59 protein-coding genes and 1 pseudogene (2 of these 60 cut by a window edge) are annotated in these 57,056 nt (G+C 44.0%); 34 read left to right on the forward strand and 26 right to left on the reverse strand.

Annotation, left to right across the window (positions count from 1 at the left end):
- A protein-coding gene (locus ACLI09_RS05940) for a DUF1905 domain-containing protein (protein ID WP_411418682.1) crosses the window boundary here: on the reverse strand, positions 1-296 show its 5' portion. Its footprint begins 178 nt before the window's first position; 296 of the gene's 474 nt are visible here — the first part of the coding sequence; it begins with the start codon at positions 294-296; its stop codon lies beyond the left edge, outside the window.
- A gap of 27 nt (positions 297-323) precedes the next feature.
- Complete coding sequence (locus tag ACLI09_RS05945; RefSeq protein WP_411418683.1) at positions 324-1,316, reverse strand: restriction endonuclease; 993 nt, start codon at positions 1,314-1,316, stop codon at positions 324-326.
- 89 nt (positions 1,317-1,405) lie between these two features.
- Here ACLI09_RS05945 and uvrA point away from each other — a divergent pair, with 89 nt between their 5' ends.
- The 8 genes and pseudogenes from uvrA (at position 1,406) to ACLI09_RS05985 (ending at position 11,530) form a co-directional block, all read left to right on the forward strand.
- Positions 1,406-4,195, forward strand: a complete 2,790-nt coding sequence (gene uvrA / locus ACLI09_RS05950) for an excinuclease ABC subunit UvrA (protein ID WP_411418684.1) — start codon at positions 1,406-1,408, stop codon at positions 4,193-4,195.
- A gap of 203 nt (positions 4,196-4,398) precedes the next feature.
- Positions 4,399-4,545: pseudogene (locus ACLI09_RS05955) on the forward strand (HNH endonuclease); the annotation flags it as partial.
- A gap of 111 nt (positions 4,546-4,656) precedes the next feature.
- Positions 4,657-5,190, forward strand: coding sequence for a hypothetical protein (locus ACLI09_RS05960; protein ID WP_411418833.1), 534 nt, complete (start codon positions 4,657-4,659; stop codon positions 5,188-5,190).
- 154 nt (positions 5,191-5,344) lie between these two features.
- Positions 5,345-6,019 carry a J domain-containing protein gene (locus tag ACLI09_RS05965; RefSeq protein WP_411418685.1) on the forward strand — a complete coding sequence of 225 codons (675 nt, stop codon included), beginning with the start codon at positions 5,345-5,347 and terminating at the stop codon, positions 6,017-6,019.
- Between the two features lie 56 nt (positions 6,020-6,075).
- Positions 6,076-7,098 carry a patatin-like phospholipase family protein gene (locus ACLI09_RS05970; protein ID WP_411418686.1) on the forward strand — a complete coding sequence of 341 codons (1,023 nt, stop codon included), beginning with the start codon at positions 6,076-6,078 and terminating at the stop codon, positions 7,096-7,098.
- Positions 7,099-7,154: 56 nt separating this feature from the next.
- Positions 7,155-7,568 (forward strand): hypothetical protein, encoded by a 414-nt coding sequence (locus ACLI09_RS05975; protein WP_411418687.1) that lies wholly within the window; start codon positions 7,155-7,157, stop codon positions 7,566-7,568.
- Between the two features lie 509 nt (positions 7,569-8,077).
- Entirely contained in the window at positions 8,078-8,773 is a 696-nt protein-coding gene (locus tag ACLI09_RS05980; RefSeq protein ID WP_411418688.1) for a hypothetical protein, read from the forward strand.
- A gap of 498 nt (positions 8,774-9,271) precedes the next feature.
- Positions 9,272-11,530, forward strand: a complete 2,259-nt coding sequence (locus ACLI09_RS05985; protein ID WP_411418689.1) for a DUF349 domain-containing protein — start codon at positions 9,272-9,274, stop codon at positions 11,528-11,530.
- Positions 11,531-11,752: 222 nt separating this feature from the next.
- On the opposite strand, the gene ACLI09_RS05990 is transcribed toward ACLI09_RS05985, so the two are convergent.
- Genes ACLI09_RS05990 through ACLI09_RS06010 form a run of 5 tightly spaced genes read right to left on the reverse strand, consistent with a single transcriptional unit; the run spans position 11,753 to position 14,276 of the window.
- A complete protein-coding gene (locus tag ACLI09_RS05990) occupies positions 11,753-12,304 on the reverse strand; it encodes a DUF4252 domain-containing protein (protein WP_411418690.1) in 552 nt (183 codons plus the stop codon).
- Positions 12,305-12,309: 5 nt separating this feature from the next.
- Positions 12,310-12,831, reverse strand: a complete 522-nt coding sequence (locus tag ACLI09_RS05995) for a DUF4252 domain-containing protein (RefSeq protein ID WP_411418691.1) — start codon at positions 12,829-12,831, stop codon at positions 12,310-12,312.
- A 44-nt stretch (positions 12,832-12,875) separates the two neighbouring features.
- On the reverse strand, positions 12,876-13,337 hold the full coding sequence (locus ACLI09_RS06000; protein ID WP_411418692.1) for a DUF4252 domain-containing protein: 462 nt from the start codon (positions 13,335-13,337) through the stop codon (positions 12,876-12,878).
- Positions 13,338-13,342: 5 nt separating this feature from the next.
- The gene (locus tag ACLI09_RS06005) at positions 13,343-13,780 is read right to left on the reverse strand and encodes a hypothetical protein (protein WP_411418693.1); all 438 of its coding nucleotides are present in this window, start codon (positions 13,778-13,780) and stop codon (positions 13,343-13,345) included.
- Positions 13,761-14,276: an RNA polymerase sigma factor gene (locus tag ACLI09_RS06010; RefSeq protein WP_411418694.1), complete on the reverse strand. Its 516-nt coding sequence runs from the start codon at positions 14,274-14,276 to the stop codon at positions 13,761-13,763. Before ACLI09_RS06010 ends, ACLI09_RS06005 begins: the two co-directional genes overlap by 20 nt.
- Before the next feature lie 109 nt (positions 14,277-14,385).
- Here ACLI09_RS06010 and ACLI09_RS06015 point away from each other — a divergent pair, with 109 nt between their 5' ends.
- Positions 14,386-15,843, forward strand: a complete 1,458-nt coding sequence (locus ACLI09_RS06015; RefSeq protein WP_411418695.1) for a S41 family peptidase — start codon at positions 14,386-14,388, stop codon at positions 15,841-15,843.
- Positions 15,844-15,962: 119 nt separating this feature from the next.
- Positions 15,963-16,853 (forward strand): hypothetical protein, encoded by an 891-nt coding sequence (locus ACLI09_RS06020; protein ID WP_411418696.1) that lies wholly within the window; start codon positions 15,963-15,965, stop codon positions 16,851-16,853.
- A gap of 51 nt (positions 16,854-16,904) precedes the next feature.
- On the opposite strand, the gene ACLI09_RS06025 is transcribed toward ACLI09_RS06020, so the two are convergent.
- Together ACLI09_RS06025 and ACLI09_RS06030 are read right to left on the reverse strand one after the other, a co-directional pair.
- On the reverse strand, positions 16,905-17,129 hold the full coding sequence (locus ACLI09_RS06025; RefSeq protein WP_411418697.1) for a hypothetical protein: 225 nt from the start codon (positions 17,127-17,129) through the stop codon (positions 16,905-16,907).
- Positions 17,130-17,323: 194 nt separating this feature from the next.
- Positions 17,324-17,518: a hypothetical protein gene (locus ACLI09_RS06030; RefSeq protein WP_411418698.1), complete on the reverse strand. Its 195-nt coding sequence runs from the start codon at positions 17,516-17,518 to the stop codon at positions 17,324-17,326.
- A gap of 194 nt (positions 17,519-17,712) precedes the next feature.
- On the opposite strand from ACLI09_RS06030, the gene ACLI09_RS06035 reads away from it, so the two are divergent.
- Positions 17,713-18,000, forward strand: coding sequence for a hypothetical protein (locus ACLI09_RS06035; RefSeq protein WP_411418699.1), 288 nt, complete (start codon positions 17,713-17,715; stop codon positions 17,998-18,000).
- Positions 17,982-18,221 (forward strand): PCC domain-containing protein, encoded by a 240-nt coding sequence (locus tag ACLI09_RS06040; RefSeq protein ID WP_411418700.1) that lies wholly within the window; start codon positions 17,982-17,984, stop codon positions 18,219-18,221. Before ACLI09_RS06035 ends, ACLI09_RS06040 begins: the two co-directional genes overlap by 19 nt.
- Here ACLI09_RS06040 and ACLI09_RS06045 read toward each other — a convergent pair.
- Entirely contained in the window at positions 18,218-19,126 is a 909-nt protein-coding gene (locus ACLI09_RS06045) for a ribonuclease Z (RefSeq protein ID WP_411418701.1), read from the reverse strand. The genes ACLI09_RS06040 and ACLI09_RS06045 overlap by 4 nt on opposite strands.
- A 136-nt stretch (positions 19,127-19,262) precedes the next feature.
- Complete coding sequence (locus ACLI09_RS06050; protein WP_411418702.1) at positions 19,263-20,018, reverse strand: helix-turn-helix transcriptional regulator; 756 nt, start codon at positions 20,016-20,018, stop codon at positions 19,263-19,265.
- A gap of 209 nt (positions 20,019-20,227) precedes the next feature.
- On the opposite strand from ACLI09_RS06050, the gene ACLI09_RS06055 reads away from it, so the two are divergent.
- The 5 genes from ACLI09_RS06055 to ACLI09_RS06075 all read left to right on the forward strand — a co-directional run bounded on the left by ACLI09_RS06055 (position 20,228) and on the right by ACLI09_RS06075 (position 29,247).
- On the forward strand, positions 20,228-20,623 hold the full coding sequence (locus tag ACLI09_RS06055; protein WP_411418703.1) for a molecular chaperone Tir: 396 nt from the start codon (positions 20,228-20,230) through the stop codon (positions 20,621-20,623).
- A gap of 4 nt (positions 20,624-20,627) precedes the next feature.
- Entirely contained in the window at positions 20,628-21,344 is a 717-nt protein-coding gene (locus tag ACLI09_RS06060; protein WP_411418704.1) for a PspA/IM30 family protein, read from the forward strand.
- Positions 21,345-21,353: 9 nt separating this feature from the next.
- Entirely contained in the window at positions 21,354-22,004 is a 651-nt protein-coding gene (locus ACLI09_RS06065) for a hypothetical protein (protein ID WP_411418705.1), read from the forward strand.
- Between the two features lie 219 nt (positions 22,005-22,223).
- Positions 22,224-24,284, forward strand: coding sequence for a flotillin family protein (locus ACLI09_RS06070; RefSeq protein WP_411418706.1), 2,061 nt, complete (start codon positions 22,224-22,226; stop codon positions 24,282-24,284).
- Positions 24,285-24,393: 109 nt separating this feature from the next.
- Positions 24,394-29,247 (forward strand): DNA repair ATPase, encoded by a 4,854-nt coding sequence (locus ACLI09_RS06075; protein ID WP_411418707.1) that lies wholly within the window; start codon positions 24,394-24,396, stop codon positions 29,245-29,247.
- 40 nt (positions 29,248-29,287) lie between these two features.
- On the opposite strand, the gene ACLI09_RS06080 is transcribed toward ACLI09_RS06075, so the two are convergent.
- The 3 genes from ACLI09_RS06080 to rlmD are packed head-to-tail and all read right to left on the reverse strand — an operon-like array spanning position 29,288 to position 31,970.
- Positions 29,288-30,058, reverse strand: coding sequence for a DUF6048 family protein (locus ACLI09_RS06080; protein ID WP_411418708.1), 771 nt, complete (start codon positions 30,056-30,058; stop codon positions 29,288-29,290).
- Positions 30,039-30,554, reverse strand: coding sequence for a DUF6452 family protein (locus ACLI09_RS06085; protein ID WP_411418709.1), 516 nt, complete (start codon positions 30,552-30,554; stop codon positions 30,039-30,041). The genes ACLI09_RS06080 and ACLI09_RS06085 overlap by 20 nt, the downstream gene beginning before the upstream one ends.
- Positions 30,555-31,970, reverse strand: coding sequence for a 23S rRNA (uracil(1939)-C(5))-methyltransferase RlmD (rlmD, locus tag ACLI09_RS06090; protein WP_411418710.1), 1,416 nt, complete (start codon positions 31,968-31,970; stop codon positions 30,555-30,557).
- 68 nt (positions 31,971-32,038) lie between these two features.
- On the opposite strand from rlmD, the gene ACLI09_RS06095 reads away from it, so the two are divergent.
- The 6 genes from ACLI09_RS06095 (at position 32,039) to ACLI09_RS06120 (ending at position 36,224) form a co-directional block, all read left to right on the forward strand.
- Complete coding sequence (locus tag ACLI09_RS06095; RefSeq protein ID WP_411418711.1) at positions 32,039-32,596, forward strand: DUF1697 domain-containing protein; 558 nt, start codon at positions 32,039-32,041, stop codon at positions 32,594-32,596.
- A 5-nt stretch (positions 32,597-32,601) separates the two neighbouring features.
- Entirely contained in the window at positions 32,602-33,567 is a 966-nt protein-coding gene (locus ACLI09_RS06100; RefSeq protein ID WP_411418712.1) for a helix-turn-helix transcriptional regulator, read from the forward strand.
- A gap of 112 nt (positions 33,568-33,679) precedes the next feature.
- Positions 33,680-34,924 (forward strand): ornithine--oxo-acid transaminase, encoded by a 1,245-nt coding sequence (gene rocD / locus ACLI09_RS06105; RefSeq protein WP_411418713.1) that lies wholly within the window; start codon positions 33,680-33,682, stop codon positions 34,922-34,924.
- A 21-nt stretch (positions 34,925-34,945) separates the two neighbouring features.
- Complete coding sequence (locus tag ACLI09_RS06110) at positions 34,946-35,413, forward strand: hypothetical protein (protein ID WP_411418714.1); 468 nt, start codon at positions 34,946-34,948, stop codon at positions 35,411-35,413.
- A gap of 78 nt (positions 35,414-35,491) precedes the next feature.
- Positions 35,492-35,677 (forward strand): hypothetical protein, encoded by a 186-nt coding sequence (locus tag ACLI09_RS06115; RefSeq protein ID WP_411418715.1) that lies wholly within the window; start codon positions 35,492-35,494, stop codon positions 35,675-35,677.
- On the forward strand, positions 35,667-36,224 hold the full coding sequence (locus tag ACLI09_RS06120; protein ID WP_411418716.1) for a Smr/MutS family protein: 558 nt from the start codon (positions 35,667-35,669) through the stop codon (positions 36,222-36,224). Before ACLI09_RS06115 ends, ACLI09_RS06120 begins: the two co-directional genes overlap by 11 nt.
- Here ACLI09_RS06120 and ACLI09_RS06125 read toward each other — a convergent pair.
- From ACLI09_RS06125 to ACLI09_RS06150, 6 genes are read right to left on the reverse strand one after another with little or no spacing between them, the layout of a single operon-like run.
- A complete protein-coding gene (locus ACLI09_RS06125) occupies positions 36,221-37,489 on the reverse strand; it encodes a hypothetical protein (protein ID WP_411418717.1) in 1,269 nt (422 codons plus the stop codon). The two genes, ACLI09_RS06120 and ACLI09_RS06125, sit on opposite strands and share 4 nt — an antisense overlap.
- Positions 37,490-37,492: 3 nt before the next feature.
- Positions 37,493-38,137 carry an alpha/beta hydrolase gene (locus ACLI09_RS06130; protein ID WP_411418718.1) on the reverse strand — a complete coding sequence of 215 codons (645 nt, stop codon included), beginning with the start codon at positions 38,135-38,137 and terminating at the stop codon, positions 37,493-37,495.
- A gap of 3 nt (positions 38,138-38,140) precedes the next feature.
- Positions 38,141-38,467: a hypothetical protein gene (locus tag ACLI09_RS06135; protein ID WP_411418719.1), complete on the reverse strand. Its 327-nt coding sequence runs from the start codon at positions 38,465-38,467 to the stop codon at positions 38,141-38,143.
- Positions 38,468-38,917, reverse strand: coding sequence for a hypothetical protein (locus ACLI09_RS06140; protein WP_411418720.1), 450 nt, complete (start codon positions 38,915-38,917; stop codon positions 38,468-38,470).
- Between the two features lie 4 nt (positions 38,918-38,921).
- The gene (locus ACLI09_RS06145) at positions 38,922-40,175 is read right to left on the reverse strand and encodes a dihydroorotase (RefSeq protein WP_411418721.1); all 1,254 of its coding nucleotides are present in this window, start codon (positions 40,173-40,175) and stop codon (positions 38,922-38,924) included.
- Between the two features lies 1 nt (position 40,176).
- Entirely contained in the window at positions 40,177-42,102 is a 1,926-nt protein-coding gene (locus ACLI09_RS06150; RefSeq protein ID WP_411418722.1) for a BatA domain-containing protein, read from the reverse strand.
- A 118-nt stretch (positions 42,103-42,220) separates the two neighbouring features.
- On the opposite strand from ACLI09_RS06150, the gene ACLI09_RS06155 reads away from it, so the two are divergent.
- The gene (locus tag ACLI09_RS06155) at positions 42,221-43,324 is read left to right on the forward strand and encodes a lactonase family protein (RefSeq protein ID WP_411418723.1); all 1,104 of its coding nucleotides are present in this window, start codon (positions 42,221-42,223) and stop codon (positions 43,322-43,324) included.
- Between the two features lie 14 nt (positions 43,325-43,338).
- Here ACLI09_RS06155 and ACLI09_RS06160 read toward each other — a convergent pair whose 3' ends face one another.
- Positions 43,339-43,596 (reverse strand): hypothetical protein, encoded by a 258-nt coding sequence (locus tag ACLI09_RS06160; protein WP_411418724.1) that lies wholly within the window; start codon positions 43,594-43,596, stop codon positions 43,339-43,341.
- A 147-nt stretch (positions 43,597-43,743) separates the two neighbouring features.
- On the opposite strand from ACLI09_RS06160, the gene ACLI09_RS06165 reads away from it, so the two are divergent.
- Positions 43,744-43,941 (forward strand): hypothetical protein, encoded by a 198-nt coding sequence (locus ACLI09_RS06165; RefSeq protein WP_411418725.1) that lies wholly within the window; start codon positions 43,744-43,746, stop codon positions 43,939-43,941.
- A 102-nt stretch (positions 43,942-44,043) separates the two neighbouring features.
- Here ACLI09_RS06165 and ACLI09_RS06170 read toward each other — a convergent pair whose 3' ends face one another.
- A complete protein-coding gene (locus tag ACLI09_RS06170) occupies positions 44,044-44,472 on the reverse strand; it encodes an Hsp20/alpha crystallin family protein (RefSeq protein ID WP_411418726.1) in 429 nt (142 codons plus the stop codon).
- Between the two features lie 230 nt (positions 44,473-44,702).
- Between ACLI09_RS06170 and ACLI09_RS06175 the strand changes: the two genes are divergently transcribed.
- A complete protein-coding gene (locus ACLI09_RS06175) occupies positions 44,703-45,887 on the forward strand; it encodes a DUF1624 domain-containing protein (RefSeq protein ID WP_411418727.1) in 1,185 nt (394 codons plus the stop codon).
- Between the two features lie 471 nt (positions 45,888-46,358).
- Here the strand turns inward: ACLI09_RS06175 and ACLI09_RS06180 are convergent, their stop codons facing one another.
- Positions 46,359-47,456, reverse strand: coding sequence for an AI-2E family transporter (locus tag ACLI09_RS06180; protein WP_411418728.1), 1,098 nt, complete (start codon positions 47,454-47,456; stop codon positions 46,359-46,361).
- A gap of 199 nt (positions 47,457-47,655) precedes the next feature.
- Here ACLI09_RS06180 and ACLI09_RS06185 point away from each other — a divergent pair, with 199 nt between their 5' ends.
- Positions 47,656-48,363: a hypothetical protein gene (locus ACLI09_RS06185; protein WP_411418729.1), complete on the forward strand. Its 708-nt coding sequence runs from the start codon at positions 47,656-47,658 to the stop codon at positions 48,361-48,363.
- 24 nt (positions 48,364-48,387) lie between these two features.
- Here the strand turns inward: ACLI09_RS06185 and ACLI09_RS06190 are convergent, their stop codons facing one another.
- A complete protein-coding gene (locus ACLI09_RS06190) occupies positions 48,388-48,684 on the reverse strand; it encodes a hypothetical protein (protein ID WP_411418730.1) in 297 nt (98 codons plus the stop codon).
- Between the two features lie 144 nt (positions 48,685-48,828).
- Here ACLI09_RS06190 and ACLI09_RS06195 point away from each other — a divergent pair, with 144 nt between their 5' ends.
- Positions 48,829-50,691, forward strand: a complete 1,863-nt coding sequence (locus ACLI09_RS06195; protein WP_411418731.1) for an ABC-F family ATP-binding cassette domain-containing protein — start codon at positions 48,829-48,831, stop codon at positions 50,689-50,691.
- Between the two features lie 52 nt (positions 50,692-50,743).
- A complete protein-coding gene (locus ACLI09_RS06200; protein ID WP_411418732.1) occupies positions 50,744-51,418 on the forward strand; it encodes a hypothetical protein in 675 nt (224 codons plus the stop codon).
- A gap of 6 nt (positions 51,419-51,424) precedes the next feature.
- On the opposite strand, the gene ACLI09_RS06205 is transcribed toward ACLI09_RS06200, so the two are convergent.
- Entirely contained in the window at positions 51,425-51,679 is a 255-nt protein-coding gene (locus ACLI09_RS06205) for a Rho termination factor (protein ID WP_411418733.1), read from the reverse strand.
- Between the two features lie 152 nt (positions 51,680-51,831).
- Positions 51,832-52,524, reverse strand: a complete 693-nt coding sequence (locus ACLI09_RS06210) for a hypothetical protein (RefSeq protein ID WP_411418734.1) — start codon at positions 52,522-52,524, stop codon at positions 51,832-51,834.
- Positions 52,525-52,867: 343 nt separating this feature from the next.
- Between ACLI09_RS06210 and ACLI09_RS06215 the strand changes: the two genes are divergently transcribed.
- From ACLI09_RS06215 to secA, 5 genes are all read left to right on the forward strand, one after another.
- The gene (locus tag ACLI09_RS06215) at positions 52,868-53,890 is read left to right on the forward strand and encodes a DUF4476 domain-containing protein (protein WP_411418735.1); all 1,023 of its coding nucleotides are present in this window, start codon (positions 52,868-52,870) and stop codon (positions 53,888-53,890) included.
- Between the two features lie 292 nt (positions 53,891-54,182).
- Positions 54,183-54,884 carry an ABC transporter ATP-binding protein gene (locus ACLI09_RS06220; protein ID WP_411418736.1) on the forward strand — a complete coding sequence of 234 codons (702 nt, stop codon included), beginning with the start codon at positions 54,183-54,185 and terminating at the stop codon, positions 54,882-54,884.
- A gap of 76 nt (positions 54,885-54,960) precedes the next feature.
- On the forward strand, positions 54,961-55,533 hold the full coding sequence (locus ACLI09_RS06225; protein WP_411418737.1) for a cob(I)yrinic acid a,c-diamide adenosyltransferase: 573 nt from the start codon (positions 54,961-54,963) through the stop codon (positions 55,531-55,533).
- 197 nt (positions 55,534-55,730) lie between these two features.
- A complete protein-coding gene (locus tag ACLI09_RS06230) occupies positions 55,731-55,952 on the forward strand; it encodes a DUF2795 domain-containing protein (protein WP_002986941.1) in 222 nt (73 codons plus the stop codon).
- A 103-nt stretch (positions 55,953-56,055) separates the two neighbouring features.
- Positions 56,056-57,056, forward strand: partial view of a preprotein translocase subunit SecA gene (secA, locus tag ACLI09_RS06235; protein ID WP_411418738.1) — the 5' portion only. The gene runs 2,383 nt beyond the window's last position; the window shows 1,001 of its 3,384 coding nt (coding positions 1-1,001); its start codon is at positions 56,056-56,058; its stop codon lies beyond the right edge, outside the window.

Here is a 57,056-nt window from a genome sequence, read left to right on the forward strand (position 1 = left end):
GGAATTTTATAGGGTTCGTCGTCTTTATACAATATAATATGCACGTAGTCGCCCTCCTCCTTTTTAATGGCCTTGCGAATCTCCGCCCGCACCGGCAGGAACAGCCCGCCATCGCCCATGGGCATAATACTACAGGTTTCTATTTCAAATCCATCAATACTTCCCTTAACCTTAACCATGCCAAAGGGAACGCCTTTATCCCGCGGTATATCATCTATTCGAGCATACGTCCACCCACCCTTACCGGGGATGCGCTCGAGGATGTATTGTTTGTTTGTTAGGGGTTCGTTGTTCATAAATAAATGGAACGCGAGTGACACGATTTATTCGTTACTACCTAGAAAATAAATGGAATGTAAAGGCAACCTGTTTTTATCTTCATCGGTCATCTTAATATAGAACTCTTGCCAAAGTTCAATAAATTCGTCAATATCTAAAAGTCTTATGTGCCGATGGCTTTCTCTGGCCGTTCTGATAGATTCAGATGTAAATTGGCCAGACGTAATAAACAAACCAACATCTCCATCTTTATTTAATAAACCTGTAAGGCTTCTTATATCATCAACAGGAACAGAAGAATCAGGCCTGTGTTTAACCTGAACTTTTAATCTAGGAGTTGTAGCACCTAAAGGATCATTGTAAGCTATTATATCTAATCCACCATCCTTACCTTTTGGAGAGACAAATGGAGTATGATAATCCATGGCTCGCAATAATGCTGCAACCATGTCCTGAAATTCATATGGATTTTTATTTCTTATAAAGTCTTTAATTCCCGCAGTAGCCTGATCCTCCAGTAAATCTAAATTTGCCTTTTGAGTTTGAGTTTTATTTTCTTCAAGCTCAATAACTACTTCAGAATCATTGGCCTGTTTACCTTTATTATTTGCGGCCCAATGCTTATATAATTGAGATGCCGTTTCCAAAAGTTTTACAGGGCCTAAAGATATTGCCTTTTCACCTTCTTCTGTTAAATACCAAATCCCCTTATTTTTGCGCAGAAAACCAGCTTTAATACAATCAATAGTATAGAAATGAAGTATGGATTCCCAACGAACGTAACCTGTTTTCTCATAAATCTGTTTTTCCCATTCTGTAAGGTCTTCAATATCTCTAATCTTCTCAATAACTTGTTTACCTGGGAGTTCACCACCAGCATCTTTAAGTATTTGAAAGCTTGCGTAAATATTTTTTGCTGCACTTCTTTTCGAAGGTGCTAATTTCTCTAATTCTTTATTCATTGTATTCAGGTTGATTGCATCAAATATAATCATTCCTTTCAAAAATCCGTGTCCATCTGCTAAAATCCGTGTCATCCGCGTTCCATTAAAACCCATTTTATCTTCTCAATCCCTTAACAAAAATCTCCCCATAAAACCGTATCTTCGCACATTACATTTTTGCCATGATAAAGACGGATTTCTCTACCTTAGAACCTAAGAAAAACATACTGATAAAAGGTGCGCAGCTGCACAACCTTAAGAACATAGACGTAGCCATACCGCGCAATAAGCTGGTGGTGGTTACAGGGTTATCGGGTTCGGGCAAGTCGAGCCTGGCGTTTGACACGCTCTACGCCGAAGGCCAGCGCCGCTATGTGGAAAGCTTATCATCCTACGCCCGGCAGTTCCTGGGCCGCCTTGATAAGCCTAAGGTGGAGTACATTAAGGGCATTGCCCCCGCCATAGCCATAGAGCAAAAGGTAAATACCACAAACGCCCGCAGTACCGTCGGCACCAGCACCGAAATTTACGATTACCTTAAGTTGCTGTTCGCGCGCATAGGCCGCACCTACTCCCCCGTTTCGGGGCGTGAGGTTAAGAAGCATACCGTAACCGATATTGTAAATACCGTAAAGGGCTTTGAAATGGACAGCCGCTGGCTGCTCCTCGCCCCTGTGCATACCGAGAAAGGCCGTACCATAGAAGAGAAGTTAGGCATCCTGCTACAACAGGGTTTTGCCCGTATCTTGGTTGATAACGAAACCCTTCGCCTTGATGATATTGCCGGGGTAGACTTTACCAATAAAGAGGTGCTGCTGGTGGTTGACCGTATTGTAGTGAAAGACGAAGAGGAATTCTATAACCGCCTTGCCGATGCCGTACAAACCGCTTTTTATGAAGGCAAGGGCGAAGCATTCCTTCAGGAAGTAAGCTCGGGTAACCGCCTGCCGTTCAGCAATAATTTTGAACTTGATGGCGTAACATTTGTTGAGCCTAACGTACACCTGTTTAGCTTCAATAACCCGTACGGCGCCTGCCCATCGTGCGAAGGTTACGGCAGTATTATAGGCATTGATGAAGAACTGGTGGTACCTAACACGGCGCTGTCTATATACGAAAACGCTATTTACCCATGGCGTGGCGAAAGCATGGGCTACTACCGCGACGAACTGGTTAAGGCCAGCCATAAGTTTGACTTTCCCGTGCATAAGCCGTATTTTCAGCTGAGTGAGAGCGACCGCCAACTCGTTTGGACAGGCAATAAATATTTTACCGGGCTTAACGAGTTTTTTAGGGAACTGGAAGAAAAGAACTATAAAATACAAAACCGCGTGATGCTGAGCCGTTACCGTGGCAAAACCAGATGCCCCGAATGTAAAGGCAAGCGCCTGCGCCCGGAAACCAATTATATAAAAATTGCCGACCATACCATTAGCGACCTGGTAGACCAGCCGATCAAGCACCTGGTTACCTTCTTTGAGCAACTGGAACTGAACGAATATGATACCAAAGTAGCCAAAAGGCTTTTGGTGGAAATAAACAACCGCCTGCGCTTTTTGCAGGAAGTGGGCCTTGATTACCTGACGCTGAACCGTAAGTCGGCTACACTATCAGGTGGTGAGAGCCAAAGGATTAACCTGGCTACGTCATTGGGCAGCAGCCTTGTGGGCAGTATGTATATCCTTGATGAGCCGAGTATAGGCCTGCATCCAAAAGACACCGAGCGCCTTATAAAGGTGCTGGAAGGCCTTCGCGACCTGGGCAATACCGTTATTGTGGTAGAGCACGACGAAGACATCATGAAACAGGCTGATATGATTATCGACATTGGCCCTGAGGCCGGTACGCATGGCGGGGAATTGGTTGCACAGGGCACGTATGACGAGATACTAAAATCCGATTCGCTTACCGCGAAATACCTCAACGGCGAGCTCGAAATAAGTGTTCCAAAAAAACGCCGCAAATTTAAGCACCATGTAGAGGTTATCGGCGCGCGCGAAAACAACCTGCAAAACATAGATGTTACTTTTCCGCTGGACTGCCTTACGGTTATTACCGGGGTGTCGGGCAGTGGCAAGAGTACGCTGGTTAAGAAGATATTGTTCCCAGCCATACAAAAGCAACTGGAAGGCGTAGGCGAAAAAGCCGGACAGTTTACCGAACTCCGCGGCAGTTACAGCCACATTAAGCACATTGAGTACGTAGACCAGAACCCCATAGGCCGCAGTTCGCGCTCTAACCCGGTTACCTATATTAAGGCGTATGACGACATCCGCGACCTGTTTGCAAAGCAAAAGCTGAGCCAGGTGCGCGGCTACCAAAGCAAGCACTTCTCCTTTAACGTAGACGGTGGCCGTTGCGAAACCTGCAAAGGCGAGGGTGAAGTTACCATAGAGATGCAGTTTATGGCCGACGTGCACCTGCTGTGCGAAACCTGCAACGGCAAGCGCTTTAAAAAAGAGATACTCGAAGTTACCTTTGAAAATAAAAACATAGACGACATCCTGACCATGACGGTTGATGATGCGGTTGTCTTTTTTACCGAGCACAAGCAAACCAAGATCATGACCAAGCTGCAGCCGTTACAGGATGTTGGGTTGGGTTATGTACAGCTGGGGCAGAGCTCCTCTACCCTTTCGGGTGGTGAGGCGCAGCGCATTAAGCTGGCATCGTTCCTGGTTAAAGGCGCTACTAAAGATAAGGCACTGTTTGTGTTTGACGAGCCTACCACGGGGCTGCACTTCCACGATATTAAAAAGCTGTTGGCCAGTTTTGAAGCCCTGCTTGAAAAAGGGCATTCCATCATTGTTATTGAGCACAACCTCGACCTGATTAAGTGTGCCGACTATATCATAGACATTGGCCCTGAAGGCGGCGAGAACGGCGGGCATTTGGTTGCTTTTGGTACGCCTGAGGAAGTGGCTAAGAACCCGAAAAGTGTTACGGGGGAGTATTTGCGTAGTAAGTTATAATTTGTTTCAGGTTTCAGGTTTAAAGTTGGATCTTCACTCGGATGTGTTATTCGTTGCGGATATCTTACCCTTTCTTCACGTCCTGTCATTGCGAACGCAGCTTGCGGAGTGTGGCAATCTAAGAAAATATTTGTACATTTATAATCGGAGTAAGAGTTTTCTTGCTCTGATTTTTTTTATTATAAACATGTTTATCAGAACATATGAAATGTATATTTTGTAAAAGAAATTCAGATAATTCAAAATCCGTCGAGCATATAATACCTGAGTCTTTGGGCAATAAGTCCCACGTCTTAACTACTGGAATTGTTTGTGACCAGTGTAATAATTATTTTGCAATAAAGATTGAGAGAAAAGTTTTAGAACAACCATATTTTAAAAATTTAAGGCATCGCAATCTAATATTCAATAAGAAGAACAAATTACCATCACATACTGCTTTCTTAATTCATGAAAGCCAGATGAAAGATATTGAAATAACAAATAGTGATAAAGAGAACTTAAAAGCTAATATTTTAAACAGGGATTTTTTTCAATTAGTATACGAAGGTAAAATTCAAAAGCTTTATGTCCCCATTATACCTGTCCCAAAGATGAAAGATATTCATATATCAAGATTTCTTGGTAAAATAGCTTTAGAGGCTTTCGCTGATCGAGTTAAACAAGTTGCAGATTGGAATGAAGATTTTATTAATCATGAAGGACTCGATGAATTACGGTCTTATGTAAGATATGGGAAAGGAAAATTTTGGCCTTATAAGGTTAGAAAAATTTATGATGAAGACTCTAACATAAAAGTAAAACATGAAAATTCAGATATGTTTATTCAGACAATACATGAGTATGATTTTCTGTATATTGAGAATAAATATTTATATTTCATCTGTGCTATTATGGGAATAGAATATTCTATAAATATCGGGGATAGACCTTTGACTGAATATGAAAAGTGGTTAAAGCAAAATAATGATTTAAGTCCACTTTACATAAAATAAAAAAGTGTAGATATTTACGTAAAACCATATTCACCTAAAATCTGAGTTAGTACATAAAACCATGAAACCAATCCTACCCCAATTAAATATACAATCCCACCTTACTATAATTAATCTAAAAATTCCCTAAATTGCCCTTCCGAAAATTTCACTTTTGAAAGACTACTACCACATACTTGGCCTTACGTCAACTTGCCAGCAGGCCGAAATAAAAAAAGCCTACCGGGTACTGGCGGTACAATACCACCCCGATAAAAACAACGGCGACAGGGCAAGCGAAGAGCGTTTTAAGGAAATTTCAGTGGCGTATAGCACACTAATTGACGAAGCCCTGCGTAACGAGTACGACTACATCCGCGGGTACAAAACTACCTACAGGAACCTTCGTACCGAGCCGGGCGCGCCATCGCCGGTTAGCTACCTTACCCGGGTGCAGCGCATAAAAACACAGGTGCTTAACGCGGGCGGGCGTATTAACAAAACAGCGCTTTTTACGGTGCTGAATGGTTTGCTTAACGAAAAAACCATAACGTACCTCATCCTGCAACGTGATATACTTACCAACAACCTTATTACAGACGAGGTGTTTACCTGCTGCGTTTTCCTTGATGAGGCGGCAAAGGCAACCTTATACAGCAGCCTGGAAAAACTAGCCAATGGCGACCCTAAGTTTGCCGAAAAGCTTGCCCTGCGCAACAAGCGGGATAGCACGGCACAAAATTTTACGATAAGCAAACCTGCCGAAAGTACCGATGAACGCCCGGCAACAACTACAATTTTGATTTTTATACTGTTTATAGTGCTGTTTGTTATACTGTTGGCATTGTAGTGATGAAAATAAATGATACATTGTTCCGTTTTGTATCTGAACCCAAGCAACACATCATGAAGAAAACACTCCTCCCCTGCCTCCTGATGATATATATTACATGCTTTGCCCAGCAGCAGTCTATAGAAAACCTGGTGTTTGAAGGTGCGGGCATCCGGGGCATAGCCTACTCCGGGGTGATAAAGCAGCTCGAAGAAAAGAATGTGATAGCCGGCATTAAAAAAGTGGGCGGCACATCGGCGGGTGCTATTACATCGTTGATGTTATCGCTGGGGTATACCTCTGATGAGATATACAGCATTATTTCAGCAACAAAATTTGAGAAATTCAACGATGGAGAGCTACTGTTTGTAGGCGGGTTTTCGCGGATGAAGAAAAAGTTCGGTTGGTACAAGGGTGATGCGTTTACCCACTGGCTCGAAAAAATAATAGCCGGCAAAACCGGTAATGCCAATATCACTTTTAAAGAGCTAGAGGCAGCAGGTTTTAAGCAACTCTATGTAACGGCTACCTGCCTTAACAAGCAAAAGTTGCTGGTGCTCTCGGCGGAAACCTACCCCAATATGAAGGTCAAAGATGCAGTGCGTATTTCAATGTCGGTTCCCTTATATTTTGAGGCCGTTTTTATCGATGCCGAAGGAAGGGTCTACCACAAGCCTAAAAAACACAAAGGCCTTGATGTGGTGGTAGATGGCGGCATAATAGGCAACTTCCCCATATTTATGTTCGACAGCATCTATACCGATGCTTCCCACCACAAAATACGCATACCCAACCCTAAAACCCTTGGTGTGCGCATAGATTCTGACGCACAGATAGAAAGCGATGCAGATACTAAAGCCTTAGTGCCTGTGCCCATTAATAACCTGGGCGATTATATGCAGGCCTTTTATGTGCTTACGCTTGAAAACCTTAACCGTAACCAGCTTACGGAAGAAGACTGGCAGCGCACAATATCAGTGTCATCGGTGGGTATTGCGCCAAAAATTAAAAAGCTGAGCGAAGCACAAAAACAGTCGCTGATTAAAAGCGGAGAGGCACATACGCTCAGTTTTTTAGCGAAGCAGGAAAACCCATAAACTTATGGCTGTTAAAAATAAAATACTATTTTTGCCTGATAACCAATTATCCAGGTATGAAACCTTACGTAGAAACTTCGGGCGACCCAAAACCAATTTCCATCGTCGGCTTAGTAATAGGCATCCTTAGCTTATTCTTTTCACTTATCCCGTGTGTGGGTAGCTATGCTATGGGGCCCGCCCTGCTGGCATTCATGTTCTCTGCCATTACGTTTTTTATTTTTAGGGCAAGGGAACAAAAAAGCGGTGTATCGTTGGCAGGTATGATTGTCTCGGCCTGCGCTATAGGTGTCGGGATATACCAGTATGTAACTTTCCGGGAAGTGTTTAAGGCAAAAGAAGAAATTACCCGCGAGGTAAACGAAGCCGGAAAGCAAATAACAGAACAAATGCTTGACACTTTAATAATCAGCAGCCAGCGTGTTAAAGATACTATCCCCCCGGCAGAAGACAGCCTTAACCGGCAATAACGGTGATTACCATGCTATTAACCTGTTGCTATGGCTAGTTGTAGCAGCATGCCTGGCAATAGTACGATTTAACGGTTTCCATATACAATGCATTTATAAACAAGCGGGGCTTAGTTGCGCGTCGTGCGGGCTAACTACTTCATTCCGTCTGGCTTTGCGTGGCGATTTTTCAACTATCCCGACGGCATTTTTACTGCTGTTTTTACTCTTTGCATCCCAAATTGTACTGCGCCCTATAATTAGTTTTATACTCTCTTATAAAAATTATAAAACTTTAGTAATAATAGACTCAATATTTCATATCGTTGTGGGTATTTTGTGCGCCTACTTTCTCTACAAAGAGAATTAAACATCTAAAAATCAAATATATAAATAATTAGATAAAATTAACTACAACGTTTTAGTGTTTTGGCATGGCATTTGAAATTAGCTAATCAAACACGCCTGTTAAAGTGTTTGCGTAAGCCGAAAAGCAAAGAGTAGGCACCAAATTTTAAATTTTAAATGTCATGAAAACAATTACACTTTTAGTTGCCGGATTATTCCTTACTGGTGGCCTGGCCACAGCGTCAGAAATAAATGTATTTTCTGGCAACATATCTTACAATTATTATCCCGTAGATTATCGCAATGCAGAGCCGGTTATATTTATGGAACGCGGTATAGAGTTTATGGTGTTCCCTAATGGTGAGATGGATTTTAATACCCAGCCCTCGGTTGCCAGTGGTAGTTATTACCGCACCGCACAACCTTCAAGGCGCGCTAACCAAAATACTACCTATGGTGCCCCCGGCTACCAGAATGCCGGCCATGGAGTGCGTGTAGACCATGATTATAACGGCCGCGTAAGGCGTGTGGGCAATGTGTATATCAACTACGATTATAACGGACGGGTAAAACGCATAGGCAGCGTATATATGAGCTATAACCGGTTTGCGCTTAACCAGATAGGCCTGTTGAAATTAATATACGACAACAGGGGACGCATTGTAGATGCCCGCGGTTATGTAAATGTCGATAACCGTGGCTATGCATACCAGCCCGCTTATAACGATACTACCGGCGGAAATTATAATAACGGGTACCAAAACAACTATAACGGAGATACTGACAATAGCGATGATAATGATAACTATTATTACCGCCCGGCAGCACCTGCTACAAGTAATGCTCCCGCACAAAGCGGTGGCAGCAGGCAGAAATAATTTCCTGCCAGTAAAAAAAAATAATAAAATTTTTAAACACAAAAGCCCTGATTTTTCAGGGCTTTTAATTTTTAGTAAGATTTTTTTGTGATTAATTTGAGTAGCAAAATTTGTGATTATTAAAATTACCTTATATTTGCACTTTGGCACGTAAGTTGCTAAAATATTTATTATAAACCTCTTGAGGTTTATTAATAATTGGTTGGTTGGTTTGTTAAGTCCCGCTTATTTCTGCTCTAAGAAATAGCGGGGCTTGCTTTTTAAGGCAAAACTGCCGTCTTGCAGTAGTATCGCCGGTAATTTTATAAAAGCGAACCTAATATACTAGATTGCCCATAATCCTGTATTTCTGTACGATTAACATTACGATGAACGACAACACTATGGAATTTTCTCATTTGTAGAAAATTATCAGAAATTAATGTTTTTCTTTGAATATTAAACCGACTTTACTATCTTTCGGCGACTAAAGCAGTAAACCCCTTAAGCATTTAAATAATGTTAGAAGATAAACACGATAACCTGCAAAATTCGGACGGAAACGGAATAACAGGCGCAGGAGACACCTTTGAAAATGGTTATTTCCCTAATAAAGCAGTAGATAATGATGACCTTCCTGAGGATGCGGATGATATAAAAAGCATCAGTGAGACCGAAGGCCAGCTGCCCTTTGCCCCTGAAGAACTGCTTAATGCCGGTACTGATACTAATGATAGTGCTGAACCGGAGGTTGTAGAGGCCGAAACTGCTATCGAGCAAGAGGCAGCGGCTCAAGGAAAAGAAGCGCCCGTTGAGGAAGCAGCCGATGTTAAGGAAGTTATTACTGAAGAAATAGTGGCTCCCGAAGAAATAGTGGCTGAAGAGGCAAGCGAAGAAACGGCTGCCGAAAAAGGGGAACCAACGGCTGACACGGCTGTGGAATCAGCTTCGGGGGAAGAGCTACCATCGGAAGATGCCGCTGCATCAACCGAAGAGCCCGCTGCCATTGAAGTGCACCACGAGGAAGAAGACCAAGCGGAGGAAGTGGCTGATTACAGCGCATTCTCTATGGAGGCGCTTACCGATGAACTTCAGAAGCTGGTTGCTACCGATAAAATAAATTCGGTAAAAAACAGTGTTGAAGAGGTTAAAAGGGAGTTTTATTCTAAATACAACGATTTTATAGAGGAGAAGAAAGAAGCCTTTGCCGCTGAAAATAACGGCGACACAACGGATTTTGAATATAATTTTCCGTTAAAGACAACGTTTGACGGCCTTTACAACCAGTACCGCGATAAAAAGAACGCGCATTTTAAAAAGGTGCAGAATGACCAAAAAGGCAACCTTGATGCGCGACTTGCCATTGTTGAGGAGCTTAAGGCCCTGGCAGACGGCAGCGCCGATAACCTTAAAGATGCCGTAAAACAGGTTAACGACCTGCGCGAGCGCTGGAAAAACGCCGGGCCTATACCCAGGGACAAATACAACCACGTTTTTAATAATTTCCATTTCCATATAGAGCGGTTTTATGACCACCTGCACCTTGACCGCGAGGCCCGCGACCTTGACTTTAAGCACAATCTGGAGCAAAAGCAAAAAATTGTAGAGCGTGCTAAAGAGCTTGTAGAAGATACGGATATAAATAAGGCTTTCCGTGAGTTGCAGGCGCTGCACAAAATCTGGAAGGAAGAAATAGGACCTGTATCGCGTGAGCACCGCGAAGAGATCTGGAAACAGTTTAGCGACCTTACCCGCCAGCTGCACGATAAGCGCGAAGGGTTATTTGCCCGCTCCCGCGAGGTTGAAACCGAAAACCTGAAAACAAAACAGGAAATTATTGCGCAAATTGACGCCATAGCTGCCGAAAAAGTAGCTTCACACGGTTCATGGCAGGGCCAGATTGACAAGATAGAAGCACTCCGCGACCAGTTCTTTAAAACGGGTAAAGTACCTCAGGAAGTTAATGAGGAAACCTGGGCGGCGTTTAAGGCTGCGGTACGCAACTTTAACACGGTTAAAAATTCGTTTTATAAAGACATTAAAAAAGACCAGCAGCATAACCTTAACCTCAAGCTGGCCTTAGTGGAAAAAGCCAACTCGCTTAAAGATAGCGACGATTTTGCTGCCACTACACAGGTAATGAAACAAATACAGGACGAGTGGAAAACCATAGGCCATGTACCACGCAAGTACAGCGATGTGGTATGGAAAGACTTTAAAGCTGCCTGCAACCATTATTTTGACAGGCTGCACGCCCATCGCAACGCGGCTGACAGCGAAGAAGTTGAAGCCTTTGAAAAGAAGAAAGAATACCTTGACAGCCTAAAGGATTTTGAGCTTACGGGCGACCATAAAACCGACCTCGATGCCATAAAACAGCATATTGAAAACTGGAAAGGCTTTGGCCGGGTACCACAGGCGCGCAGGCATATAGAAGGCAAATTCAATAAGATATTGGATGCGCTGTTTGATAAGCTAAGCCTGAGCAAGAAGGAAACCGATATGGTTAAATTTAACAACAGGCTGGGGCAACTGGCAGAAAGCGACGACAGCCGCAAACTGGAAAACGAGCAGATATTTATTATGCGTAAGATTGATGAGGTTCAGGCGGAAATATTCCAGCTGGAGAACAACATACAATTTATAAGCAACGCAAAAGCAGACAATCCATTTGTAAAAGAGGTGTACAAAAGCATCGACCGCCATAAGGAAGAGCTTAAAACCTGGAAAGAGAAACTTAAACAGATTCGCACCCTTAACCAGGGGCCTAAAGAATAACATTGTGTAAATAGTTAGAAACCGGCTGATTGCCGGTTTTTTTATTAGCTACAGGCATTTCGAAACGTGTGACTTAAAATGCCTTTCAATTCCCTTAAAAACCCTTATGCTTTTAGTTTATGGCAAATATCTCCAAATGACGGCGATACAATTTAGCTTAAATAATCAAAAAGCCCGCAACAATTACGTTACGGGCTTTTTGAGTTTATTCTTTATAAAATACTATTTGGCAACATTAGCGGCAAACAACTGCTTAAGCGGTGCCATCTGGGTATCGTCAAAGCCCGATTGTTGAAGTATCTGGCCTATGGTAAATACATTAGCTGGTGTCATATCATTACCTGTAACGCGTACCAGGCCAAAACCGGTACCCTCATTCCGGAAATAGATAACAAATTCTTTAATATGCTCGCCGGCGCCTTTTGTGTTTACCGAGCCGCCCATACCATCGTGGTTAAATTTAATCAGCTCATCATACGCATCGGTCTTTAGCAGCGATTTTACCTCGGCTACCTGGGTTTCATATTCTTTGCCGTTAAGGCTGTCTGCCTTAAAAAACAGCACGTTAACATGCTCTACCGATGCAAGCGCCTCTTTTTGGCCGGCAGTAAGGTTAAGCTTGTCCGTTTTCAGGATGCTCTTGCCTATATCAACCGCCATAAAGCCTTTAGCCTCACTTTTTTCCACAAAATACCTTTGCATGGTAGGCTCGCTGCTGCATGATGAAAGCAGTGCTATGGCTGCCGCTGCGAGTATATAAAAAAATCGTATCATAAAACTTATTTTTTAGAGGCTTTTTTAAGGGCGGGGCCACCGGGCAGGTTCATCTTATCGGTAAGTACCGATATATCGTTCAGGTCAAATGTGCCGGTTAGCGACATCAGTACCGTATCGCCTTTGCCGCCGTCTATAAACATCAGCAGCTCTTTTAACTGGGTTGTGGTAGCGCCCTGCTTTACATAAATTTTTATGGTATTGCCTTCGCTGTTTACACGCATCAGTTCATCAAGCGGGTTCGATTTCAGGTAGCTGTCTACAGTAGCCTTCATTTCACCGGTAAGTTTGGCATTGCTGGTGGTAAACACCCGCAGGTTATCCAGTTTTTTTACCAGGCTCTGGTACTGCTGCACATCCTTATCCTTAGGGTCCATCTTCATTTCGCCTATCAGCTGGAACATCTTTTTGTTTACTATTACTGATGTAATGCCGGTCCTGTCTTCAAACTTTGTAAAGGCAGTAGCCTGTGCAAGCATCATGGCCGGTAACAGGCCGAGTAATAGTGCTATAAATAACTTTTTCATTTTAGTATTATTAATTTTTCTTTTTAAAATCTTTTTTCGGGCGGTTACTGCAGGTCTTTCATACCCTTAAGGTCAATATTTCCGCTAAAGGTAATTACAACCAGCTTGCCTTCTTTATCTTCTACCGAAACAAGCGCTTCTTTTAGCTTGCCCGCCCCTTCTTTTACAAACAACTGAAACTTTGCCCCGTCGCCATTTACACTAAACATCGGCTCAAGCCTGTCTTTTTTTAGGTAAGAGGCCATGGCCTTCTTAAGCGATTTAATGTGCTTTTCTTCAGAGGTACTCAGTATTTTAAAGTTATCGACATCTTTAATCATGTCGAGGTATTTTTTTGCCTTTTCATCTTTTGCCTCGGCTTTAAAGCTATCGGCCATGTCAAAAAAACTGCCGCTTATGGCTACCGACTCTATGCCGGCTACATTTTGAAACTTCTCAAATTCAGATTGTGCAAAGCCTGCAAGCGGCATGGCTGCAATTAGCGCGGTGATTATAAACTTTTTCATCTTGGTTATTCTTTAAAAATTGTTTTTCTTGTTTCTTCGTATTCTCCTATGTAATTAATACTGTTTACCCCCACATTTACATTTTTTGAGAGCATATTAAGCGCCTTCTGCGTTTCTGCGAAAGCCTCTTCGGGCGTATCATACGTACCCAGGTCATCGGAAGGCTGGTTTGCGGTATACCATGCAAACATGCCTGCCACAAGTACTACACTGGCCGCGGCAGGAACCCACCGTGTGTAGTTTATTTTGCGTTTAAGCGGCATTTGTTTTGTAAAGCTTCCGGTAGCTTCCTGCTTAAAGTAAGCAAACATTGCCGTATAGTGCTGCAGCTGTGGCGCCACATCTGCCTGCGCAAAGTATTGTTTTAGCTCCCGCTCCTCAGCTGTAGTCGTTTCGGCTTCTAAATACTTTTCTATCAGTTTTTCAATTCTTCTTAATTCCATAGCTATGTGTTTTTGTCATTTCTTCCCGTAGTGTTTTGCGTGCCCTGCTCAGGGCTACCCGCACCGCGGTTTCATTCATGTCCATTATTTTAGCAATTTCTGTAAACTCATATTCTTCTATATCGCGCAGTTGTATTATCATCCGCTGCTGTTCTGGCAGCTGCTGCATTATCTTCTCGGCCCACTGCAAGCTGTCGCGGTCTTCTGCCTGTTGCTGCAATCCTGCCTGGCGGTCGCTGTAATTAGAATGTACTATCCTCATTTCGCCTGCCTGTTTGCTTTTAAGGCGATCCAGGCTGTAATTTTTTGTCATGGTCATGGCCATTGCCTCTACGCTGCTGTAGCCGCTTAGCTTCTCGCGGTTGTTCCATAACTTTACAAGCACCTCCTGGGTGGCGTCCTCGGCTTCCTCGGTACTTACCAGCAGCCGCCGTGCCAGCCGGAACACCTTGTCCTTAAACGGGGATATGACTTTAATAAACTCCGCCTGGTTCATTTTTACTGGTTGTTATTACTGGTTCTATACAAGCAAGACGATTAGGTATTATTTTTGTTACATTGATATTAAAATTATTTAAATTTACGTTTTAATACTAAAAAGCTGCATGAAAAAGATTGGACTATTACTGTTTTCGCTGGTACTGGGCGCTATAACGCTGCAGTCGTGTGAAGACCAGGACGACAACGCCGTACCCGTAAACGATTTTATATGGAAGGGCCTTAACCTGTACTACCTGTACCAGGAAAATATACCTAACCTGGCCGACGGCCGCTTTAGCAACCAGGGCCAGCTTAACGCATTCCTGGAAACCTACCAGAACCCCGAGGAACTTTTTGAAAGCCTTATATACCGCGAGGATGCATCAGGCAACCCGGTAGACAGGTGGAGTGTGTTGTTTTCTGATTTTCTCGTACTGGAAAATGCATTACAGGGTGTAAGTAAAAGTACGGGTGCCGAGTTCGGCCTTGTATATGTTCCGGGTAGCACTACCGATATTTTTGGCTATGTGCGTTACATAATGCCCGGCAGCGACGCGGCAGGTAAAGACATTCAGCGCGGCGACATTTTTTATGCCGTTAACGGTACCCCACTCAATGTAAATAATTACCAGAGCCTGCTATCGCAGGACAACTATACGCTAAACTTTGCCGACTATAATAACGGTACCCTGACGCCAAACGGGCACGATGTATCGCTAACCAGGACCGAATACAGCGAAAACCCGGTGTATATAGCCAATACGTATACCAGCGGCAGCCACAAAATAGGGTACCTGATGTATAACGGTTTTTACAGCAACTATGACACCCAGCTTAATGCAGCCTTTGGCGAATTTGCAGCGGCCGGGGTAACGGACCTGGTACTGGACCTTCGTTATAACGGCGGCGGCTCTGTGCGCACTGCCACCTACCTGGCAAGTATGATAACCGGGCAGTTTAACGGGCAGCTGTTTGCTAAAGAACAGTGGAACGATAAGTTACAGGCTTATTATGAAGACAATTCGCCCGAAGCACTTGAAAATAAGTTTGCAAACCAGCTGGCTAACGGCACTGCAATAAACAGCCTGAACCTTAATAAAGTTTATATACTGGCTACAGGAAGTACGGCTTCGGCAAGCGAACTGGTTATAAACTGCCTCAAGCCGTATATAGATGTAACGGTAATAGGGTCTACTACTGTAGGTAAAAATGTAGGGTCGGTAACGTTATATGATTCGCCCGATTTTACGGCAAGCCACCGCAGCGGCAGCCACCGCTATGCCATGCAGCCTATTGTGCTGCGTGTGCTTAACAAAAATAACTTTGGCAATTACAGCAACGGCATTGAACCTGATGCCGGGCAAAACGAAGACTTTGGTAACCTGGGCGTGCTGGGCAACCCAGCGGAGCCATTATACGCAAAAGCAATTAGCCTGATAACCGGGGGCGGCAGGCACGCGCCTGACGATGCACCTGCCCTGCGCCTGTTTAAAGACAGTAAAAATATGAAGCGTTTTGGCAACGAAATGTATGTGGAAGGACTACCTGGCGGATCTACAGGCTTAATTAAGGATTTGCAGTAGCTATTGCTATAAAATTGTGACTATTTTCTGTTTGAAACCTTATGAATAAACCTTCCCTCTCCTTAAGAGCGGGTTTGGGGTGAGGCCGGAACTTTTATTTAAAATAACTTTAAAACTCAATGCATAAAATACTATCCTTATCCTTACTGCTGTTTGCGTCTGTTTACACTAACGCACAGCAAAAATCACTACGCTATAAAGACCATCTTGATTACTACAGCGAACATGCAAAAAGCACGGTACTTACAAAAGGCCTTAATTTTTTAGCAGATGGTAACTATGTATTAAAAGGAAGTAAGGAGGATTTTAAATTTTTGCTTGAAAAAAAGCTTGAAATTGAACAGAAACACCTTGTAAATGTAGATTCGATTTATTTATATGGTATGATAAAAGACTCGGTGAAAGTGAACCAATGGGTGTTAAAGTATAAGGCTAAAAAGAGCAACACCATTATAGACTTGGTTACGGAAAAGAATTTATTCATGGACATTGATGTGGAGAATATTAAAAATATTTTGCACTACGGCGAATCAGGTAAAATACAGACGCTGGGTAAAAATTATTCCGGCAAACGTACCATGACCTATTCCGATGAGTATATTTATATGGGCTTTTACAATACCATGACAAATCCGGAGGGAAACAGGTTTACCGAACGGGAAGACATTGTTATTTCAAGGGAAAGCGGCGATGTTAAATACAAATCCCTCACTACCACAAATTGCGGGAAATATAATTTAAACATCTCCAGGACAAGTAAAAACATCAGTAAAACGTTAGAAACGGATATTGTATTTGACGATGGTGATCCGTTGCTAAAATCACAGGCAGGTGTAAATTTGTACCGTGCCTATATAAAAGAAAGCTATAATAAAGGAAAACTTACTGCATTTACTATTGCCTATACAAACCAAAACAAAGGCGAAGGATTATTTAGTAAGCTAATTGACACTGTTACTTATCAGGACCTTATTTACCGGTTTACCCTTAAATGTGAGTATATCGACTAAAAAACGCTGCCTTATCAGGGCAGCGTTTTTTAGTAAGTAAGCTTGGGCGTTTTAATTAAACTTTACTTCAAGTACGTCAATTTCGCCTTCCTTAACTTCGCCATTGTTGTCGGCTATTATATTGATGCCCGAAATGCACAGTGCTTTCGCCCTTTTCGTCCCTTTAATTATGAGTTTATCAAAGTTAGACGGGTGCAGCATGAGCATTACATTTTCGGTAAGGGCGTTATTAGCTATAAAATTTTTAATGGTTGCTAAGTCGATATTGTTTTTCATGGCGATAAGGTGTTATGGGTTTTGTTTTACAAAGATGCCCATTTAACCCGTGCGCCATTGGTAAGGATATGCTAATTAAATACTAAAGTTTCTTAACACTGTCAGCTTACTCCCGGGCCTGCCTTTCGCGAAAAAATTCAATTTTACGCGTACATTACTTTTAAGTAGTTGATTGTTCAAAAAGCAGATTTATTTTAAAAAAGTATTATGGAACTAATTTCATTAAGCTTTAAAAGCTTAACATTTGTCTTTAAAAGGTTTTTAAGCTGAAGGCTGCACGAAACTTCTTCCGCGCCTTTTACGCTTTTGTCAATTTCGGCGGCTGCCACCATAAAAGATATGGTTGCACTGTCGTTTTTCCTGATGTTTGTATTCATTATCCTTTCCATCACAATAGCATTAGGTAATTTATAAAGTAATTATTTTCATTCTCTAAATTAGTAACATATTTTTAAATATTGCACAAAAATCTATTAAATAAAAGCTAAATACCGGTAGTATATATTTAACTGCTAATTAACGACCCATTAATAAGAAAGTAAAATTATTGCGCCTACCTTTAGTAGAATTATGATAGATTGTTATGAAAAACCTATACATTTTATTCTTACTACTTATATTAATGTATGCACCAGCCCAAAATCAACAACCTGCAACTGAACGCTATATAAAAGTGCCACACGGTTACCTTATGGTACTGCGTCAGGGCGATATTATTTTGCAGGAAATAGAAAAAATGGCAGTTGACGAAAACGTACCGGCGGCTACTTTTACCGGCTTAGGCTTTGTGAATATAACCTTCGGATTTTTCGACTTTAAAACCAGGCATATAACCCCAAGGCGTTTAAGGATATGGAACTTGCCTCACTAACCGGCAGCATTGCCTGGCAAAACGGTAAACCGTCAATCCATGCGCACGGGGTGGTAACGGGTAAAGATTTTACGGCACATGGCGGGCATATACTGTCGGGCACGGTAGGTACAGGTTCGGTAGAAATAAGCGTTACCGTGCTTGATAAAAAGCTGGAGCGTATTAAAGAAGAAAAACTGGGCGCCAATGTACTGTGCCTGGGCAACTGCCCGAAACCTTAATCTAAGTCAAATACCTTACCGTCGTTAGCAAGCTCCGTATTCTCAAAAACGGTAATGGCTTCCTGCTTAAAGAGTTCAATAGATTCATAGCGTGTGGAGTAATGCCCCAGTATAAGCCTGCCCACGTTTGCCTTTAATGCTATGGTCGCGGCCTGTTTTGCGGTACTGTGCATGGTGGTTTCGCAGTAGTGCTCTTCGCTTTGCAAAAAGGTACTTTCGTGGTACAATACATCTACATCTTTAATAATAGGTATGATGCTTTCCAGATAAGTGGTGTCACTGCAAAAGGCATAGCTTTTAGCCGGGGGCGGGTCAAACGTAAGCAGTCCGTTAGGCACTATTTCGCCGCTGTCAAGCGTAATATCGCCGCCGTATTTTATTTTGTTGTAATAAACCACATCAATACCATAATTTTCTACGGCCTCTATATTCAGCTTACGCTCAATATTTTTTTCTTCAAAAAGGTAGCCGTTAGTGTACACGCGGTGCCTTAGCGGTATAGTAGTTACCTTAACCTTGTCATCTTCAAAAATAACTTCAGGCTCCTTGCTTTCCAGTTCGTGGAAATACAGGTTGTATGATGTCCAGCTGTTAGATACTTTAAGAAGCAGCAATATAACTTCTTTAATCCCCTTAGGGCCATATATGTGCAGGTCGTTTTTGCGGCCCAGCAGCGCAAACGTAGAGATAAGTCCTATAAGCCCGTAAAAATGGTCGCCGTGCAGGTGCGAGATAAAGACCTGGTTTATTTTGCCAAATTTTATCTTATGTTTACGGAGTTGTACCTGCGTGCCCTCGCCGCAATCGATAAGGAACATACGGTTTTTTATTTCAAGTACCTGCGATGTAGGGTTAGTAAGCGTGCGTGGGGTGGCCGCGTAACAGCCTAATATGGTTAGTGTCATTAAATGGTGTGTTTAAGTAAAGCAGGCAGCCCTGCTTTAAAACAAAGCGTGCAAGTTACTAAAAAACACAACAGGAAAAGTATAACAAAATACTAAAAACCGAAGGCAAACGCCTAAAGTGTTTATATTGCTAATGCTACCATCCCGGCGCTTTACGCAGTGCCGAAATTGTATTTTCAAGCTGGGCGAGGCGCTGCTCCAGTTCGTTTTCGCCAGTGGGCAACGTGTAGCGAAAGTAATGCACCACCTGCCACAGTGCTTTTATTTCCTTAACAGCAAGCGCTATAGGCTCTACGCCATGATGGCTCGCCTTGAGCACGGCCATTTCCCCCTGAAAAATAAACTGGCGAAAATAAATATGTGTTCCCGTAAGTACCAGCACCAGTTGGCCATTCGCACTGGCGTATTCACTTTCGGCAACCAGGCTGCCCACAACTACATCTTTGGGTAAAAAGCCGCCTGTACCGCTCATGGTAAGGTCGTCTACTACATACGCCAGCTTATCATCCGCCGAAGTTTCCGGCAGGCAGATAACGGGCAGTTGCAGGCTGCTAATACTATTGGCATCGGTAAAATTTGCTATAAAATTGTGCTTTCCTTCCTCAGTAATACAAAGTATACCGGGAAATGAAGCGCATTCATTAACCCCGGATCCCGTAGTTATCGCCTCATTAAAATGCAGGAGCTGGTTAACAGTAAGCTCTTTTGTGAGCAATTCTTCAAGCGCAATACTAAAATGGTTAGCAATTTTTAGTACAGTATCTATCTTGGGGTTACTGCGGTCTTCCTCATAAGCACCAAGTGTAGCTCGCTTTAAATCAAATAGTTCCGCAAACTGCTGCTGACTAAGTCCATGAACGCTGCGTATTTTTTTTATATTTTTTCCGAACATCTGAAAAATATTTTGCTAATATTATTTGCAAATATAAAATTACCTGTTATCTTTGTACTAATCATTTGAGCAAATATAATAATTATGCTAATATGATTAGCTGAATGCGCAGATTATTTAGAGGCTTGTTTATAAGTAATAATAAGTTAGCTTGTAATTGACTGCAAAATGAGCGAGTTTTATAACATTATTCAACCATCCGTTACAACATGAAAGACTATTTTGGAGTAGTAAAAAGCTACCTGACTGACCTTCAGCTCGAAATAAAGCACGAGAATACTGCTGACAGTATTTTTATTGTGAGCAGCGAGCAGGACGGTATTGTGAACCTTATTATCTGCGTGGCCTACCCTATTATTATTTTTGAGCAGTATTTGTTTGAAATTAAGTCCGGCTCACCCGATGTGTTTAAGGCGCTGCTGCAAAAAAACAGGGACATCATCCATGGGGCTTTTGTGCTTGATGGCACCGGTAGTAAAGTAATCTTCAGGGACTCGCTACAACTGGAAAACCTTGATCGCAATGAGTTTGAGGCTACCTTAAATTCGCTCAGCCTGTTGCTAAGCGAATATTCTGAACAGATTATTAATTTTTCAAAACAGTAATGCTATGAAGTTTCTAAGAAGGATTTTTAAGATAGGGCAGGCCGAAGTGCACCATGCCATAGACAATATGGAAGATCCTATTAAAATGACCGAGCAGGGCATACGCGATATGAAAGACGACCTTGATACCGCCCTTGAAGCCCTTGCACAGGTAAAGGCCATGAGCATACGTGCCAAAAACGAGATAGAGGAATATAATGCCAAGACCGAAGACTATAACGAAAAGGCCATGCTCCTGCTAAAAAAAGCACAGAAAGGCGATATGGATAGCACCGAGGCCGACCGCCTTGCTACCGAAGCCCTGATTAAAAAGGAAGAGAACGCCGCCAATAAAGACCGCGCCATAGCCGACAAGGAAAAGTTTGACCAGAATGTGGTGCAGATGGAAGCCAATGTGCAAACCATAAAGCAGAACATAAGCAAGTGGGAAAACGAGCTTAAGATACTGCGCAGCCGTGTAAAAGTAGCCGATGCCACTAAGAGCCTTAACCAGCAAATGGCCAGGATAGACAGCAACGGCACCATAGCCCTGCTGGAGCGTATGAAAGAAAAGGTAAGCCAGGAAGAAGCTCTTGCAGAAGCCTATGGTGATATAGCCAACTCCTCAAAATCTATTGATGATGAGATTAATAAGGCCGTAAACGTAAACCAGACCAAAGCCTTTAGCGAACTGGAAAAGCTTAAGGAGCAGCTGGGCATATCGGGCCCCAGTGATAATTAATAACAGCCAATGAAAGAATTAATAGAAATCTCGTTTTCGCCGGTAAATGCCTTCTTCACCGTCATGAGCATTATCATGGTAGTGTACTGGCTGCTGGTGATCATCGCGGGCCTGGACCCGGACCTGTTTAGCGTAGATTTTGATTCGGCTGATGTAGATGCAGATATAGACATTGATGTTGACGGCGACGGCCATGTAGACAAAGGCTTTTTTATGGAGACGCTCGAGTTCTTCAATTTTGATGAGTTGCCGCTGATGTTCATCCTCACCATCATATTCTTTTTTATGTGGCTGGTAGGCGTTAACGTGCAGTACTACCTGGGCTTTGAGAGCACCTTATTAGGCTTCCTGTTGCTGATACCTAACTTTATTGCCAGCCTTTTTATTGTAAAGTTATTTGCCAAGCCATTGGGTTACCTGTACAAGCAATTCAACCATAAGGGCGAACCGGAAATCGACTTCCTGGGGCGCAGGTGTACGGTAATGTCTACTACAACACAAAATAAAACCGGCATGATAGAACTTACCGTAAACGGCGACCCGATGAAGCTCTACGCCCGCAGCCACAGTGAAGAAGTACTGAAACCCGGCCAGCAGGCGGTAATTGTGGGCGAAAGTACAGATAAGAAATACTATTTGCTGGAGAAATTCGATTATTAAGAGAAATAGCCAATCTCAAAATCCAAATAACAAATGTCGGACTTTTAAAATCCGACAACCGACAACCATCAACTAACAACCAAAACACAAACTATGATATCAATACTTTACACCATTACCCATTGCGTAATCAGCGCTGTTGAATACGTCATCAACCAGTTATTTTAATACAAATTCATTAAAACAAATCAATTATAAAACACCAATACTCAAATTAACATGTTAGGAAATTCTCTTCTCGTTACCATGATCGCGCTTATCATCGTAACCATCGGCCTGCTTGTATGGATCGTTTCCATGTACAAAAAGATCATACAGGGCAAGGTTATCGTGCGCACCGGTGCAGGCGGTACCAAGGTATTTTTTAATGCCGGCCTTGTAGTGCCCGTACTGCACAAAATGGAAATCATGGACATTTCCGTTAAAAAGCTTGATGTGTTCCGCACAGGGGCAAACGGCCTCATCTGTAAAGACAACATCCGTGCAGATATTAAGGTTACTTTTTTCATAAAAATCAATAAATCTACTCTAGACATTATCAATGTGGCGCAAACCATAGGCTGCGAACGTGCTTCTGAAATCGACGTATTGCGCGAGCTGTTTGATGCTAAATTCTCTGAAGCCCTCAAAACAGTGGGTAAGAAGTTCGATTTTGTAGAGCTGTATGAAGCCCGCAGCGAATTCCGCGAAGAGATTATAGCCATCATCGGTACCGACCTAAACGGCTACATTCTCGATGACTGCGCCATAGACGACCTTGAGCAAACCCCGCTGTCGCAGCTAAGGGCAGACCATATTCTTGACTCGGAAGGTATCAAGAAAATTACAGAGCTTACCGCTACACAAAACATTAAGGCCAACCTGATACGTCGCGATGAGGAAAAAACCATCCGCAAGCAGGACGTGGAAGCCCGTGAAGCGATATTAGCCTTAGACCGACAATTAGCCGAAAAAGAAGAAATACAGAAACGTGAGATAGCCAACATCAAGGCACGTGAAGAAGCCGAGATTGCCAAGGTAAACGAAGAGGAACGGCTAAAATCAGAAACCGCGCGCATAAACACTGCAGAGAAGGTACAGGTTGCCGAAGAAAACAAAGAACGCCTTGTAATTGTAGCCCTTAAAAACAAGCAGCGTACCGAAGCCGTAGAAACCGAGCGTGTAGAAAAAGACCGCGCCCTGGAGCAGACCGAACGGGAGCGTATTGTAACCCTCGCCCAGATAGAGAAAGAAAAGGCTGTGGAGGTAGAGCGCAAAAACATTCAGGATGTGATACGCGACAGGGTTGTGCTGGAAAAAGGCGTGGTGCAGGAGCAGGAAAACATGAAGGATATCGAGGCATTTAAAACCGCCGACAGGGCGAAAAAAGTAACCCTTACCGCTGCCGAAGCAGAAAGTGAGCAATTGTACATAAGACAGATAAAGGCAGCCGAAGCCGATAAGGAAGCCGCTAAGCAAAAAGCGGAAGAGCTTACCATAGAAACCGAAGCCCGTATGGCCGCCAGCGCAAAAGAAGCAGAGGCCCGTAAAATTTTGGCCGAAGCCAAAGCTAAAGAAGATGCTACGTTTGGCTTATCTGAAGCGCAGGTAATGCACGCCAAAGCCGAAGCTAACGAAAGGCAGGGTATTGTGGAGTCGGTTATTATCGAGAAGAAAGCCCTCGCCGAAGCTGCCGGTATCAAGGCCAAAGCCGAAGCTCAGAAAGATTTGGGTATTGCCGAGGCAAGCGTCATTAAGGAGAAAGCATCGGCGGAAGCCAGTGGCATAGAAGAAAAAGCCGAAGCCATGAAGAAACTGGACGGCGTGGGCAAAGAGCATGAAGAATTCAAGCTGCGCCTTAACAAAGAGCTTCAGGTTGACCTTGCGCACATCAACATACAGAAAGACATTGCCGATGCCCAGGCCAGCGTTATTGGCGAGGCGCTTAAAGCAGCGAAAATTGACATTGTGGGTGGCGAAACCATGTTCTTTGACCAGATTGTGGGCCAGATAACCCGTGCCAAAGGCTTTGACAGGCTGGTAAACAATTCTGAAAACATTACCGATATTAAAGAAGCCATTTTGGGCGACAGCGCCGAAGGCCAGGGCAACCTGCTGGACCGCGTAAAGGGCTTTGCCGATAAGTACGGTATCTCATCTGAAGATATAAAGAACTTTACGGTAGCCGGCCTGTTGCTCGAATTGCAGCAGCGCAGCAGCGATACGGGCGAAAAAGGCTTGTTCTCAAACCTTATGCTCATGGCAAAAAACCTGGGGCTTTCTGATAAAAAGCTCGGGTAACACGATAAACCAACCAATCAACCAACCTTTCAACAGGGCAAGCGGTCAGCCCCTGCCCTGTTGTATTTTTTTGCTGTAACAGCATCCACAACCTTATAAAATTAACGCCATGAGTACACTAGAAGGTGGTACCTATGAAATCATACAATCGCGTCTCGAAGCCCAGAAAAAAGACCTCAATGAGCGTCTTGGCAAGCTGAATGAAGCGCGTAAGGAAGTTTTTGGCAGCATCGAAACGAAGCTCATTGCCAATAACCGCATTATTACCGAAAACAATTGTATCCCGGCCGATATTGTAACTGTGGGTACAACCAGCATATTTGGCTATAACGTGCACTTTGGCCTCCGTACCGATGTGGGTATTAAAGACGTGTTTAGCCTCTACAGTTATGATGGCGGCGAGTTTAAGCCCCTTGGTTACGAACTGCTTGAAGACGAAACATTTTTGCTCGACTTCGCTAATCTATATAAATACTATCGCGATACTAATTTCCGTAAGTTCTTTATTTCCAGGCAGTACCTGTATATGGTGTTCCAGCTTAGCGAACGCGTTACCGATGTTAAGGCCTTTAAATGGCTCATTGCCGACGGCGCGTTACAATATGTAGACAACCGCAGCGACCACGAGTACCGTTTCCCTACCCAGCACGATTTTATCTGGCAGGAAACCACCCGGGAGATGCAGCGCTACGGCCTGCATCCGCACGTGTCGATACTTAATAAAGTGTTCGTAGAAACCGTAGGCGGCACGCTTACCATTAAGGTAGAAGACAATACCACCGTAGGCAAAGGCCTGTATGACGAAGAAGTGATTCACCCGGACCAGACGCTGGACGATGGCACGTTTAAATTTGCCGACCTGGGCAACCTTATTGCGTTGCAAATAAAGCCGTTTCAGGAGGAGCCGCGCTATTTTATTTACAACCATAAACTGCAGCAGGTACAAAAAGCAGATAGCCTTAAAAGTTCAGCCATATTGCTGCCGGACCAACAGGGCATTATATTTTCGGATGGCTATTACCTGCAAACAGGCGAGTACAAGATATTCGAGAGCAGCCTGCCGGGGCTGCTGTTCCAGGAGCGCATCGTTTCGCCGAACGGCGAAGACTTTATGTATGTTTTTTACGAAGCCAAACACGGACAGTACGTGCTATTATCGTACAACCTTATTTCGCAGGAAATTAAAACGCCTATCATCTGCAACGGCTTTACCATTTTAAAGGACGGCGAGCTGTGTTACTTTAAAGCAGAGGCTGAACCGACTAAGAACCACGTGGTGCAAATCTGGCAAACGCCGTTCATAAAAGGCGATATACTGCCGTCGCAACACAAGGATACACTCATTTACAAAATAGGCAATAAAGACATTGTAAAAGCCATGGCCGAGAGCCAGGCGCTCATTACGCTGCTTAGCAAGAACGATGGTTACGACGGCTTGTATGCCGACCTTACCCGCCAGGCGCAAAACATACTTGATGCCTATTACTGGATAAACAGCAGCGAAACCTTTGAGCTGAATATTCCGCTGGCAGAAATAAAAAGTACGGCAAATGCCGCGATAGACGAATTTGAGAAAGTAGTGCAGCTGCGGCAGAACGCTAAAGCCATTACCCGGCAAACACAGGAAAAGGCTGATAAGCTTTTTGGTAAAATAAAATCAGACCCGCTTGATAATATCGATGTGTTTGTGGCCAACCTGGCAGCATTACGCACCCTGCGTGGCGAAGTAATCAGCCTGAAAGAAATTCGCTATGTAGATACTACGTTTATCGAAACACTCGAAACCAGAATAATTGAGGAGACCGAGCGGATTTCGCAGCATTGCGTACAGTTTTTGCTTGATGATAAAGCCCTTGCCCCCTACCAGGAACGCGTGCAGAAAAAGCAGGGCGAACTTGACGGTTTTACCACCGTTGCCGAAGGCAAAAAACTGGAAGCGGAAGTAAGTACCATTACGGCCGACCTTGAGATGCTTATAGATATTGTTACCAATTTAAAGATAGACGATACCTCGCAGAGCACGCGCATTATTGATAACATATCGCTGATATTTGCTACGCTTAACAGGCTTAAGGCCGATATAAAAAACCGCATCAGCGCGCTGGGCGGCAAAGAGGCCATAGCAGATTTTGCCGCACAGATGAAACTTGCCGACCAGGCTGTGGCCAACGCGCTCGACAGGGCTACAACCCCGGAAAAGACAGAGGAATTGCTGAATAAAATTTCGGTACAGCTGGAAGAAATTGAAGCCCGCTTTGCCGATTTTGAAGAATTTACCGGGCAGATACTTGAAAAACGCGAGGAGATTCAGAACGCTTTTGAAGCCAAGAAAAATACCCTTCGCGAAACGCGCAACAAAAAAGCCATAGCGCTGCAAACCGCTGCTGAACGCATACTGAAAAGCGTTGCGGGCAAAGCGCTTACCTTTACATCGCAGGAAGATATAAACGGTTATTTTGCCGGCGACCTGATGGTCTCGAAGCTGCGCGGCATACAGGAACAACTGCAGGCACTGGAAGACAGCGGCAAGGCCGAGGCCATTTCAACCGCACTAAAATCCGCGCGGGAAGATGCGGTACGCAGGCTGAAAGACCGCAACGAACTGTATGAAGACGGCGAAAACATCATCAAACTGGGCAAGCATAAATTTGCCGTAAACCGCCAGCCGCTGGACCTTACCATTGTATATAAGGACGATACCATGCTGTACCACCTTACCGGCACCGATTTTTACCAGGAGGTTAAAGACAGCACGCTCCTCTCCTACCGTAACATCTGGAACCAGGATTTGATATCCGAAAATGCGCAGGTTTATAGGGCCGCATATTTGGCATGGAAGATATTCAACAGCCATAATGCGCAGGAATTATACAGCATGACCGATAAGGCATTGCGTAACATCGTTACCGAAGAAACCGCTAAAAACTATACCGAAGGTTATATAAAAGGCGTGCACGACGCTGATGCTTTTACCTTCCTTAAAACTTTGGTAGTAAAGCACCATACACTGGGCCTGTTGCGCTATACGCCTACTGTAAGGGCGTTTGCGCAATTCTACTGGCACAGCCTCAGTGATGAAAACCGCAATGCCATCAATGCTTCCATTAAGGCGGCGGGCAGCGTACTAAAGGTATTCCCTAACAGCAACAGCCACCAGTACATTATTGAAGAACTAGCGGAAAACATTAAAGCCTATGCCGCTGCTAACGGTGCTTTTAATTTGGGTATAAATCAATATGATTACAAAAAAGTGGCGGCCTATTTATTTGAAGAACTTCAGGCGAAACACACATTTTCGGTAAGCCTACGCGCGAAGCAGTTACTCGAAAATTTCTATAAAGCGCTTGACAGCAAAGGCGCTACGGCCGGTTTTAAAAACAATATTGCTGATGCCACAAATGCCGAAAATGCCATTCGCCTTGCGCTGCAATGGGCCGTGTCCTGGCTACAACAATCCGGAGAAAGCGTTGAATATGCCGCTGAATTAGCAGCACTCTTGTTATACAAAAATGAAAACGCCGAACCCGCTATTGCTGTTTCACCGGAAGAAAAACTTAGCGGATTGGCAGGTTCACACCCTACTATTAGTGAAGGCAGCTATAACTTTCATTACCATGAATTTGTAAAACTATTACACAACTATGCTACGTGTGATGTTCCGGCATTTGAAGCGTTCCGTAAGGAACGCCAACAGCTTACGTTACAGCTTAAAAATGAGTTGCGGCTAAACGAATTCCTGCCTAAAGTGCTTACCTCATTTGTGCGTAACAAGCTTATTGACCAGGTGTATTTACCGCTGTTTGGCGATAACCTTGCAAAACAGCTTGGCGCAGCCGGAGATAACACACGTACCGACCGAAGCGGCATGCTACTGCTGGTTTCGCCGCCCGGTTATGGTAAAACTACCCTGATGGAGTACCTGGCAAACCGGCTTGGCCTTGTGTTCATGAAGATAAACGGCCCGGCCATTGGGCATGACATCACATCGGTTGACCCGCTTTCGGCTACGAATTCTGCTGCGCGCGAAGAGCTTAAAAAACTGAACCTCGCACTGGAAATGGGGAATAACGTGATGCTCTACCTGGATGACATCCAGCATTGCAGCCCGGAGTTTTTACAGAAATTCATTTCGCTTGCTGATGGTACACGCAAGATTGAAGGTGTATATAACGGCCAGCCCAGAACCTACGACCTGAAGTCGAAGCGCTTCTGCGTGGTGATGGCAGGCAACCCCTATACCGAAACGGGCGAGAAATTCCGCATACCGGATATGCTTGCAAACCGTGCCGATATTTATAACCTGGGCGATGTGATAGGCAACACAGCAAGCCTGTTTGAACTAAGCCTTATAGAAAACGCGCTCACGGCTAACCCGATACTGGCTCAGCTGGCATCCCGCAATATGGACGATTTGTATGCCTTCGTCACCATGGCGGAAACCGGTAAAAAAGAAGGCATTGACCTTACCGGAAATTACGCAGCGCAGGAAATTGAAACGTTTGTAAGCGTGCTTGATAAAGTAATAAAAGTGCGCAATGTGGTACTTAAGGCCAATGCTGCTTATATTGCTTCCGCCGCTATGGAGGATGCTTACCGCACCGAACCACCATTCAGGCTGCAGGGGTCGTACAGGGATATGAACAAACTGGTAGGGAAAGTTGTACCGATTATGAATGACGCTGAGATAGACACGCTGCTACTGTCGCATTACCGTAACGAAACACAAACGCTTACCAGTGCCGCCGAAGCCAACCTGCTTAAATATAAGGAGCTTACAAATTCGCTAAACAAACCTGAAGCCGAACGCTGGGCTGCCATAAAAGAAACCTTTGTAAAGAACAATAAGTTAAAATCTTTTGGCGGTCAAAATGAAATGGCACAGATGCTCTCGCAGATCATGCAGTTTACCGAACACGTAGAGGGTATTAAAGAGATATTAAGGAGAGGCGTGGAAGATAAGTAACATACATTATTAACCAGGCTAAAATTACAATGATAAATTGTTACTTTTTAGCCGGCAGTTCCTCAGGTTTTGTGTTCTTTTTATACAAAGGTATAAAATAAGAAAGCGTGTAGTTAAAACCGGCGCCAAAGGTGCCGCCGTAGGTTTTATTAAAGCCCGGTATGTACAGGTTATCAAAACCATTTGGCTTTTTATCTGTTATCAGAAAGTTGAGGCGCACGCTAAAACCGAGGTAAATGTTACTAAACAACTCTGCCTTAACGCCACTTACTAATTCTAACCAGTGGGCTGAGAGCCCGTCAAACTGTGCGCCAGACTGTACGGTTACATCATCAAAGTAGTTGCCTATATCATCTCCTGTCGCTACATCGCTGTTCTGGTAAATGGTATAAGAGTTAAGCGTGTGGCTAAACGTAGAGAATCCGTATCGGAACCCCACGTATACCATGTTTTCCATATCGAGCCAGTTATCATAGGCATTATAATCAAATCCTACCTTAAGGTAACTGCCTTTGGTATTAAAATTCAGCCTGTCGTCATCCTGGGTAAAATCGGTGGTGCCTAACTCGGCAGCGGCATATATTTTATTAGTAAGGCGGTAATCGCCCACTACCTCTATACCCGTAAAGCCATCGGTATAAAAACCACGGCTCAGCCTGTAGAGGTCTACCCCCACACGCAGGCCATAGCGCTGCACGGTGGGTACTACAGATACAGGCGCCGCTACGGTATCCATCTGGGTTACCTGCAGGTCTTGTGCCAGCGCTGTAAACGAAACGAAAGCAATCAGGCTAAAAATAAACTTTGACATGTACTTCATTTTCGTTTTCTATCTCATAATTTTCTATCTCCACACTTTGTATCCAGAATGCGTTATCACCCCCGGCGGTAAGCACAGGGTTTGGCATATCGCTATCCAAGGTAAAAAGCGTTTTAAAACCACACGCGCGCGACACATATTCTTCGCGGGTTGTGTACTTAAACTCTACAAAATCGGTATCGGTAGCAATGCCTCCGGAAACGACACGGTCGCGCCTAAAGCCCCATTTTGTAGCGGTGGCATCTACACGCAGTGGTACAGCGGTACTGTCGGTACTGCCGACTGCTATCTCTTCGTCCCTGCCTTCTACAAAGTAGCGCAGGTTTGATACCACCTGCGGCTCTTCCCTGTTTTCTGCCCTGTAAAACTCCACTATCATCTTAGGGGTTTTAGTAATCAGCGGGTCGCAAAGGTCGTCTTTTTCGCAGCTGATCATATACAATGACAGTGCGGTTAAAAACAGTAAACAGCCTATAAGCTTTTTCATCTATCGTTTTTCTAAAAGTACAACATTTTCTACATGGTGTGTTTGCGGAAACATATCTACAGGGCGCACGCGGGTTACCTTATACACCTCATCCATAAGGGCAAGGTCGCGGGCCTGAGTAGCCGAGTTACAACTAACGTATACCACTTTTTGCGGGGCTATCTTAAGTATCTGTTCTACAACATCTTTGTGCATGCCGTCGCGCGGAGGGTCGGTTATAATTACATCGGGGTAGCCGTTTGCGGCAATAAATTCTTCGTTAAAAACATTCTTCATGTCCCCTACAAAAAACTCACAATTGGTAATATTATTGCGCCTGGCATTTTCCTTTGCATCGGCAATAGCCTCGGGTACTGCCTCTACCCCTACCACTCTCTTTGCCATGCGCGATACAAACTGCGCTATGGTACCCGTACCGGTATACAGGTCATACACCAGCTCATTGCCCGTAAGGCCTGCAAAATCGCGGGTTATGCTGTACAGCTCATATGCCTGGTCGCTATTGGTCTGGTAAAATGATTTGGCATTTATCTTAAAGGTAAGGCCTTCCATCTCTTCCAGGATGTAGTCGCGGCCTTTGTACAGCTTAATATCCTGGTCATACAGCGTGTCGTTAGCCTTTTGGTTTACCACATACTGCAACGATGTTATACCTGGGAATTTTGTGTAAAGATGATCTAATAGTAGCTCGCGCTCGGCCTTATTATCGTCAAAAAACTGTATCAGCACCATTACCTCGCCGGTGCTGGTAGTGCGGAGCATAAGCGTACGCAGCAAGCCCGTATGCTCGCGGGGGTTAAAAAACGCGAGGTTATTGGCATTGGCAAAATCACGCACTTCGTTGCGTATCAGGTTGCTTGGGTCTTCCTGCAGGTGGCAGTGGGTAATATCGAGTATCTTATCCCACATGCGTGGGATGTGGAAACCAAGTGCGTTGCGGTCAGTAAACTCATGGCCGCTCTGTATCTCGTTATCGGTCATCCAGCGCGCGTTAGAGAACGAGAACTCCATTTTATTACGGTAGTAAAACTGCTTTTTGCTGCCTTTTATAGGCTCAAATTCGGGCAGCTCTACCTTGCCTATGCGCTTTAGGTGGTTATAAACCTCGCGGTTTTTATAGTATAATTGCTTTTCATACTGCATATTCTGCCATTTGCAGCCGCCGCACGCGCCAAAATGCCTGCACGGGGGTATAACCCTGTCTGCACTGTATTCATGAAAATGTACCGCCTTGCCTTCGTAATAAGCCTTGCGTTTCTTAAATGTTTGCACGTCTACCACATCGCCCGGCACTACATTAGGTATAAATATAACTTTGCCATCGGGCGCCTTGGCTACCGATACGCCTTTAGCGCCGGCATCAAGCACATCAATATTGGTAAAAACAATTTTCTCTGTCGTTTTTCTTTTTCCCATGGCGCAAAAATACGTTATTGGTCATTAAATTTAAATAAATTTGTAATTAATCATTATTTCAAATAATCATGCCCTCATATCTTGCCTTATTTCGTGCCGTAAACGTAAGCGGACACAACATTATTAAAATGGAACACCTGCGTAAGCTAATGGAGACAAACGGATTTAAAAACGTGGCTACCTACATACAAAGCGGCAACGTGGTGTTTACCATAGATGAAATCGATAAGGGCAAGATAAGCCGCGCTATCGAGGTATTGCTATATAGAGAATATGGCCACGATGTGTTTACCTTTATACTGGACGAAGCCGACCTTATAAAAGCCATAGACAACAATCCTTACACGGGGCGCGAACCGGAACCATCGGGCATAAAAAAATATTTTGTGGCCTTCCTGGCCGGTGAGGCAACCACACAGGGCCTTGACCAGATGAAAAAATTTAACCGCGGCGATGACGAGTTTAAGGCCGTGGGCAGTATAATGTATTTAAAGCTGGCACAAAGCGCGGCAGATTCTAAGCTATCAAACTCATTTATCGAAAGTAAAATGGGGCTGAAATCTACCACGCGCAACTGGAATACTACGCTGAAATTGCTCGAGATGCTGCAACTTCTTAATAAGTAGGCTTTATGAATCGCTTCGACCGTATAAACGCCATGCTCATTCAGCTGCAAAGCAAAAAAGTGGTGCGTGCCCAAGACCTTGCCGACCGCTTTAACGTAAGCCTTCGTACCGTGTACCGAGACATCCGTTCTCTGGAAGAAGCCGGTGTGCCCCTGTATGGCGAGGCCGGAACGGGATATTCATTGGTAGATGGCTATCGCCTGCCGCCCGTAATGTTTACGCCAGAAGAAGCTATGGCCTTTATTACTGCGGGCAAACTGATGGAAAAATTTTCGGATAAAGCGCTTACCGATAATTTTGCATCGGCGCTATATAAAGTAAAAGCGGTGCTTCGCACCACCGAAAAAGACCTGGTAGATAACCTGGAAAACCAGATAAGCGTGTTCAGCCACAGGAGCGATGCAATGCCCGATAACGGCAGCCTTGAGATATTGCTTAAAGCCGTTGCCGAAAAAAAAGCGGTGCAGATGGCGTATAAAGCCTTTGGCAGCGAGGCTGAAAAAAGCCGCCTGGCCGAGCCTATAGGCATATTCCATGAGAATGACAACTGGTATACCGTTGCCTACTGCCACTTGCGTGAGGAATACCGGCAGTTTCGGCTCGACCGTATAGCATCCATTAAACTTAGCGACATTAAACAGCAGGAACATGTAAGCCTTACCGAATACCGCAAGCTTTATCCAAAAGAATGGGAGAAATTCCCCGTTGAAAAAGTGGTGCTGCGCGTGGCAAAAAACACCATTCCCTACATTAGGGAGCGCAGGCATATGTACGGGTTTGTTTCTGAAACAGATAATGGCGATACCCTTGAAATGACCTTTTTAACCCAGTGGGCTGAGGAAGGCCTGCTGCGCTGGTTTATGATGTTTGCCGACAAAGGCGAGATACTGGAACCGGACTGGCTTCGGGAAAAAGCCGCAGTGCTTATTGAAAATATTATTGAGAAGAATGGGTTTAAGGTTTCTACTTAAATCGTTGGCGTATTCTTCTATATTCTGATATTTTTAGTAATTTGCACTATGTAAGGATGATTTCTCTCCTCAAGAAGGAATTGCCGTTTTTAAATAAAAATTACAATTCACAATGCCGGTTTTAGACAAATTAAATACCGAAAACGCAATTGCCCTTGAAGATAAATATGGGGCGCACAACTACCACCCCCTGCCTGTAGTGCTTAGCAAAGGCGAAGGCGTATATGTGTGGGACGCTGAAGGCAAACGCTATTACGACTTCCTCTCTGCCTACTCTGCGGTAAACCAGGGGCACTGCCACCCGAAGATTATCAATGCGCTGGTTAAACAGGCGCAAACCCTTACCCTTACCTCACGTGCTTTTTATAATGATAAGCTCGGTAAATACGAAGAATTTATAACCAACTACTTTGGCTATGATAAAGTACTCCCCATGAATACCGGCGCCGAAGCCGTAGAAACCGCCATAAAACTGTGCCGCAAATGGGCCTATGAAAAGAAAGGTATCCCGGCGCAGCAGGCAAAGATAATAGTATGTGACGGCAACTTTCACGGGCGTACCACCACAATTATCTCGTTTAGTAATGACGAAGGCGCACGCAAAAACTTTGGCCCGTATACCGAAGGCTTTATAACCATACCCTATGATGATGTTGCCGCGCTGGAGTCGGTGCTCGAGTCTGATACAACTATAGCAGGATTTTTAGTGGAACCCATCCAGGGCGAAGCCGGCGTATACGTACCTCAGGGCGGTTACCTGGCTGAAGCAAAGGCGCTTTGCGAAAAACACAACGTACTTTTTATAGCAGACGAAGTGCAAACCGGCATAGCCCGCACGGGCAAACTGCTTGCCGTGCACCACGAAGATGTGCAACCGGACATATTGATACTAGGCAAAGCCCTTAGCGGCGGCGCCTACCCGGTAAGTGCAGTTCTGTCCAACGATGATATTATGAATGTTATAAAGCCGGGGCAGCACGGCTCTACCTTTGGGGGTAACCCTATAGCTGCGGCTGTGGCTATAGCCGCGCTTGAGGTAGTAACGGACGAACACCTTGCCGAAAACGCGGAAAGACTGGGCGCTATTTTCCGGAAGGAACTGAATGCTTATATCACAGGCAGTAGCATAGTAACTCAGGTGCGCGGCAAAGGGTTGCTTAACGCCATAGTAATTAATGATACCGAAGACAGCAGCACCGCCTGGGATGTTTGCGTTGCCATGATGCACAACGGCCTTTTAGCCAAGCCTACCCACGGCAACATCATACGGTTTGCACCACCGCTGGTAATGACTGAAGGCCAGCTTAGGGAGTGTATTGCTATAATTACGGATACCCTGAAACAGTTTGAAAATTAACTAATCAATTTTAATACATTTATGGAAGACAATTATTCAACAACCTCATCGTTTGACAATTTTGAACTACAGTTTAACGAACTTGCGAAAGAACACCTTAAAGAAGCCGGAAAATGGGCCTATTTCTTATCAATTATTGGTTTTATAGGCCTTGGATTTATTGTGCTTATCGCCATTTTTATGATTGCTGCCGGCTCAATGATTAGCTCACTGTCTCCGGGCATGGGAGCCTTGGGCGCTATGGGTACGGGTGTACTGGCATTTATCTACCTGGTTATGGTATTGCTTTACTTTTTCCCAATTATGTATCTTTACAGGTTTGGTTCACGCATCAAAAGGGCAATATCAGATAACAATGCCGAACAGCTTACGGCGGGCCTCGAAAGCCTTAAATCGCACTATAAATACATTGGTATACTAACAATAGTAATTATGAGCATGTATGCGCTTATTTTTGTTTTTGCACTACTTGGCGCAGCAGTTTCATAGTCTGCCTTAAAAAAACATTTATAATCCCCTGCGCACAGTAGGGGATTTTACTTTAATATAAATACGTATTTTTACACGGTGAAAACACTATACATTATACTTATGTTTGCGTGTGCTTTTATTGCACTCTATGAGCAATCGCTGGCGAAGCCAAACGTTTACATTATGGTAGGCGCAATTATTGTATTTATGCTGGGCATGATGCGCCTTATGAACAGCGTACCCAGTAAATACCAGCAGAAAGACGATGAAGATGAAGTTTAAACCCGGCGATAAAGTAAGCGTGCTCGACGACTCTTTTAACGGGGTGGTAAAAAAATACCAGGGCGGCAAGGTAGCGATAGAAACTACCGACGGCTTTGAACTGCTTTTTGATGAAGCTGAACTGGTGGCCATACAAAATACCGATATGCGTTCCTTCTTTTCGGGGAAGAGTGTAAATGCAGTATTGCGTGAAAAGGAAGAGCCGAAAAAGCGTTCGTTTGTAAAAGAGAAAAAGTCGAAAAACGACGGCTTTGTGCTGGAAATCGACCTGCATATTGAGAAGCTGGTGCCTAACAAACGGGGTATGAGCAATTATGACATCCTTACGCTACAGGCTGATACGGCAAAGCGCCAACTGGAATTTGCGATACGCAACCGCATGCCTAAGGTGGTGTTTATACACGGTGTGGGCGAAGGGATTTTAAAAGCAGAACTCGACTTTATGCTGGGGCGCTATGAGGGCATTACCTTTGGCGATGCCGATTACCAGAAGTACGGCCTTGGCGCCACCGAAGTGTATATTAAACAAAACCTAACCGGTAGTTAGTCTTCGTCGGCGCCGTAGCCCTCATTGCGGCAGCGTTTTACCTGTTTTGGTTTTACAGTTTCAAACTTTCCGGTATTGCGGTTAGCCCGCCACGCTTTTACGATTTTGGTGTAGTATTCAGGATTATCTTTATCATTAACTAAGGCTATAATTTCCTGGTCGCCGCCATCACCCTTTTCGCAATAGGCATCAACTACTATGTATTTTAGCACATCTGCACGCGGGATTGTTAAGATGTCGGTTACCGTAAAACTCCCTATCCTGAACTTGTTCCTGGCCAATACATAGTAACTATTAGCTTCAGATTGCCAGTACAGTACGCTATACACATAACTATAATTGTCTTTGTTTTGGGTCAGGATATTGCCTCCTCCCTCTTTAATGGTATACTTATCAAATTCAATATAGCTGCCTGTTTTTGAAGGGCTTATTTCTTTACCAATGAGTTGCGAAATATCAGCACCCCAAAGTTTGTATTTATTTTTAAATTCATAATAAGCAATGTACGGTTTTAAATAGTCAAGGCTTACGCCGATATCGATTGGCATGGGCCCGGCGCATTCCAGCCGCAGCAGCAGGTGGATGTCATTACCGTCTTTTTTTATATAAAAATCAGCACAATCCATCATCCAGGTATTGTCTCTTGAAACAAGCGAACTTATGTGTTCATACAGTTCAAGACCTTTCCCGTCTATTTTGCCTTTTACTACCCCCTCATCCTGATAATTAAGCTGGTAACCGTGCTGCACAAAAGCATCAGTAAGTTGCTGGTTAGTTATGCTTAGAAAATCGTCAATAATAAACTTTTCCCCGGTAAGTAAGTTATATTGCAGTCCATAACTTTCAAACATAATACGCCCACCGGCCGGAAATACATTCTTAGAAACAAGGATACTGATAAAGTTACCTTCCAGACAGGTTATTTCAAAATCCTGCAAAAATTCATCGGGCCGTAAGGTTTTGCCCTCACCTGTCATCGCCTTCCTTTCGGCTATTGCCTGTTCAAGCGTAAAATCATCCTTAATCTTTGCATTATAGATTGAGAGGGTATCGGTAGCGAAATAGGTTTTTAGGTCATTATTAATAAGCGAAGCAGCGTAGTCATGCTCTTCGATGCGCAGTTGCGGATACGAAACATCATAGGTCGCCACATTAACAAAATCATATTTGAAGCTTATAGTATCAATAACAACTTTTGGCGCAATGCCCTGCCCCTGCATTGTAAAAAACGCCAGGAAAAACAGTAGTGCGCCTATATTTTTCACGGATTACTTATTAAGCCAAGCTAACAGGTCGTAAAAATTTTGTGGTGCCACACCGTGCCCTACAGGGTACTCATGGTATTCGTTTGTAATGCCTAAAGTTTTTAGGAATTCTGGGGCTTTACGTGCCCAGCCTACCGGTATAACCTGGTCTACCACACCATGTGAGATAAAAAATTTCACATTCGAAAGGTCTTTGGTATGCACGTCTTCAGCAACTATGGGCTGGTGCAGGTAACCGCTAAGTGCTGCCACCCTGCTTACCTTTTCAGGATGTTTAAGCGCCACGGAATAACTTAAAATAGCGCCCTGGCTAAAGCCGATAAGCGTTACATTATCTTTATCTATGGGATATCTGGCTATGGCCTCATCTATAAATTTTGCAATCAAATCACGCGACTGTGCCGCCTGTACATCGTTTGTAAATTTGTTCATACCGGCATCAAAGTTTATGGCATACCATGCGTAACCGTAGCCCGGCAGGTTGTATGGCGCGCGTACTGAAAGGATATAATACTCATCGGGTAACTGCGCGGCAAAGCCAAACAGGTCTTCCTCATTACTGCCGTAGCCGTGTATAAGTAGCAAAAGGGGATTTTTATCCAATTTTACTTTGGGTTCTCTAACAAGATGATATAATGACAATTCCATCAATTACAATTTTTTAAATACTTTCTGGAACAATTTCCCCACCAGCGGCATCGGTGTTATCTGACCTGAAATTGCAGTGTATAGCCCATAGCCCCACAGCACAGCTATAAAAAGCCAGAAAGGAAATACAAACTCTACAGCCCATATATTACTTAGCGTGTAGCCTATGGCAACAAAAAGTATTGATAATCCCAGCCCCTGCCTTACATGGAAGGAGGCGTACGGGTTTTTGTTATCTGCATTCATAGACATGGCAATCAGCGCGCCTACCACCAGTATATAGGCCGTAATGGCAGTGCTTTTGCCCTCTTCTATTGTTTTAGTATCCATTTAGTTTATTTCTATAGTGCTTTTTACTTCAATATCGGTACGCGGGTCAAAAACCACATCATAGTAGCCCGCAGCCCCGGCCTTTGCATCAAGCGCCAACTGCTGCCTGCCAAATTCCACGCCTTTTTTGTCGGTTACCTTAAAAGTAAGGTTGCCTTTATAATCTTTTTCGGTAATGATATAGATAACCAATTTGTTATCATTCCCCAGTGAATCATTTTCTATGTGAAACTTGCCATAGCTTATCCCCCCTGCTTTAAGCTCTTCAGATAATACTATCTTACAATCAAGCGTACGCTCTACCCCTTCGGTAACACCCTCGGTAAATTCGGTAGCCATTTCGCCCACGGCTTCGCCGCCTTTGTTCAGGGTTTCTTTGGTCTTATCTTTTACTTTGTTACACGAGCAAATAAGTGTGGCTATAGCCAATAGGGTAAACAGTCTTTTCATGATATTAATTATTTAAAACCAGTTTTCCATTATTGTAAACACCATAAGCCCTGCCTTTTAGCTGTTGCCCCAGGAACGCTGAGTTTTTCGATTTAGAAAGGATGTCTTTTTTCTCAAAAACCCACTCACCATCCGGGTTAAACAGCGTGAATGATGCAGGTGCGCCTTCAGTAATATCCTGATTGGCTACTCCAAATATATTCCTTGCAGCGGTAAGTTTCTCAACCACTACCTCCAGCGGAAGCAATGTATTGAGTACGCCAAAAGCGCTCTCAAGCCCTATAGTACCGTCTTTGGCAAGGTCGAACTCCAGTTTTTTGATCTCCACATCCAGCGGGTTATGGTCAGATGTAACAACGTCTATAGTACCGTCAAGCACGCCTTCAAGCAGCGCCTTGCGGTGTTCTTCAGTACGCAGCGGTGGAGCAACTTTATAACGGCTGTCAAAATCAGACAGTACATCGTCAGTCAGCAGCAGGTTGTGTACTGCCACGCTACACGTAACGTTGAGGCCTTTTTGTTTGGCTTCGCGAATCAGTGCAACCGATTTTGCCGTACTGATTGTGGGGATGTGCAGCTTGCCTCCCGTGTATTCTAACAGGTAGAGGTTTCGGGCTATCTGCAATTCCTCAGCCAGTGCGGGTATGCCCTTAAGGCCGAGGCGGGTACTCACTTCTCCCTCATGCACCACACCTTTTCCTTTTATTTTATCGTCCTGAGAATAAGCTATCACAAGCCCGTCAAAATCCTGCATGTATTGCAGCGCAATCTTAAGCAGGTTAGCATCGGATAACGACTTTTGGTAATCGCCAAAGGCTACCGCCCCGGCATTTTTCATATCAAAAAACTCGGCGATGTCTTTACCCTCGCTGCCTTTGGTAAGCGCTCCTATCGGGTGTATTTGCGTTGCCGTGTGTGCCGACTTACTTTTTAAGAAAGCGATATCCGCCTGTTTTTCCGCTATTGGGTTTCCGGTGGGTTGAACGGCCACATCGGTAAAGCCGCTTTTGGCAGCCGTAGCAAGTCCGTTTGCTATGGTTTCGCGGTCTTCATAACCGGGTTCGCCAAAGTTTACCGAAGCGTCAAACCAGCCCTTAGAAATATGCAGGTTGTCAAGTTCGATTACCTTAAAACCGTCGGCAGCGAGGTTAGCGCCTATTTTTGTAATGATGCCATTTTCTACCGTAATATCAACCGCCTGTTTGTGGAAGGGGCTGGTTGCATCAATAATCGTGGCATTTTTAAAGATCAGGTTCATGTTATTTTACAAATTTTTGTATCAATAATTCGAGTATCAGGAAGATAAGGGTGCCTATTATAAACCATTTCCACAATTCGTTTGCGGTGCGGCCCGATGTAATATCGTTATATACCGTTGCTACCGAATCGGCTTTTGTAAAGCTGCTTAGTACGCTCTGGTTTTCAAGGCTCAGGTTACTTTCGGTACGCGCATGGTTAAAGCTGATATCGCGCAGTTTTTCAGACCCCTTATAAATGCTGTAATTACCGGCTGTTTCGGGGTAATCACCAAAGGATAACTTTACCTTATTGCTCAGTACCTGCTGGGCCGGTATAAAGTCGGTCTCGCCATTCTTCACGCTTACCACTTCATCCTTAGCCAATACGGCATCGAGCAGCAGGCTCTGGTTACTGCCTATGGTTATGGCGCTTATGCCGGTTTTGCCACTGTTTTGCCCCATGTTGTAAAATGTAGGTACTATTAGGGGAGAATTCTGGAAGTTACTGTTTTCCTTATTAACCGGCGCGGCAAATACATACACATTGCCCAGCCTGTTAGTTACCGAAGCCAGGAACGGCGTCTGGTCTTCAAACGTTAGCACCGGAAGCGCATTGCCCGATAGGGTGTAGCCCGCATTTACCTTAGGGTACTGGAAATTAGTAATGCTGCGTTCAAAAACGGTTTGGTACAACGGGTGGTTAAAGGCTATTTTAGTAATCTGCTTTTCAGTTTTGCTGAAGGGCTTGTACACCGGCCCGTTGAAATTCCCCAGCAGGCTGTTCAGGTTTTGTATGTTGCCCTCTGCGGCGGGTATGATAACCACGTTACCGCCTTTGGTATAAAAATCTTTTAGCGTGGTAATAAGCGACTGCGGGATGTCCTGCAATTCATTCAGTATAATGGCATCCTGTTTTTGCAGGATGTTATAATCGAGGGTGTTAAGCGGGGTATTGATAAAGTTGAACTCGTCTGCGGTATAAATGCGCGAAAGGAAGGCGTTTTTTGCGCTTTCGCCAATGGCAATTACGTTCGACTTCTCCGGTTTTGAAATACTCAGGTAATAGGTATTGTCATAGGCCAGGCTGTTGTCGCTAACCTCTACCCTGCCGTTAAAGTCTTTTTTAGGGATGGTAAAGGTGCTGCTCTTCTCGGGCGTGTCAAACTTTACCAGTGTTTTCGCGGTAAGCGTTACGCCGTTGTATAATGCAATGGGCACATCATCCTTAAAATCGCCGTAGGCCTGCATGGCTACTTTTATTTCATAAAAATTATCCATCACCTGGCTTATGTATACGCTGTCTATCGCCACGTTTCGGGTGGTTTCAGCTTCGGGAATAATGGCATAGCCGGTTGTACCTTCAAACCCTGACACATACTTACTGTCAAGCCCTATGGCATCGGTAATCAGCACCACATCCTTGCCCGTTGCCGGGTTCTTGGCCTTAGCCTTGGTAAACAGGAAATCCGGGCGGTAGGGCACATCGGTATATTGCAGGTTTTGCAGGTCTTTTTGTATCGATTTTATATCAGTATCCCACCACGCGCCGTTATTGGTAATAAGCGAGAACTGCTGGTTTTCGGGGGTGTTTTCAAGAAGGTCCTGCACGGCGCGTTTTAGCAGTTCTCCCCTGGTGCCTTTGGCCTGCATAGAGAATGAATTATCGAGCAATATCACCATTTCGTTACCGCTTTTATCGGCATCGGTAGCTTTAAAAAACGGCTGTGCAAAGGCTATAATCAGGAACGCGAGCAGCAATAAGCGCGTAGCAAGCAGCAGCCATTTTTTAATGACCGAGCTTTTGCGGGTTTGCATGCTGAGTTCTTTTAAAAACCGTACATTGGTAAAATATTGCTTCTGGAAACGGCGCAACTGGAATAAATGCACCAGTATGGGGATGATGAGCAGGAATAAAAAGTAAAGAATGTCCGGGTGTTTAAACTGCATTCGCTTGAAAGTTTGTCAAAAATACACATTTTTATTGTAATAGGAACGGAGATTACCGCCCATTAATTTCACAAAACATTTAAATAAATTACATTTGTAAGCGCTAAATTGCATTACTATGAAACTAATCAAAGCCTTAGCATTATTTGCTGTTATGAGTGCCACTGCCCAGGATAATTACAACCTTATTGTAGGTACATACACAAAAGCCTGCGCGAGCAAGGGTATTTATGTATATGATTTTAACATTAATACATTGGAATGCCAGTTAAAATCAAATACCGAAGGTGTAGTGAACCCAAGCTATCTTACCGTGAGCGCCGATAAAAAGTTTATTTACAGTGTAAACGAAGACGGTAAAAACAGCGCTGTAAGCAGTTTCAAATTCAATTCCGTAACCGGCAAACTTGACTTTATAAACAAGACCGACAGCAATGGCGCCGACCCGTGCTACATAATAAACGACGATAAAAATGTGCTGGTAGCCAACTATAGCGGCGGTACCATCAGCGTGTTTAACAAGAAAGCCGACGGCAGCCTGGCCGATGCCGTACAGGTTATAAAACTTACGGGTTCCGGCCCGGATAAAAGCCGACAGGAAGCCCCGCACGCACACATGGTGTACTTTAGCCCGGATAAAAAATATGTGTTTGCAAACGACCTGGGTACCGATAAAATATATATGTACAGCTACAACCCTACAGGCGGCACTAAGACCCTTACACTTAAAGAGTCATTTTCTGTTAAGGCAGGCAGCGGCCCGCGCCATTTAATATTTAACCCTAACGGTACGTTTTTATATGTTTTACAGGAACTTGAAGGTTTAATTACCACATTTGATTATGTTAACGATAAACTTACCCAGGTGCAGGAACTTAACGTTACCCCTAACCTATTGGGCGGCAAACATGGTGCTGCCGACATCCACATAAGTAACGACGGCAAGTACCTTTATGCCACTAACCGCGGCGATGCCAATACCATTTCGGCGTTCCGTGTGCATGCTAACGGGTTGCTCCAAATGGTGCAGCAGATAAGCACACAGGGCAGCGGCCCCCGCAATTTTACCATTACGCCTAATGATGCTTATTTGCTGGTTGCTAACAAAAACACTAATAACATTGCCATTTTTAAAAGGGATAAAAGCACCGGGTTGCTAACAGATACGGGTAAAAAAATAGAATTGTGCCAGCCGGTATGCCTTGTTTTTTCAGGGAAATAATTTTATGCTAAAAGTTATACCCTAAAATCCAGCATGCCGTTTACGGGGTATTTGTCAAGGTATTTTTCCAGGAGCTTACCTTGCTTAAAACTAAGCCGCCACAGTACTTTATTGGTAAGCACATGGTACCATAATTCTACATAAAAATTATCAAGGGCATAGAGCAGCTTTTTTACATGGCCGTCCATACAGCCGTCTATAAGCACGCCGTCGTTCCACAAGATACGGTCCTGTTCTTCTTCATTTAGCTTCTTATACTCATACAGTTTCATAGGACTAAGTTACAAATAATATTATTATTTTAAATCTAACGGCTACTAAAGTACAAACGGAAGTTTAACTCTTTATTATGAAGCAGTTGGCAAATTTTAATATTTAAAAGCCTGAAATTGCACCCATAATCTGTAAATGAAACGATTATGAGAATGCTACTGTTATTCCCCAATATTTTTATCATGTCTGTAGCCGGCTATAACCTTTTTAGTGAACTGGGTTCGGCTAATACCTATTATATGCCTATAGCACTGCATGCTACTGTGGTAATAATCAGCGTACTGTTTATAAGCCTTATTATACGCTCTGCGTTTAAGGTGCGCTACGTAGAAGAAAACAACTAATATACCTAAGCAAAAGGCGTATACTTATTTATGGTTGCTATGTAAAAGAAAAAGCGCCCCCCATACAGGAGGGCGCTTTAAAACCAAACTAACCAATCATCATTATGAAATCTCAATCGCTCTTTTTGCCTTAGGCAGTGCTTCTTCTTTTTTTGGCAGTGCAAGTTTTAATACACCATCCGTGTATGCAGCACTAATTCCTTCTTCTTCAACAGTTTCCGGTAGTGTAAATGTCCTTTTAAAGGCATTTAGCACAAACTCCCTGCGGGTAAATTTTCCTTCTTCCTGGGTTGCGCTTTCTGTTTTAACTTCAGTAGAAATGGTAAGCAGGCCGTTGTTAACCTCAATAGCAAAATCTTCTTTTTTAAGGCCTGGGGCAATCAGTTCTACGCTGAAGCCGCGCTCTGTTTCAAATACGTTTACCGGGGGTATAGCCCTGTGGTTCAGCTGGCTGCCGCCATTCCAGTCTTTAAAAAATTCGTCCATTACTGCCGGAAATCCATTGCTGTGGTGTCTTTTAACTAAGTTCATAATAATATATTTTTTTAGGATTATTAATTATTTGCGAAGTGAAAGACAAGTTTTATACCAAATCAAAATGTAATGACAAAATGTCTTTTTTAATGACTTTTTGTCATTAAACATATTAATAGGCCGCATAAAAGCGACAAAATTTCCGATTTTAGCATGTCTCCAGCCATTTTTTCTGTACAATAACAAACTCTTTAACTATATTTACGCTGTTAACCAACAGTTTATATATGGAGGCCATTAAAAAAAGGATACTGAGCATCGACATTTTGAGGGGGATTATTATGGCCCTGATGGCGCTCGACCATACCCGCGATTATTTCCATATTGATGCTGTAACACAGAGCCCTACCGACCTCGAAACCACTTACCCTATCCTGTTTTTTACCCGTTGGATTACCCACTTTTGCGCGCCTTCATTTGTGTTCCTGTCGGGCATTTCAATCTATTTGCAAAGCTTACGGAAAACTAAGAAAGAGCTCGCCATCTTCCTGTTTACCCGTGGTTTATGGTTGATTTTCATGGAACTTACCCTTGTAATTTTCGGGTGGAGTTTCGACCCTTTTTTCAGCTTTATTTTCCTGCAGGTTATCTGGGCCATAGGGTGCAGCATGATACTGCTTTCGGGCATTATATTTTTCCCGTATTGGGTGGCAGTAGCGCTGGGAATCATTATAACGCTGACACACAACTTAGTAGACTACTTTATATTCCCCGACCCTGCGGTTCACGCCGCGGCTGATTTCCTGATAATGACTGATTTTCAGGTGTATAGTATCGGCCCGGTGCAGGTGCTTTCGGCTTATGCCATACTTCCGTGGACAGGCATCATGCTACTGGGTTACGCCATCGGCAAATGGTTTAATACACAGTATTTTACGCCGCAACTACGGCAGCGCAGGTTGGTTTATGCCGGGCTGCTGCTCATTACATTTTTCATACTGCTACGGCTGGGCAACAGTTATGGAGACCCCACGCAATGGTCTGAACAAAAAGATATTACCTACACATTGCTATCATTTTTAAACGTAACAAAATACCCGCCATCCCTTATGTATGCCTGTATGACCCTCGGCCCTGCCCTGCTGGCGCTTGCCGCGCTGGAAAATGTGCAGGTAAAAGGCTTCGCCAGTATTATGAATACCTTTGGCCGTGTACCGTTTTTCTATTACCTGATACACATCTATATTATTCATTTACTGTGCGTTGCACTATATTTCATACAAGGTTTTACGTTCGCCCAGCTCTTCACGGTGCCTATGGAATTCGCTTTCCGCCCCCGCGAAAATTTCGGGTTTAACCTGGCATATACGTACCTGGTTTGGCTGCTTGTTTTAGTGCTGTGTTATTTCCCGTCACGATGGTACGACCGCTATAAAAGTTCGCATAAAAAATGGTGGCTCAGTTACCTCTAAAACTTTAACATTTTACGTCAAAAACTCATTTATATTACACAATCGGCACATTTTCTTTCCACCTTTGGGCAAGATTTAGTGTAAAATCGAAAACATCAAACCATTGGATTTAAGCGATGTAAAAAAAATGTTACACAATCGGTATATCTTTTTTTAGTGAATGATTGCCTTCAGTACTTTGCTTGGATTTTTTTGCTATTGATTTCGAATAAAAAATGCATTTATTTTTTAAGCTACTTATTTTACAAATTAGCACTATTATTTTACTGAAGAAGAGCCTTCAGTACTTTATAAAATGATAGATTGTACTTTTGCAAAGTATTTACACAATTTACTTCACGCGCCGTCCATTGCGAGGAACGAAGCAATCTAACTTATTTGAATAGTGTTTGGTTAAGATTGCAGTGCTCCGTGCCTCCGCTCGCAATAACAGCGCGAGTAAACCAAGATAGTACAACAGCTACGTAATTCCTACTCCTCCAGCGGCGGCAGCTCCTCATTCGCGGGAATGGCGTTTTGGGTGGCCGGTTCGTCTTCTCCCAGCACCATGCCCCACGGCTTAAGTCCTTCTACCCTGTCGAATATTACTTTGGCTATGGCTATAACCGGTATAGCCAGGAACATGCCGGTAACACCCCACAGCATTTCGCCCACAACCAGCCCCAAAACAGCGGTAAGCGTGTTCAGCTTTACTTTGCTGCCTACAATTTTCGGCATAATATAGTTGCCGTCAATCAGGTGGATTACCACTATGGCAATCACCACAAACAGCACATGGGTAGTATCGCCGGTAGCAAAAGTAACCGTTGCCGAAAGCAGCAGCGACGTAAATATGCCCACGTAGGGTATAACGTTAAGTATGCCGGTAAGCAGCCCCAGCAAAAATGCATATTTAATGCCCAGCACCATAAACGTTACCCAGGTAAGCGTAGCCACAATAACCATTTGCAGCAGCAGCCCCACAATATACTTGCGGATGATGTACTGTATGCGCGCCACGGCCTCATGCACCACGGGTGTATGGTTTTCGCTGAATAGCGCCACCACAAAACGCATAAGCAGGCTGCGGTGCAGCAGCAGGAAAAATGTATATAAGAAGATAAATACCATAAACAAAAGCGACGATGATAACGAAATTAAGGTTGTGCCTATAAGCTCGGTACCGTGGCCCAGGGCGGTTTCGGCGGTCTGGTTGATGTATTCGGCCTGCTGGCGGTTGTTGATATTAAACGAGTGGGAAATCCAGTCCTGCAGGCTGTCGAACGAAAGCATGAGCTGCGTTTGGAACGCCGGCCACTCCTGCGCGAATTCGCTCAACTGGCTGCCCAATAGTACCATAAGCCCGCTGATTCCTCCGATAAGCACCAGCAATACCACAAAGGCCGCCATAGCCCGGGGAAACCGCAGTTTCCGTTCTAAAAATGCAGCAAACGGTATAAGCAGCAGCGCAAACAGCAAGGCAATGATAAGCGGCGCCAGTATGCTTTTGCCTAATACGGCAATAAAGCCAATGGCCAGTATGCTAATGCTTATGTGTGCCAGCCTTGTATAAAACGGGGTAGGGTTCATAGTAGGGATTTTCCGTAAAATTATACATTTTAGCTATTGAATTGCGGTTTTTACCACAAGGTTCACAATTATTTTAGGCGTTAATACTAAGTTGCGCGTTTTTATCGACATGAAAGAATAATCTTAATAAATATTTAACATTTGATTTTGCATTTTAGAAAAAAATGTATATTTGGATGCACTAAAATTCCATCAACCAATGGTTATAATATTCAACTGGTATGCCATATTACAGGGCATTATCCTGGGCGCGCTTTATGCCATCCTTTACTATTTAAACATCGACGGGCTGTTTGCGTACCTTGAGGTTACCGAAGGCACAGGACGTGCACTGCTGTGCTATCCCGCGTTTTTTATTGTGAGCGCCATGGATATAAACGGTATAAAAGGCCGCCTGTTTTTTATACCCACCTGGATTATTTTGCTGTTTATCCCGCTGGTTGCCATAAGCGCTTACCACGGCGCCGGGCTGTACTGGTGCAGCCGCATACTCTCGCCGCTGCTGTTCCTGTATTTTATAATAAGGCAAAACAGGCGCTTTAATGCCAACTTTAAAAAAGCGAAAGTCGCCCTGCACGAAATGCAGCACCTGCCCACAGAAACCGCCGAAGAACGCCGGAAGTTCTGGGCACTGGCATCACACGCTTACATTAAGCCATCGTGGTTTTACCTGTATGGCAACCCCGTGTTTAGTACCATTTTTCAAAATTCGCCTACGCTCGATGAGTTTGCGGCACACTATCGCAGGCTTATCCCCATCATACAGCCACAGGTGCGTGACCAGGACCAGCTGTATAAACTCCGGGGTTTTGAACTGCAGTTAAGCCATGAAAAGTATAAACACAATGCCGGTTACCTTGAAAATATTGCCGAGATTATTGATGCGAAAAACAAAGCTTTGCAATAATTTAGGGATTTTACATGAGAATCGTTATCCTTCAGGACACGCGTAGGCACGTGACCTTAGATAGTAGATATAGCCCACACAAAGGATCAGTAATGTAAATATAGCAAACGCCATAATGGTAAGCGCTATGTGCCTGCCGATAGGTTCTCCTGCCCTTTTATGCAAAACATACTTCATTATTCCCAATACAAGGGTGGCTAACGATACGGCAATAATATAGTCTATACGCGGCTTACCTTTGCCATTCCACACAAAGGGCAAAAGGGCCAGGATGCAAAGCAACAAAACATTCACAATGGCCTTAGGACTAACTTTTTGCATAGCACGATAATTATGCTGCAATGCTACAAAAATTAATTAAATTATTCGTGAGATTGGTGTAATTCGTGCCGGCTTTCCGCAATTCGTAATTGATAATTCGTAATTGATAATTAAAAGGTTATTTTTGCAAAAAACTTAGTAAGCGTGAATTACCTGTCTGTAGAAAATATATCCAAATCATTTGGCGAGCGTACCCTTTTTGAAAACCTGTCTTTTGGCATCAACAAAGACCAGAAGATAGCTTTTGTGGCCAAGAACGGCAGCGGCAAAACCAGCATCCTTAAAATTATAAACGGTGAAGACCAGCCCGATACCGGCCAGGTGGTGATCCGTAAGGAGATAAAAATGCAGTTTTTGAGCCAGGAGCCCAAGCTGGACCCGGAGCTTACCATCGAGGAGAGTATTTTTGCATCGGACAGTGAAATACTGCACGTGATTGAGGCCTACGAAAAAGCGCTGGAAAATCCCGACGATTCAGAAGCCTACCAAAAGGCTTTTGAAGGCATGGAAGCACATAACGCCTGGGATTTTGAAAGCCAGTATAAGATGATTCTCAGCAAGCTGAAGATGGACGACCTGAAGCTAAAGGTTAAAAGCCTGAGCGGGGGGCAAAAAAAACGCCTTTCACTCGCCATCATCCTTATTAATAAGCCGGACTTACTAATTCTCGATGAGCCTACCAACCACCTTGACCTCGAAATGATTGAGTGGCTGGAGAATTATTTTGCCAAAGAAAATATTACGTTATTTATGGTTACGCACGACCGTTTCTTTTTAGAGCGGGTGTGTAACGAAATTATAGAACTTGAAAATGGTAAGCTGTACCAGTACAAAGGCAACTACAGCTATTACCTGCAAAAGAAGGAAGAACGCATAGCTGCCGAAAACGCGAGTATAGACAAAGCGCAAAACCTGTTTGTTAAAGAGCTTTCATGGATGCGCCGCCAGCCTAAGGCGCGTACCACCAAGAGTAAAAGCCGCCAGGACGACTTTTACGTAATTAAGGAAAAAGCCCAGAGCCGCCGCAAAGAACACGTGGTAGAGCTGGAAATTAATATGGAGCGTATGGGCAGCAAAATTATAGAGCTGCACAATATAAGCAAGAGGTTTGGCGACAAAAAAATACTCGATAACTTTAGCTTTAACTTTAAGCGTGGCGAGCGTATAGGCATCATCGGCAAAAACGGTACGGGCAAGTCTACTTTCCTTAACATGATAACCCAAAACCTGCCGGTAGACAGCGGTAAGGTGGTGCACGGCGATACTATCAAGATAGGCTATTATACCCAGAGCGGCATCAACCCAAAGGAAGGCCAGAAGGTTATCGACGTTATTAAGGAATATGGCGAATACATTCCCCTATCGAAAGGGCGCACCATAAGTGCCGCGCAGCTGCTGGAGCGCTTTTTATTTGACCGTAAAAAGCAGTACGATTTTGTAGACCGCCTTAGCGGTGGCGAGCTTAAGCGACTTTACCTGTGTACGGTGCTGATACAAAACCCTAACTTCCTGATTCTCGATGAACCTACAAACGACCTTGATATCGTAACACTTAACGTGCTTGAGGCATTCCTGCTCGACTACCCGGGCTGTTTGCTGGTGGTAAGCCACGACCGTTACTTTATGGATAAGATTGTAGACCATCTGTTTGTGTTCCGCGGGCAGGGTGTGGTGGAAGATTTTCCCGGCAATTACAGCGATTTCCGCAGTTATGAAGACAGCGCGGAACCTGCAAAAACTGACCTGAAGCCTGTGGGCGACAACAAGAACTGGAAACAGGCTAATGTAAAGCCCGGCCTGACCTTTAATGAGCAGAAGGAATTTGACAAGGTAGAAAAAGACATAAAAGACCTGGAACGCCAGAAGGAAGCTATAGAAAAAGAGTTTGCAGACGGCACTATAGCCGATAAAGACATTGCTAAAAAAGCCGAAGACCTGCAAAAGGTACTCGACACAATTGAGGAACGCACAGAGCGCTGGTTTGAGCTGAGCGCGAAGATGGAGTAAGCCCCAAAAGGGGAAATGAACGGAAATATGACGTTTAACTTATAACGACCGAGTGAAGCTCTCTCTCCTCTCCTTCGGAGAGGGGCCGGGGGGTAAGTCCATTATGAAACCATTAAGCTACATATCATTTCTATTTAAGTCCAGCAACGCCCACGGCATCCACTCCCCTTTTGTATATGCTTTTACCGAAGGGCTTTACCAGCGGCAGCACATTTTAGCCAATGACAGGGCTATCCCTGAAGGTAAGCCGGGTAAAAAAGCGCTACAGGTACTGTTCAGGGTTATAAATTACTTTAAGTCATACAAGCTTATCGCGGTAGGAAGCGGCGACATTGCCATAACAGAGATTATACGCGCCACCGGCGAAAAAATAGATGCCCAGATATGGTTCTATTCTACCTTAGTGCCTGTGCCGGGCGGAATCGACATGGGCATACTGTGCGGCGAAGACAAAGCTACATTGCTGGCTGTATTTAACGAGCTGCTGCCGCAGGTAAACAACAATAGTGTGATTGTACTGCCTGATCCGCATGCCACACCCGCCCTCGAATCTTCGTGGGAAGCATTAAAAAAAGACCCTAATGTTACGGTCAGTATAGACACGTACCATTTAGGCCTTTTGTTTTTCCGTCACGGGCAGGCAAAACAGCATTTTACCATCCGTACTACAAATTCGTTTTTACTAAATGCCGTATTGGGCATTAAAAATTTGTGGGGGCTGTTTTAGGGGGTACTAATTATTCCGCAGCGCCTTTGCCAGCTCGGCCTTTGTCATTTTACTGCGGCCATCTATACCCACTTTCTTAGCCTCTTCATACAGGCTCTGCTTTGTGCGGCCTTCATACGCGCCGGCTTTACCACCGCGTTTTTCTGCTCCTTTACTGTTGGCTATCCTTGCAGACTTCTGTTTGCTGTAGCCTTTGTCCCTTAGGGCCTCATACTGGTCTTTATCCTTAACCTGCGGGCCCGGTGATGTACTTCCCGGCATAACAATTATATTTAAAGTTTCTGTACTATAAATTTACTCCACATCAAAAATATATACCGTTAACAACCAACTAAATAAACCCTAATAAATAGCAAAAAGGCGCACTATAACAGCGCGCCTCAAGCAAATTTATAATTACCTTCTAATAATTCTTAGTTAGCAGCATCTTTAGCATTGTCGTTCTCTTCGCCTTTAGCTGTCATACGCTCCCATTTAAATTTAGGGCCGAATTTTAGCTTAAGGTTAGCAATCTTGCCGTTGTCTGAAGATGAAAGGCCTTCTTTTTCAACTGTGTTTTTACGGTTGTCAAGTGCCTCATACCATGCTTTTATCTTGTCAAGATCCTGCCTTGAGTACGAATCTTTGTTGGCATCAAACGTTTCATAAAATTTTTGGTACACGCTAAGGATGTTATCCTTATTTACCCATGCAAACGTCATATCGTTGCCTACTACAGTACCTGCGCCAAAAAGCGTATCGGCTAATCCTGACGGTGCAGCTGTGTTGGCTGCAGCTTCTGCAGCTTGTTTTTCCTGAACCTTAGTTATAGTAGTGGTTTTTACAACTTCATATTTGTCTTTACTCTCTGTAACTTTCGTTGCCGTTTCGGCATCGTTTTCAAGTACGGCAAGTGCAGAGTCTGCCTTGGCCAGCCTTAGTTCATATTCTGCCTGTATGGCTTCCCAGTTAGCTTCCCTTTCTGCTTCGTCAAGCCCGTTTACCGAGTCAACAAATACTACATAATGGTCTACATTTTTTTGGGCGGTTTCTTTAGCCTCGTTTTTGCACGATGTAAATACAAGGGCCGCAGCCGCAAGTCCTAAAACCAAATTTACTTTTTTCATGTTGTTCTGTATTTTTTGTGTTACTTTTTGTTAAGCCAAAATTATACTTACATTTTGGATATTTCAAATCACACCCCCATTTATTAAGAATACTTTAGTAATCTTGTGAGTATTTTAAGAATTTTAATATTTTTTTAAGTATCAAATTTATTTTGCAGGAAAATACTTTCTCAACATTCTGCATAAAAATTGTAAACACTAAAGCCTTAAGATAAAGGCAGATACTACTTCCACCTGTTAATTTATAACATTTGGCACGCCAATTGTATTAATAATAATAAATATTGGTATTTTTGGTGCCAATATTGTAATGATACCATAATAATTAGTAAAATAAAACACAATGAAAACACTTTACTCACTAGTAGTTGCGCTGCTTTTTACCCTTAGTGCAAATGCCCAGATGCAAACCGGCAACCTTACCGTGTTTAGCGAAGACGGAGCACCTTTTTACCTTATACTTAATGGTGAACGCTATAATACAACAGCGCAAACCAATGTGCGTGTAGAAATGCTGCCTAATCCGTATTATAAATGCAAAGTGGTTTTTGCCAATGCAAAAATTGCGCCCCTTGAAAAAACCGTAATGATAGAAGATGCAGACGGTATGATGCTGGATGTTAACTATCGTATTAAAAAAGATAAAAAAGGCAAACGCAGCCTCAGGTTTTATTCGGGCATACCGGCTGTGCAAAACATGGCGCCACCGGCACACTGCGCGGTATACCACTATGGCGAGCCTAACGATATGTATATAGGGCCGGACGGCACCGTATACCACGAAACCGTAGTGCAAACCACCACCACAAACGGCCAGGGATATGGAATGAATGTAAACATGCCAGGCTTTGGGATGAATGTAAACATACCTGCCGATGAGGTAGTTACTACCACTACTACAACCACCACAACGACAGGCGGCGGTTACCAAAACAACAATGGTTACCAAAATAACGGAGGGTATAATAACAGCGGGTACAACAATGGAGGTTACAATAATAACGGCGGCTATGGCAACAACCAGGGCAATTATAACAACCAGAATAATAACGGTTATAATAATGGGGGCTGCCGCAATGCTATGAACAGTACCGACTTTGGCGATGCGCTTGAAACCGTAAGGACAGCTAAATTTGACGATACTAAACTGAGCTCTGCCAAAGAGATTATCGCTACAAACTGTATGAGCACTAACCAGATACTATCGTTAGTTAAGCTGCTTACGTATGAAGACAACAAGCTGGAACTGGCTAAATATGCATACGGCTATTGTGTGGAGCGCAACAACTATTTTAAAGTGGTTAACGCCTTTACCTTTGAAAGCAGCAAAGAAGAACTGAATGATTATATCAAAAGCCAGCGATAAATTATTATTTTGAATTATAATTTTAAATGAAGCCACCTGTAAGGGTGGTTTTATTTTTTATTGAAATTTTGTGTTTCTATACAGGCATTGTAAAGAACATATCCCGTATGAATTTATTACCCGTTTAAATTTTTACAGAAAATATGTAACGCTGCATGCCGATAGGCTACTAATGGTTAAAACAGTGCTGTATTGCCTATAATCCGGTTATAGAAGAGTGGGACAACCGAAAAATCCAACATCTGACAATCCAAAAAAATCACTACTTTTAAGGCGCAATTAATCAACAACAATGGCAGACCCAATAATAGACATAAAAGGCATAACCCGCAATTTTCCGCTGGGCAATGAGATAGTGCATGTGCTTAAAGGCATAAACCTTAGCATAAATAAGGGCGAATATGTAGCCCTGATGGGGCCGTCGGGCTCCGGTAAAAGTACGCTCATGAACTTACTGGGCTGCCTTGATACCCCCACAGGCGGCTATTATGTACTAAATGGCAAAGACGTAAGCCGCATGACCGATGATGAGCTTGCCGAGATACGCAATAAAGAAATAGGCTTTGTTTTTCAAACCTTTAACCTGCTGCCCCGCACCACCGCGCTGGATAATGTGGCGCTGCCCATGGTATATGCCGGCTACAAAAAACCCGAGCGCAACGCCCGCGCCACCGAGGTGCTTACCCAGGTAGGCCTGGCCGACCGTATGGACCACCGCCCTAACCAGCTTTCGGGTGGGCAAAGGCAGCGTGTAGCCGTGGCACGCGCGCTGGTTAACCACCCGTCTATAATACTGGCCGATGAGCCCACGGGTAACCTTGACAGTAAAACATCGGTAGAGATAATGAGGCTGTTTGGCGACATACACGCCCAGGGCAATACCGTAATACTGGTAACCCACGAGGAAGACATAGCTGCCCATGCCCACCGGGTTATCCGCCTGAGGGACGGGGTTATAGAGAGTGATAATGTGAATTTGAATCCTATTAAATAAGCTGCTTAGCTACTAAGCTACTAAGCCGCTAACCGCTAAGAAGCTAAGAAGCTAAGAGGCTGAGAAGCTTCTTAAAATGAAAGTCTACACAAAAACCGGCGATAAAGGTACCACGGCCCTCTTTGGGGGTACGCGCGTGCCCAAGCACCACATACGCATAGAGAGTTACGGCACTATAGATGAGCTTAATTCGCACATCGGCTTGATACGCGACCAGGATATGAACCCCGCTTATAAGCAAACCCTCGAAAAAATACAGGACAGGCTCTTTACCGTAGGTGCCATACTGGCAACCGCGCCCGATAAGGCCATTTTAAAGAACGGTAAGGAACGCCTCAACATCCCTAAAATATCAGAAGCGGATATCCAATTCCTTGAAAACGAAATAGACACGATGGAAAGTGAGCTTGAACCCATGACGCATTTTGTGCTTCCCGGGGGGCATACTACCGTGTCATACTGTCATATAGCGCGCTGCGTTTGCCGCCGCGCAGAGCGTTTAGCGGTGCATTTAATGGAGCTTGAACCCTTTGAAGACAATGTTTTGGCATACATCAACCGCCTGAGCGACTATCTTTTTGTATTGGCACGGAAGTTGTCTAAAGATTTACACGCCAATGAGGTAAAGTGGATACCGGAGAAGCTTTAGCTTCTCTTTAAGTAGCCGGTGTTTAGTGTATAGTTAGCAGGCAGTATTTGCCGAAAGAGTAAGCAACTGAACACTGTAAACTGACCACTGAACACTGATTTCGGCGGACGTTCTTAAATATTTAAATAAAAAGTGAAATTTTTCTTGACTTTTTCAGTAATAAATTTATTTTTGCATAAACTTTAATCGTTTAAAAGATGTATTGGACATTAGAATTAGCATCTTATTTAAGTGATGCACCGTGGCCGGCTACAAAAGATGAGCTTATAGATTATGCCATTAGGACAGGAGCGCCGCTGGAGGTTGTCGAAAACCTGCAATCCATCGAAGATGAAGGAGAAATCTATGAATCGATGGAGGAAATCTGGCCTGATTATCCTACGGACGAAGATTATCTTTGGAACGAGGATGAATATTAAGCGCATAAAATAAATTAAAATGGAAAAGTCTTCTTTCAGGAGGCTTTTTTTTTGGTTAAATTTGCCCCTTACTTTTAGTAAACACAAGTAATTATATAAAATAATGAGTTTAATAAACAGCATACTTAAAGCCTTTGTGGGCGATAAGTCGCAAAAAGACATTAAAGCGCTGCAGCCGCTGGTACTTAAGATTAAGTCGTATGAAGGCGCGCTTGCACAGCTTTCGCACGACGAGCTCAGGGCTAAGACCGTATATTTTAAAGATAAAATACGCGAAGCCCGTGCCGATAAAGATGCAAAAATAGCTTCTTACCTTGAAGAGGTAGAGAAAACTGCCGATATTGATGCCCGTGAAGAAATTTACGCATCTATAGACGCCCTTGAAAAAGAGGCTTATGAGGTATCTGAAAAAACATTGCTGGAACTGCTTCCCGAAGCCTTTGCCGTGGTTAAAGAAACCGCTAAACGCTTTAAAGAAAACAGCACTATTACCGTAACCGCCACCCCTAAAGACAGGGAACTGAGCGCTACCAAGCCATACATTACCATAGATGGCGATAAATCGCACTGGGCAAACCAGTGGAACGCGGCAGGTAAAGAAATTACGTGGGACATGATTCACTACGATGTGCAGCTTATAGGCGGTATCGTACTGCACCAGGGCAAAATTGCCGAAATGCAAACAGGTGAAGGTAAAACCCTTGTGGCTACCCTGCCTATGTACCTTAACGCCCTTACCGGCAACGGTGTGCACCTGGTAACCGTGAACGACTACCTTGCCCGACGCGACAGCACCTGGAAAGCGCCTTTGTTTGAATTCCACGGCCTTACGGTAGATTGTATAGATAACCACCAGCCAAACAGCGAGGCGCGCCGCAAGGCCTACGCCGCCGATATTACTTACGGTACCAATAACGAATTTGGCTTTGACTACCTGAGGGACAACATGGCCCACTCCCCTACCGACCTTGTACAGCGCAAGCATAACTTTGCCATTGTAGATGAGGTAGACTCAGTACTGGTAGACGACGCGCGTACGCCGCTTATCATCTCCGGCCCGGTGCCACAGGGCGACCGCCACGAGTTTAACGAGCTTAAGCCAAA

It is taken from the genome of Flavobacterium sp. RHBU_24 (assembly GCF_046613695.1).
In the GTDB taxonomy this organism is placed as follows: domain Bacteria; phylum Bacteroidota; class Bacteroidia; order Flavobacteriales; family Flavobacteriaceae; genus Flavobacterium.

Excerpts from the sequence above, each read along its gene's own strand:
- ACLI09_RS06030 (WP_411418698.1), bottom strand. The coding sequence starts at position 17,518 with ATGGAAAGGATAATGAATACAAACATCAGGAAAAACGACAGTGCAACC.
- ACLI09_RS06140 (WP_411418720.1), bottom strand. The coding sequence starts at position 38,917 with ATGAAAAGACTGTTTACCCTATTGGCTATAGCCACACTTATTTGCTCG.
- ACLI09_RS05990 (WP_411418690.1), bottom strand. The coding sequence starts at position 12,304 with ATGATACGATTTTTTTATATACTCGCAGCGGCAGCCATAGCACTGCTT.
- ACLI09_RS06025 (WP_411418697.1), bottom strand. The coding sequence starts at position 17,129 with ATGAAAAACAATATCGACTTAGCAACCATTAAAAATTTTATAGCTAAT.
- ACLI09_RS05985 (WP_411418689.1), top strand. The coding sequence starts at position 9,272 with ATGTTAGAAGATAAACACGATAACCTGCAAAATTCGGACGGAAACGGA.
- ACLI09_RS06220 (WP_411418736.1), top strand. The coding sequence starts at position 54,183 with ATGGCAGACCCAATAATAGACATAAAAGGCATAACCCGCAATTTTCCG.
- ACLI09_RS06150 (WP_411418722.1), bottom strand. The coding sequence starts at position 42,102 with ATGCAGTTTAAACACCCGGACATTCTTTACTTTTTATTCCTGCTCATC.
- ACLI09_RS06210 (WP_411418734.1), bottom strand. The coding sequence starts at position 52,524 with ATGAAAAAAGTAAATTTGGTTTTAGGACTTGCGGCTGCGGCCCTTGTA.
- ACLI09_RS06095 (WP_411418711.1), top strand. The coding sequence starts at position 32,039 with ATGCCCTCATATCTTGCCTTATTTCGTGCCGTAAACGTAAGCGGACAC.
- rocD (WP_411418713.1), top strand. The coding sequence starts at position 33,680 with ATGCCGGTTTTAGACAAATTAAATACCGAAAACGCAATTGCCCTTGAA.
- ACLI09_RS06015 (WP_411418695.1), top strand. The coding sequence starts at position 14,386 with ATGAAAAAGATTGGACTATTACTGTTTTCGCTGGTACTGGGCGCTATA.
- ACLI09_RS06055 (WP_411418703.1), top strand. The coding sequence starts at position 20,228 with ATGAAAGACTATTTTGGAGTAGTAAAAAGCTACCTGACTGACCTTCAG.
- ACLI09_RS06060 (WP_411418704.1), top strand. The coding sequence starts at position 20,628 with ATGAAGTTTCTAAGAAGGATTTTTAAGATAGGGCAGGCCGAAGTGCAC.
- ACLI09_RS06100 (WP_411418712.1), top strand. The coding sequence starts at position 32,602 with ATGAATCGCTTCGACCGTATAAACGCCATGCTCATTCAGCTGCAAAGC.
- ACLI09_RS05960 (WP_411418833.1), top strand. The coding sequence starts at position 4,657 with ATGAAAGATATTGAAATAACAAATAGTGATAAAGAGAACTTAAAAGCT.
- ACLI09_RS06085 (WP_411418709.1), bottom strand. The coding sequence starts at position 30,554 with ATGAAAAAGCTTATAGGCTGTTTACTGTTTTTAACCGCACTGTCATTG.
- ACLI09_RS06165 (WP_411418725.1), top strand. The coding sequence starts at position 43,744 with ATGAGAATGCTACTGTTATTCCCCAATATTTTTATCATGTCTGTAGCC.
- ACLI09_RS06005 (WP_411418693.1), bottom strand. The coding sequence starts at position 13,780 with ATGGAATTAAGAAGAATTGAAAAACTGATAGAAAAGTATTTAGAAGCC.
- ACLI09_RS06215 (WP_411418735.1), top strand. The coding sequence starts at position 52,868 with ATGAAAACACTTTACTCACTAGTAGTTGCGCTGCTTTTTACCCTTAGT.
- ACLI09_RS06170 (WP_411418726.1), bottom strand. The coding sequence starts at position 44,472 with ATGAACTTAGTTAAAAGACACCACAGCAATGGATTTCCGGCAGTAATG.
- ACLI09_RS06045 (WP_411418701.1), bottom strand. The coding sequence starts at position 19,126 with ATGACACTAACCATATTAGGCTGTTACGCGGCCACCCCACGCACGCTT.
- ACLI09_RS05980 (WP_411418688.1), top strand. The coding sequence starts at position 8,078 with ATGAAAACAATTACACTTTTAGTTGCCGGATTATTCCTTACTGGTGGC.
- ACLI09_RS06040 (WP_411418700.1), top strand. The coding sequence starts at position 17,982 with ATGGAACTTGCCTCACTAACCGGCAGCATTGCCTGGCAAAACGGTAAA.
- ACLI09_RS05975 (WP_411418687.1), top strand. The coding sequence starts at position 7,155 with ATGAAACCTTACGTAGAAACTTCGGGCGACCCAAAACCAATTTCCATC.
- ACLI09_RS06135 (WP_411418719.1), bottom strand. The coding sequence starts at position 38,467 with ATGGATACTAAAACAATAGAAGAGGGCAAAAGCACTGCCATTACGGCC.
- ACLI09_RS06080 (WP_411418708.1), bottom strand. The coding sequence starts at position 30,058 with ATGTCAAAGTTTATTTTTAGCCTGATTGCTTTCGTTTCGTTTACAGCG.
- ACLI09_RS05995 (WP_411418691.1), bottom strand. The coding sequence starts at position 12,831 with ATGAAAAAGTTATTTATAGCACTATTACTCGGCCTGTTACCGGCCATG.
- ACLI09_RS06130 (WP_411418718.1), bottom strand. The coding sequence starts at position 38,137 with ATGGAATTGTCATTATATCATCTTGTTAGAGAACCCAAAGTAAAATTG.
- ACLI09_RS06075 (WP_411418707.1), top strand. The coding sequence starts at position 24,394 with ATGAGTACACTAGAAGGTGGTACCTATGAAATCATACAATCGCGTCTC.
- ACLI09_RS06035 (WP_411418699.1), top strand. The coding sequence starts at position 17,713 with ATGAAAAACCTATACATTTTATTCTTACTACTTATATTAATGTATGCA.
- ACLI09_RS06110 (WP_411418714.1), top strand. The coding sequence starts at position 34,946 with ATGGAAGACAATTATTCAACAACCTCATCGTTTGACAATTTTGAACTA.
- ACLI09_RS06190 (WP_411418730.1), bottom strand. The coding sequence starts at position 48,684 with ATGCAAAAAGTTAGTCCTAAGGCCATTGTGAATGTTTTGTTGCTTTGC.
- ACLI09_RS06180 (WP_411418728.1), bottom strand. The coding sequence starts at position 47,456 with ATGAACCCTACCCCGTTTTATACAAGGCTGGCACACATAAGCATTAGC.
- ACLI09_RS06225 (WP_411418737.1), top strand. The coding sequence starts at position 54,961 with ATGAAAGTCTACACAAAAACCGGCGATAAAGGTACCACGGCCCTCTTT.
- ACLI09_RS06230 (WP_002986941.1), top strand. The coding sequence starts at position 55,731 with ATGTATTGGACATTAGAATTAGCATCTTATTTAAGTGATGCACCGTGG.
- ACLI09_RS06070 (WP_411418706.1), top strand. The coding sequence starts at position 22,224 with ATGTTAGGAAATTCTCTTCTCGTTACCATGATCGCGCTTATCATCGTA.
- ACLI09_RS06065 (WP_411418705.1), top strand. The coding sequence starts at position 21,354 with ATGAAAGAATTAATAGAAATCTCGTTTTCGCCGGTAAATGCCTTCTTC.
- ACLI09_RS05970 (WP_411418686.1), top strand. The coding sequence starts at position 6,076 with ATGAAGAAAACACTCCTCCCCTGCCTCCTGATGATATATATTACATGC.
- rlmD (WP_411418710.1), bottom strand. The coding sequence starts at position 31,970 with ATGGGAAAAAGAAAAACGACAGAGAAAATTGTTTTTACCAATATTGAT.
- ACLI09_RS06010 (WP_411418694.1), bottom strand. The coding sequence starts at position 14,276 with ATGAACCAGGCGGAGTTTATTAAAGTCATATCCCCGTTTAAGGACAAG.
- ACLI09_RS06120 (WP_411418716.1), top strand. The coding sequence starts at position 35,667 with ATGAAGTTTAAACCCGGCGATAAAGTAAGCGTGCTCGACGACTCTTTT.
- ACLI09_RS05945 (WP_411418683.1), bottom strand. The coding sequence starts at position 1,316 with ATGACACGGATTTTAGCAGATGGACACGGATTTTTGAAAGGAATGATT.
- ACLI09_RS06155 (WP_411418723.1), top strand. The coding sequence starts at position 42,221 with ATGAAACTAATCAAAGCCTTAGCATTATTTGCTGTTATGAGTGCCACT.
- ACLI09_RS06000 (WP_411418692.1), bottom strand. The coding sequence starts at position 13,337 with ATGAAAAAGTTTATAATCACCGCGCTAATTGCAGCCATGCCGCTTGCA.
- ACLI09_RS06160 (WP_411418724.1), bottom strand. The coding sequence starts at position 43,596 with ATGAAACTGTATGAGTATAAGAAGCTAAATGAAGAAGAACAGGACCGT.
- ACLI09_RS06020 (WP_411418696.1), top strand. The coding sequence starts at position 15,963 with ATGCATAAAATACTATCCTTATCCTTACTGCTGTTTGCGTCTGTTTAC.
- ACLI09_RS06050 (WP_411418702.1), bottom strand. The coding sequence starts at position 20,018 with ATGTTCGGAAAAAATATAAAAAAAATACGCAGCGTTCATGGACTTAGT.
- ACLI09_RS06145 (WP_411418721.1), bottom strand. The coding sequence starts at position 40,175 with ATGAACCTGATCTTTAAAAATGCCACGATTATTGATGCAACCAGCCCC.
- ACLI09_RS06175 (WP_411418727.1), top strand. The coding sequence starts at position 44,703 with ATGGAGGCCATTAAAAAAAGGATACTGAGCATCGACATTTTGAGGGGG.
- ACLI09_RS06205 (WP_411418733.1), bottom strand. The coding sequence starts at position 51,679 with ATGCCGGGAAGTACATCACCGGGCCCGCAGGTTAAGGATAAAGACCAG.
- ACLI09_RS06185 (WP_411418729.1), top strand. The coding sequence starts at position 47,656 with ATGGTTATAATATTCAACTGGTATGCCATATTACAGGGCATTATCCTG.
- uvrA (WP_411418684.1), top strand. The coding sequence starts at position 1,406 with ATGATAAAGACGGATTTCTCTACCTTAGAACCTAAGAAAAACATACTG.